The organism is Lapidilactobacillus wuchangensis (assembly GCF_003946645.1).
Lineage (GTDB): Bacteria > Bacillota > Bacilli > Lactobacillales > Lactobacillaceae > Lapidilactobacillus > Lapidilactobacillus wuchangensis.
The window spans coordinates 1-49,679 of record NZ_RHOU01000015.1; the positions used below are offsets into that span (position 1 = coordinate 1).

Here is a 49,679-nt window from a genome sequence, read left to right on the forward strand (position 1 = left end):
GGCGCAATTTGAGGGGCGTGGAACGCCATGAGCATTGATTTAAGCTTTTGTTACACAAAATCTTAAATACAAGCCTTATTCTAACCGCTAAAGCGGCAAGAATAATTTCATGGCTGACGCCAATTGCGCCGCCACCACCAGATAAAACTAACAAAACTGATCACCACTATTTGGCCGAACCAGATTGTGGTGTTACAAAAACGGTATGACAATCTCTATTTGATGAATAGATAAGTCACACCGTTTTTTTGCTGTTTAACTATTAGTACTAATTGAAATGAGTTAGTGAATTCTACTGCCACTGTCTTAAGTGCAAATAGAAATAAAGTGCACCACATCAACTTCAGACGGAATGTAGGGATCTTGGCATCAGCCGCCAAATTATTGTTAGTGCTTTAGCACTTACAATAAGACCTGTATTGGAGACTTTGTGTAACAAAGGCTTCAATCAGTGTCGGCCGCGTTCCACGCCAAGCAGCCCGGAATGGAGTCAAAAGCTATTTTGTTCAGCACTATCATCAGAACTTAACAATTTGGTCTGTAATTGGTTCAAATCGATGCCGGCAGCGTTCCACAACCAGCAAGCCCGGAATGCAGTCAGAACCAATTCTGTTTCAACTCCTTTATTGAATTTTGAACTTTAAGACTAAAAAAGAGTCGCACCACAGTTCAAAAAGCTGTGCGTGCGACTCTTGATATTAACTTAGAAAAAATCAAAGACTTATTTAGCTGCTTGAGCTACGGCAGCGCCAGCTAGCGCATTGACATAGTTGACTGGTTGGTCGTAGTTTGGTTGGAAGAACATGTCGACCATTGATAAATCATCAATCGTCATTTTTGTTTGAATCGCTAAGGAAATCACGTTGGCTGATTGCGCGCAGTCATATGAACTGTAGAAAGCGCCACCCTTAACTTCGCGAGTCTTAGGATCCCAAGTCAATTCCATTAGGATTGGTGTAGTTGTCAGCATGAATTCCGGACGATAATCTTGTTCCAAAGTCACGTGTTCAACTTCAACACCACGAGCAGCTGCACCTTCAACTGTTAAGCCGGAGGAAGCAATTGTCATGCCGTAAAGTTCAACGGCTGATGATGCTTGTGTACCAAGATATTTTTCAGTTGGTTTCGCAATGTTCTTACCCACTAAAATACCTTGACGAACGGCATTCGTTGCTAAAGGAATGTAGTCGTCTTTGCCAGTTGGGTTGTATTTAACAACTGATGAATCACCAGCAGCATAAATATCAGGATCACTAGTTTGCATGTATTCGTTGGTAATGATGGCACCATTGCCGATCATGTCAACTTTATCCTTCATCAAACCAGTGTTAGGCCGGAAACCAGCGGCCATAATGGCGATGTCGGCAGTGTAGCTGTCTTTGTCAGTTGTCACGGTAATTTCGTTGTCACCGCTGAACTTAACAACTTTTTCGCCCATGGCTAATTTAACACCGTGATCAGTGTATTCTTTTTCAACTCGGTCAGTAATTGACTTGTCGAAGTTTTTAGCCAAAACACGTGGCAAAGCGTCGATTAAAGTGACTTTTTTGCCAATTAATGATAATTGTTCAGCTAATTCGGCACCAATGTAGCCCGCACCAATAATAATAGCAGAATTGATTTTTGCGGATTCTTCTTTGATTTGGTTAGCATGAGTCCAGTTCTTGCAAAGTTGAACTTTAGGATTGTCGATGCCTTCAATTGGTGGAATCACTGGTGCTGAACCAGTAGTGACCACTAACTTATCATAACTTTCGGTGGATTCTTCCCCAGTTTTTAAATCCTTGACCCGAATAGTTTTAGCATTAGTGTCAACATCAAGTACGTCGTGTTCCATCTTCATTGTTGCGCCTAAGCTGGTTAAAGCTTCAGGACTTGAATAGAACATCTTCTTTGGATCTGAGACGTGACCGCCGACCCAAAGCGCAATCCCACAAGATAAGAAAGACAAATTATTATTCCGTTCGTAAACGGTCACTTGCCAATCTGGATGCTCGGTTAAGATTTGTTGTGTAGCAAAAGTGCCGGCATGAGTACAGCCAATAACGATAACTTTCATGAGGACCCCTCCGATTTTTGTTTTCCAATAATTTTAAATTGAATACAACCTAATTGTAGCGAATTATCCTTTAATGTCAACGCTTACAACTTGTCTAGTGCGACTGCACAAGAGGAAAGTGAAGCGACTCTAAACGAAATTATTGAGCTTGTGAAAAAATCGACGACGACATTTTAGCAATCAATTTTACAACTCTTTTCAAAAATAGGCGCACTGATGATGTTGATTAGACAGAACTGGTTTTGACTCCATTGCGGGCTTGCTGGTTGTGGAACGCTGCCGGCATCGATTGATGCCAATTACGAACCAAATTGTTATCAATCCGAGCCTTTGTCTAACCGCTAAAGCGGCAAGACAAATTTGGCTGCTTCTCGCAAGCTCCTACGCAAATAAAACCCAATTGGCTGACAACCACGCCCTCCATTCCGTTTGGAGTTGTTTTAGAGGTTAAGTCAATTGCAGTGGGACTAGCCATCTTGGTTTGAATTGCAGTATAAAGTAAATAGCTTACTGAAAAGGCTCGCTTGACAGTTCTTGATTTCAGCCAGAGGACTTGTCAAGCGGTGGCATTCTAGTTGATTAGGTAATCTAGGCAGGAACAGAGCAATTAGCGTCAATGGTGAAATTGAGACCGTGACATAAGGCAAATTTTTTTGGGAGCACAATTCCTGCCTTAAAAACTAGCAAAGATAAAGTTCGCAAGCTTAACTTCAGACGGTGTGGAGGGATCTTGGCGTCAGCCGCCAAATTATCCTTGGCGCTTTAGCGCTTAGGATAAGACTTGTATCTGAGACAATTTGTTTTGTAATTGGCTCAGATCAACGTCGGCAGCGTTCCACGCCAAGCAGCCCGGAACAGAGTCAGACGCCATTCTGTTTTGACCACGCATACTTGACGTATTATTTTTACAGAGCAGATGACTGAAGTCGACCTCAAAATTTTCTGAAAAATGTTAAGATAGAAATGAATAAGTACTCGAGTAAAGTGTTCCAGAATTGATCAAAAAGAATCTAGATTATTGAGGCGATTTTTTAATGACATTAAATGTAACTATTTCCGAAATTATTATTCGTTTATTCTCAGCGGTTTTAATCGCGGGGCTGATTGGCTATGATCGTGAACAGAAAAACCATCCTGCGGGGATTCGTACCCATATTTTAGTGTGTGTGGGTGCCTGCGTCATTGCCATGATTCAGCAGCAGATTGGTTTTCAGGCGATTGATTTCGCTAAAGCTTTTCCGAAATATTCCGGCGTGGTTCGCGCCGATGAAGCACGGTTGATTGCCCAAGTGGTGAGTGGGATTGGTTTCTTAGGTGCTGGGACGATTGTTGTCACCCGCCATTCAGTAACTGGTTTGACCACAGCGGCATCCTTGTGGGCAACGGCTGGCTTAGGCTTGGCAGTAGGGATGGGCTATTATCCGATTGCCTTCATTAGCGCGGTTGTTGTTTTATTGGTGCTGGCTTTATTGAAGAAAGTCATCAAAGTCCAACATTATCAACGAGTTGAAGTGAAATACACTCACAAGGCCGAAACGAAAGCCATTATCAAAAAATATTTTGCCGAACATCAAATTCAGGTGCGGCGCTTTAGCTTCAAGGCGTCGGAAGTGAATCATCAGAAAGTTTACACCAATGTTTATTTCATCGAAATTCCTCGGAAAATGGATTACGTTCAAATTGTCGATGATCTTTCTGATGGCGAACATATTCAACAAGTTCGGTTAATTAATTTGTAAATTAGTGTCGTTGGTAAAAGAGGTGAGAACTTTGGCGAAACAGCATGAAACTGGGGTTGAAGAATACGACCGACTATTTGGTCAGGAAACTCACGATAATCGAATCTTATTTGAACTATCGATTGTAGCGGTTTTTCAAGCGGGCTTAGGCTGGAAAACAGCGGCCAGTAAAATTCCGGTTTTTCGGCAAGTCTTTGCTGACTTTGATTATCAGCAAGTCGCCGGGTTTGACGAGCCGGAATTTGAGGCTTTGCTGCAGAATCCCCAGATGATTCGTAATCCGCGTAAAATTCAGGCGATTATTATGAATGCCCGGGCGATTTATCGATTGCAGCCAGAGTTTAAAGATTTTGCTGATTATCTCTGGCATTTCTCAGAGCAACAAACTTGGATGATGGCGGTACCAGCAGGGGCGCCATTAAATCAGCAGTCGAGTTTTGGCACGGTGGTCGCTAAAGATATGAAAAAACGTGGCTTCAAATTTCTCGGTCCAACGACGGTCCAACTATTATTATTAGCCAGTGGCATTATTCAACGTCAAGAAACTGATGAGGCGTGATTTAGAAGGAGTAAACTTGATGCAAACTTTAATTCTTGTAGCGCATCCCGAAATTGATAATTCACCAACCCAACAATTTTTACAGGCCAGTTTGCCGCAGTCGGCTGTTAATGATGACCAGCTCATTTGGCATGATTTAACCGCGGCTTTCGCGAAAAATGGTTGGTCGCGCGAAACCGAGTTAACGCTGTTGGAACAAGCTGATCGGATTATTTGGCAATTTCCATTGTACTGGTATAGTGCGCCCGCAATTCTCAAACAATGGCAAGAGGCGATTTTTACTGGTGAAGTTAGTCAGTATGAATTTCTTGCCGGCAAGGAATTAGGTTTGGTGGTTAGTTTGGGCGAGAAGTTAGCGAGCTATCAAGCTGGCGCCCGCGAGCAATTTACTTTAAGTGAAATTTTGCGGCCTTATCAGGCTTTTGCCCAGAAGTTAGGCTGGCGTTATTTGGCTCCCTTAATGATTGAACAATTTAGTTATTTAACAGACAGCGCCAAGCAGAAATTGTTAGTTGACTATCAGCAATATTTGACTTTAAAACAACCGGCAAGCTTTGCACAACGAGGTCAATGGCTGTTGGCGCAGTTGCAACAAATAGCAAGTGTTGATTCGACAACAAAGTCAACGTTGGCGTTGGCTCAAGAACAATTGGCAGATCAATTGGCTGACTATCAGGATTTACAAACACAATTGCAGGAAATTCGCCGAGGGGAGCATGACTAATGGCCACTGAAGATTGGTTAACGACGACTTTAACTGAATTGGCGCAGCAAAATTCTGCCTATCAATCGCGAGCGCTTTTACAACAGACAGCGGTCTATGCGGCCGAATTGGCGCGGCGAATCGAACAAAGTGAAGGCGAATTAGATGGTCGGATTTGGAATCATGAACAATGGTAATTTTTTAAATTTTTAGCTTGACCCTGACGTTAGGTCAGCCTTTATGCTAGTCATTGTTAGGGAATGATGCCTGACAATATTGTAATCAGGAGGTCAACAGGATGGCTTATCAGACCAGTGAATTGGCGAAATTGGCTGGGGTTAGTCAGCGGACCATTCGCTATTATGAGCAACAAGGTCTGCTACAGGCTCGCCGTGATCCACAAAATAATTATCGTTGGTTTGACCAGCAGCAAGTGGATCGGCTGCAGCAAATTTTGTTTTACCGCGAGTTGGCGTTTCCACTGGCGACGATTAAGCAAATTATGTTGGCGCCTGATTTTGATATTGGCACCTCCCTACGGCAACAGGAACAAAAACTGCGCCAACAACGAGCTCGGTTGGATCAGTTATTAGTTCTGTTGAAACAGACGCAACAAGCACAGGAGGGAAAAATAACCATGTCAGATCAAGCAAAATTTACGGCCTTTAAGCAGCAACAGGTGGCCCAGAATGATCAACTATACGGTGAGGAGTTAGCTGCGAAGTATTCAGATGCGCAGTTACAAGCTGCGAAAAATCATTGGATCGGTCTTAGTCAGGATCAGGTGCAGCAAATGCAAACATTGGAAACAGATTTAGTCCACCAATTACAAAAATTGTTGGTGACCACTGATTTAGAATCGGTCACGGCTAAACAAGCTTTCGCGGATCATCAGCAGTGGCTCCAACTAGCCTGGGGGCCGAGCACCACTTATTCAGCGGCTGCTCATCGGGGTTTAGCAGCAATGTATCAAGTTGATCCGCGCTTTCAGACGCATTACGACCAATTAGCTGGTGCTGGCGCCACTGCGATTTTATGTCAGGTGATTGAGAAGTACGCCCGTTAGTTTCGATTGGCACTAATTGCTGTCAGTTCAAAACCATTAACATCTGGTGTAGGTGTTGAAACGGGACTGGTTCTGACTCCATTCCGGGCTTGCTGGTTGTGGAACGCGGCCGGCATCGATTTGAAACAATTGAAGACCACAATTGTTTCAAATACGAGCCTTTGTCTAACCGCTGAAACGGCAAGACAAATTTGGCGGCTGACAACCATGCCCTCCATTCCGTCTGGAGTTGAGTCTGCGCATTTCATTTTTATTAGCGTTTAAGGCAGTGTTAGCGGAATTCAGAAACTCAATTCAATCGGTAGTAATAGTTGAACAGCAGCAAAAAGAATGGTGTGACAACTCTCTTCTTAGTAGAGATTGTCACACCATTTTTTGTATCACCACAATCTGGTTCGGCCAAATAGTGGTGCTCCATTCTGCAAATTTAATCCAGGCAGGGGCCCAGCGATTGGCGTCAATGGTGAAATTATTCTTGCCGCTTTAGCGGTTAGAATAAGGCTTGTATTTGAGATTGTTGCGTTAGCAATAAGCTCAAATCAACGCCCACCATGTTCCACGCCCGAAAAATCGCTGAGCCCCTGCCGCCCTCAATTAAGGAATGACTAGGAATTTAACAATGCCCATGGCGTTCCACGCCCGAAAAATTGCGCCGCCACCACCTCGCCCAATTGGGGAAGACTTGCTGCTCTGATGTTTTTCAATTTTTCTCGGTCTTTCGATGGTGGTATTGTCTGATGGCTATGATAAAATTAACTAGTACATACAAGTTTAATGGGGGTAGTTGGGTTTGCTAGAGACATATCATGGCCGGACATCATTCTTTGATGGTGGCTTATTACAATTAATTGGTTGGTCGATTCTTGGCGGGTTAGTCACGTTCTGCACTTTGGGGATTTGTTATCCTTGGGCGTTAACAATGATTTATGGTTGGAAAATCAATCATACTGTGATCGAAGGCCATCGCTTACAGTTTTCTGGCAGTGCTGTTGGTTTATTCGGCCAATGGATCAAGTGGTTATTGCTGTCAATTATTACGTTGGGAATCTATAGCTTTTGGGTGCGTATTAAGTTAATGGATTGGAAAGCCAGCCATACCAGTTTTCGTAATTAGTGGAGGAGTTATTTAATGGTCAATTCAGAATTAATTACCCATGATTCACAGCTTGTTTTACGACAAGTTTCGATTTATTGGGGTCTGGCAACAATTTTACTATTGGCATTGTTTCTATTTTTTTGGCTAAAAGAACCGCGACGCTTAGTCAACGGCATTTTATTTACAATTTTCTTTGTGGCTTTTTTAGGAGAACTGGCAGTACTTATTTTCAGTACTGGGAACACACTGTTCATTGTCGTTATGGGGGCAATCTTTGTCTTACTAGTTTTGGCCTTGGCCGCAGTATCATTATTTGCTTGGGCGCTGTTGCTATGGAATGCCTGGGTGGTTTGGCGGCGTGAAAGTCATACCTTAGCCAATATGTTGACATTATTGTTAGGCTTGTTCCTGATTGCGCTCTGGCTGGTCAACTTGTTTATGGCTAGCCACAGTAAATTCCTGCCTGATTGGGTCAACGCCTTGCTGTCCGGCTTACCAATGATTGGGATTTATTTTGGGCTCTGCTCGTTTAACTTTTTAGTCAATTTGATTTTGTACCAATTCGTGCCTAAACGTTATCGGGCCAATTACTTGATTGTTTTAGGCGCCGGCCTGATTAACGGTGACCAGGTTTCACGGTTACTCGGTGCCCGCATCGATCGGGCGATTCGTTTTGCGAATAAACAAGTGGCTAAAGGTCGGCCAGCACCGAAAATTATTTTCTCTGGGGGACAAGGACCAGATGAGAAATTATCTGAGGCCCGGGCGATGGCTGATTATGCGATTACCCACGGTTGGGATCCGGCCTTAGTTGTTCTGGAGGATAAGTCACGTAACACTTTAGAAAATATGAAGTTTTCCAAGGCGATTATTGATGCCGATCAAAGCGTGACGAAGCCTAATGTGCGGTTCTTCAGTAATAATTATCATACGTTCCGTGCTGGGATTTACGCGCGCATGGCCGGTTTGTCTGCTAACGGTGTTGGTGCCGCCACGCGGATGTATTTCTTACCTAACGCGATTATTCGTGAATTCGTGGCCATTTTTTTGATGAATAAGAAGCGGCATCTCATTTGGATTTTAATTATTTTCTTCTTCTGCTCAGTGCTGTTGGCTGGTTTCAGTGTATACAGCAACGGTTGGGGCGTGGCTAGCACGATTCCTTTACCAAAAATCAATTTTTAAGTTTAAGACCAGTTATCATGCTTCGCTACATGATAACTGGTCTTTTTTTGCGCTTCTTCGCAATTAATTCTTATTTTTGTCGATGAAATGACTAATCGCGACCATAATTCAGTCCTTTTTACAGGATAAGCTAGAAATGTTGTTGAAATTGCCTACACAAAGCAGCAACTTGTTGAACCATATTTATGTTTGTTTATTTGAAATTATTTGTTGTTTTTAACTGCTTTTGTGAGTGCTGATTGAAATTACACACAATTTTGTTTAAACGTGTTCGGGTCGACAAATGGCTAGTCCTAATTTAAATAATTGCTCGATCGGTTACACCGCTCAATCAATTATTTGAAATTAGGCTACGCCAAAAAAGCGGCAACCCTCACGCTCTATCTAAACGTGTTCGGGGTTGCAGTTGTCTATGGCTAACTCAAATAATGCTTCGATCTGGTTGCACCAGCTCAAATCATTATTTGAAGTTACGCTACGCCAAAAAACCACCAGCCCATACACTCTACTTAAACGTGTTCAGAGGGATAGCCTGCTATGCCTAATTTAATTATTTGCTCGATCGGCTACACCGCTCAATCAAATAATTGAAATTATGCTACGCAGTCTGACCATCCCTCCTCACACTCTACTTAAACGTGTTCGGGGTTGCAGCTGTCTATGGCTAACTTAAATATTTCAATGATCGGTTACACCGCTCATCAAAATATTTGAAGTTATCCTACGCCAGCTCCCGCAACTCCTCACACTCTGTCTAAACGTGTTCGGAGTTGCAGTCAGCTATGCCTAACTTAATTATTTGCTCGATCGGTTGCACCGCTCAATCAAATAATTGAAGTTACGCTACGCTGCCTCCCGCAACTCCTCACACTCTATCCTAAGGAGGATTTATATGAATTTTTTTAAACGTGCTTGGCTGAATTTGATTGCCAAGAAGGGTCGTTCAATTTTACTCATTTTGGTAACTTCGGCGATTATGTTATTTGTGTTGGCTGGTCTTTTGATCAAGAATGCGGCCAATACGGCGACGGAGCATGCCAAGAAGAATGTTGGCGCGACGTTGACTTTATCGGCCAATCGCGAGGCGGCTTTTAAAAAGATGCGGGCTAGTCAGAGCAGCGACAGTACTGATAGCACATCTGATAGCACTAAAAAAACGATGCCTAAGTTAACCATGGCCTCAGTAAAATTGAGTGATGTGAAGCAGATTGCCCAGCTGGCGAATGTGGCGAGCTATAATGTGACTTCTTCAACGTCAGTTAACGCCAAAAGTTTTGATGCTATTTCGACTAGTTCAACCAGCACTAAGAGTGTCATGCAAGGTGGACCTGGTGGCGATGATAAAGCTAGCACCAGTCAAGGTGATATCACAATTAGTGGTGTGTCTGATACAGCCGCCAGCTTTAGTGATTCCGGTGCAAAAATTACTAAAGGTCGTGGCCTGACTGCCAGCGATGCTAATACTAACAATGTGGTAATCGAGTCGGAGCTGGCTAAGCAAGATAATTTAGCGGTCGGTGATTCAATTACTGTTAAAGCAACTTCAGGTAGTAAAACTTACAAGTTAAAAATCGTTGGTATTTATAAGGCTAGCTCTTCGGCAACAACGGGGATGCAAATGGGGCCCAACGCCAGTGATCCCGCTAATTCGATTTATACTTCCTACACTTTGGCGAACACAATCAAGGGTACGAAGTATAAAAATACAGCTGATTCAGTTACTTTCACAATTAGTGATCCTGCCAAAGTTAGCGCTGTTAAAAAAGCTGGTCAAAAATTGATCAATACTTCTAAGTATTCCTTGTCAGCCAATGATGCCAGCTATCAAAGTATCAAAGCTTCGATGAATAATGTTAAATCTTTTGCCGATAAAATTGTTTGGTTAGTTGCGATTGCTGGTACGGTTATTTTAGCGTTGATCGTCATTTTAATGATTCGTGAACGCCGTTATGAAATCGGCGTGCTGCTGTCATTAGGTGAGGCACGTTGGAAGATCATTGCCCAATTCTTTGTGGAAATGGTCGTGGTGTTATTAATCAGTGTTGGTATTGCCGGTGCCGGCGGTCAGTTCGTTGGTAATAAATTAGGTGCACAGTTAGTGTCACAACAAACGACAACTCAAACCAGCAGTACGCAAAGTCAAGGTGGTCCTGGCGGTCAAATGGGTGGTCAAGCGCCAAGTGGTGATAGCAACGGCGGTGGTGCCCCAAGTGGTAATTTTGGCGGTCGGAATCAAACACCAACTAAAGCTGAAAAAACGAAATTAAATGTTCAGGTAACAGCACAAGATTTAGGTGAGCTTGCTGGTTTAGGTTTGGTAATTGTTCTGATTTCAATTACAGCCGGTTCAGTTGGCATCCTGCGACTACAACCACGAAAAGTTTTGATTGATTAATTGAAGCGTGTTTGGAGTGACAATTGTCGTTTCTTTGAAATATATGCGTAGATTGATTTAAGTCGCTCCTTAGATGGTGACGGCAGGGGCCCAGCAATTTTGAAGGCGTGGAACGCTATAGCCGTCGATTTGAACCAATTACAAACCAAATTGTTTCAAATACGAGGCTTTGACTAGCTGCTAATGCAGCAAGACAAATTTCACAGCTGACGCCAATCGCTGGGCCCCTGCCTAAGCAAACTAACTAAACTGAACACCATTGTTTAGAAAGACAAATTACAATAATTAGTGAAATCCGGATGACAATCCTTTTTGTTCAAACTAACGACAGTCAATCAGGTTATTGTAGTTCCAATATGCGAGTATTTATCAATTAAAGTTTAGTTGATATACCTTACTGCAATTGCCGCAATCACTAGCAAAGATATAGTGCACCACATTAGCTCCAGACGGAATGGAGGGCGTGGTTGCCAGCCGCCAAATTATTGTTAGTGCTTTAGCACTTACAATAAGGCTTGTATTTGAGATTGTTGCGTTAGCAAGAAGCTCAAATCAATGCCGGCAGCGTTCCGCAACCAGCAAGCCCGGAATGTAGTCAGAACCTATTCTGTTTAATCAGCCATATTGTGGCATGCATCACTCTGCACACTCTAAAATTCGGAGGTTTTATATGTTAACTGTTAATAATTTGGGATATTGGTATGATCAACAAGCCAATAGTCTCTTTGAAAATGTAAATTTAAGCTTCGCACCTGGCGAGTCTTATGCAATTGTTGGTCAAAGTGGGACCGGAAAGACAACGTTTCTGTCGTTGATTGCCGGTCTGGATAAACCTAAAGCAGGGACGATTGAGTTAGACGGCAAATCGATTGCTAAAATTGGTTTGACGACTTATCGGCAACGGCATGTGGCAATTGTCTTTCAATCTTATAATCTATTGACGTATATGTCGCCGTTGGAGAATTTAATGACAGCCATGTCGATCACACGTTCCAGCCATCAAGGTGATAAAAAATATGCCCAAAGCATGTTGCGTCAACTGGGGATTACTGATGAGCAAATGACTAAGAACGTTCAAAAGCTTTCTGGCGGGCAACAGCAACGAGTAGCGATTGCCCGAACCATGTGTTGCGATGCTGAAGTGGTGGTCGCCGACGAACCCACTGGTAATCTTGATGAGAAAAATACCGCCGAAGTCGTTCGACTTTTCCAGAAAATTGCCCATGAACAGGGGAAATGTGTGATTATTGTGACCCACGAATCAGAAGTCGCCGCCGCGTGTGATCACGATTATCGCTTGGCTCACCATCTCTTCACAGTTGAACGTTAAAAAATAAATCATCGTTATTATTTTTCTCTCATATTTGTTTAATTAAACGGCAAGTGCTAGAATTGTGCTAATGACTAGTTTTAGTTCGAATGAAGGGAAGTCAGCGTAAATGATGACAACAAAATTACGTGCTGTTCGCGGTGGCGCCGGTGATACCACTGCTGCCGAAAGTGCACGAGTTCAAGACAATTTATATTTATCTGTAAATGGTGAATGGGCGAAGACCGCCGAAATTCCAGCCGATCGTCCGCGCACAGGTGGTTTTTCTGATTTGGATGAAGGCGTCGAGAAACAGATGCTGGCCGATTTTGCTGGCTTTCGCGCTCATCCAGAAACAGTTAAGAATCCTTTATTAAGCGAAGCCGTTAAATTAAACGCCTTAGCTTTAGATTTTAAGAAACGTGATGCTGATGGTGTTAAACCTGCAGCCGCAGCTTTGGCGAAAGTAAAAGCAATTAAAAGTTGGGCTGATTTCAACCAACAATTAAGTGAACTGATTCTCGATGGCATCGTCAAACCATTTACATTAGACGTTCAACCAGACATGAAAAATACGTCAGTCAATTTACTTTATTTAGATGTGCCTGGCTTGATCTTGCCAGACAAAACTTACTACGCCGCTGATAATGAGAACGGCAAACAATTATTGGCTGTTTGGACACAAATGGCCGTGGCAATCTTGCAGAAATTTGCTTATTCAGAAGCTGAGGCGACTAAATTAGTTGATCAAGCCAAGCAATTCGATGCCTTGATCGTGCCATTAGTTAAGAATTCTGAAGAATTAGCTGATTACACCAAGCAATATAATCCATACGCTTTTGCCGACTTTTTGAAATTGGCACCTGAAATTGATTTTGCCACGGCAATTCCAGCAATTTTAGGAGAAACACCGGAAAAAGTTGTGGTTACGCAACCACATTACTTTGAAAACTTAAGCCAATTAGTTACTGCCGCCAACTTCCCACTCTATCAAAGCTGGTTGCTGGTTAACGAGATTTTAGGCACCACTGGTTTCTTAACCGAAGAATTGCGGCAACTTGGCGGTACTTACGGCCGGGCGATTGGCGGTCAGAAGGAAGCACCAACTCAAGAAAAGCATGCTTATCGTTTGGCTAATGGCTATTTCGATGACGTGGTTGGCCAATATTATGGCGAGAACTACTTCGGCGATGCTGCTCGTCAAGACGTTGCTAAAATGGTGAAGACCATGATCAATGTTTATAAGAATCGTCTCACTAAAAACAATTGGTTGTCTCAAGCAACCAAGGACAAGGCCATTCTTAAATTAAACATGATTGAAATCAAGGTTGGTTATCCTGACAAATTACCTGATGTTTACCAACAATTAAAAGTGACCCCAGCTGCAGATGGCGGCGATTTATTAAATAACTTGTTAGCCTTAGACAAAATTTTACGTTTGAATAACTTTGCTAAAGTTAAAAAGCCCGTTGATCGTAGTCGCTGGGCAATGCCTGGTAATTTGGTCAACGCTTGTTACGACCCAAGTTTCAATGACATCACTTTCCCAGCCGCAATTTTGCAAGCCCCATTCTATAGCTTGCAACAATCAAGTTCACAGAATTATGGTGGCATTGGTGCCGTCATCGCTCATGAAATTTCTCATGCTTTTGACAACAATGGAGCCAAATTCGATGAAAAAGGGAACATGACCAATTGGTGGACCAAGGCTGATTACGCGGCCTTTGAACAACGGACGCAAGCCATGATCAAAGAATTTGACGGCATTCCTTATGCTGGGTCCAAAGTTAATGGCAAGTTGGTTATTAGTGAAAATGTCGCCGATGGTGGTGGCTTGAGCTGTGCCTTGTCGGCTGCCAAAGAAGAAACTGACCTTGATTTGCGAGCCTTCTTTATTAATTGGGCCATGGTTTGGCGTTTAAAGGCTACTAAAGCCTTCAATCAATTACTCTTGTCAATCGATGTTCACGCACCAGGTCCACTGCGGGCAAACGTGCAAGCACAAAACATGAATGAATTTTACCAAGCCTTCAATGTGACGGATAAAGATGGCATGTGGTTAGCACCTGAAGATCGGGTTAACATCTGGTAGTTTTAAAACAATAATTAATCAAAAACCGTGTCGCAAGCTTTTTATTAAGAGTAGCGGCACGGTTTTTGTTTGCCCAATTTAAAGTGGTTTTGGGCAAAATGGCGGAAAACTTCGTTACGACCGGCGGGTTGTGGAACGGTGTGGGCATCGATTTGAGCTTATTGCTACGCAACAATCTTAAATGCGAGCCTTATCCTAAGCAATAAATCGCCAAGGATAATTTCACGCCTGACAACCCGGCGGCCTCCACTACGTTTTGAGTTAATTCAGACCACTTTAGATTTGTTTGATAGCAAGGCAGTACTGGTGAAGTTAGTCGTTAATCGCCTAGCAGATTAAATTAGTAAAATTGATTACTAGTGTCTGGTAAAACCAGATTGTGGTAGTGCAAAAAGCGGTATGATAATCTCTATTGAAAAATAGAGTTGTCACACCGTTTTTTGCCGTTTAACTATCATTACTGATTGAATTGAGTTGATGAATCCCACTAGCACTGCCGCAAACACTGACAATAATGAAGTGCACCACCTCAGCTCCAGACGGCGTGGAGGGATCTTGGCGTCAGCCGCCAAATTGTTCTTAGTGGCTGTGCCACTTAGTACAAGACTTGTATCTGAGACAATTTGGTTTGTAATTGGCTCAGATCAATGTCGGCCGCGTTCCACGCCAAGCAGCCCGGAACAGAGTCAGACGCTATTCTGTTTTTGCACTTATGCACACTCGTATTGATGATAATTTGGGCCTTAATTTGCTTAAATCAATGCCGGCCGCGTTCCACAACCAGCAAGCCCGGAATGGAGTCAGAACTAGTTCTGTTTCAACGCCGTCACCTAGTTTTAACGGTTTTGAACTTTTGTTTTTAGTTGCAGTATTGACTGAACTCGGTTTCATAATAACTCCGCATTTTTCAGAAACTTACATTTTTGTAAGATAGATGTTCGCTGGATAAATTGTTGCTCGGCCATTGCCGACCTATAATAGAGTCGTTGAATTAGGAAAGGAGCCTACGATGAAGCGGCTGATATCAGGAATTATTTTGGTTTTAGCAGTGGTCTTAACTGGCTGGTTCTTTACCCGCCAGTTTTCAGAAAGTGATCGCATTTTTTACACACAAATAACAACTTCTGGCCAGCAGCAACGGATTCAAGCAGCTAGAAGCTCGACAGGGACACCATATATTTATCATCAAGTTGGTTACGATGCTGCGGGCAAACAAAAGTTTCTGAAGCTTTACAGCCATGAAAATAAGCCGCTTCAGCGTAACTCTTACTTAAAAATTCATTGGCAGCATGGGAAAATCCAATCCTGGCAGTCAATCGCACGTTGGCAAGTGCCAGCTAAGGCACTTACTCAATTACAATTGGTTCAAGAATGAGAATGGCAGTCATTTAAACATGTCTAGGCTGATCTAGCCGGTTTAATGAGGGGGCAAAATTCTTGACTTCAAATCGTAATTTTGTAAGATAAAGTCAACCAAGGTTGAGAAAAATAGCACATGTCTAGACAGCGCCAGACAGGGCTTTCAACCGATATTAACATTCAACTAGCTCATCTGGGGGGATGACAAAAGTTGAATGATTACTTGAAGGGGGTATTTTGATGACAAACGGCAAGCAAGAGAAGCAGCAAAAGAAGAACCAAGTTGGCCGCTTTATTCTCAGAACATTATTCTATTTTGCAATTATCTTTATTTTGATTTACTTGTATGAATATAGTGGCGTTAATGGCGGTCACTTTATCTATAACGAGTTTTAGGGGGTGTCAGCGTGATAAAAAATATTATTACTACTTTTGATCATATTAGCCAGAAATATCCTAATAATTTTGCTTATGATTACTTGGGTGAACAAGCCACTTATGGCGAATTAAGAAAAAAAGCTGATACATTAGCAGCCTACTTAATGGGTTTGGACTTACCTGAAAAGGCACCAATCATGGTGTATGGTGGACAAACCTTGGATATGGTCGTTGCTTTCTTAGCACTGGTAAAAGCAGGTCATGCTTATATTCCAGTTGATGACCATTCATCTGAAGATCGTTTGTTAATGATTCAAGACGTGGCACAACCACCATTGGTCATTGCCGTTGATGATTTACCAGTTGAGCTAGATAACATTAAAGTCTTGGATAAAGATCAATTACATGCGATTTATCAAGAAGACCATCGCTTAGCAACCACTAATTACGTCGGCATGGATGATGATTTCTATATTATCTTCACGTCAGGAACGACTGGTAAACCTAAGGGTGTGCAAATTAGCCATCGTAACTTACTCAGTTTTGTTAACTGGCAATTAGCTGATTTCTATTTTCCAAAGGGTGCCAATGTTTTGGCCCAAGCACCATATTCCTTTGACTTGTCAGTCATGGGCTTGTATCCAACTTTAGTAACTGGCGGCACTTTAAAGGTTTTACCAAAAGAAGTTACTGAAAACTTCAAAGCGTTATTTACCACTTTGCCAAAGATGGATTTAAATATTTGGATTTCGACACCATCATTAGTTGAAATTTGTTTATTATCTCCTGACTTTAATGGCGAGAATTATCCTAACTTAGTTACCTTCTTGTTCTGCGGTGAGGAGTTAAGTCATAAGACTGCTGCTAACTTGAAGAAGCTTTTCCCTAAGTCACATATTTACAACACTTATGGTCCAACTGAAACAACAGTTGCTGTGACTGGTGTTGAAATTACGAAGGAAATTCTGGCTCGCTACGATCGCTTACCAATTGGTTATGTGAAATCCGATACTGACATTTGGATCGACACAACTGATACGGAAAGTGCTGATGCTGACAAGCAACAAGGCGAGATCATCATCAGTGGCCCAAGTGTTTCGAAAGGCTATCTCAACTTGCCTGAAAAAACTCATGAAGTTTTCCAACAAAGTGGCGCTTGGCCAAGTTATGCCAGTGGTGACTTAGGTTACTTCAATGAAGCCGGCTTGTTATTCTATCGAGGACGCAAGGATTTCCAAATCAAATTTAATGGTTATCGAATTGAATTGGAAGAATTAAACTTCTTCTTGAAACAACAAGAAATTGTTGACCAAGGGGCCATTGTTCCTCGTTACAATTCTGGCCATAAGGTGACGCAACTAATTGCCTTAGTCGTACCGCGACAAAAGGCTAACGTTGACGAAACTGCTTTGACTGAACAAATCAAAACTGATTTAGCTTTGCATATCATGCCTTACATGATGCCACAACGGTTTGTTTTCCGAACGGAATTACCATTGTCGGCCAATGGCAAAGTTGATATCAAGTCCTTGATTCAGGAGGTCAATGCTGGTGATTAACTTACAACCTTATAGTAGTCCGAGTTATTTCATCCTCCTACTGCTGGCCTTGTTGCCAATAATTATTGGGTTGTATCATGGCAAGCGACTGAAAGTTTACGAAACAATTTTCACACTAGTCTTTTTGCTCCTAACCTTTGGTGGTGATAAATGGGAGCAGGGTGTCACGTTAATTGGTTACATTATTTACCAATTACTTCTCACCATGATTTATGCGCATTATCGTGGTAAAACGGGGCGGGCAAATAAAACCCATGTGTTTGTTATTGCAGTTATTCTGGCAATCATTCCCTTGGCGATTGTTAAAGCAACACCGGCTTTTGCCCATGGCATCACGGTTGGTTTCTTAGGGATCAGCTATTTAACCTTTAAGACCGTGCAAGTAATCATGGAATTGCGTGACGGGACAATTAAAGATCTTGATTGGAAATTGTATCTGCATTTCTTGCTATTCTTCCCAACAATTTCGTCAGGCCCAATTGATCGGTATCGGCGTTTCAAAGACGATTACGATAACATACCTGATCGCAGTGCCTATATTGAAGATCTGAAGAAAGCCGTTCATTATTTATTCCAAGGTTTTCTTTATAAATATATTTTAGGCTATATCTTTGGGACAGTTTTACTACCACAGCTTTCCCATTTAGCAATGCAACAACGTGGTGCTTTCGGTGGTTTAGGTCTTTCGTGGCCACTGATTGGTTATATGTATGATTACAGTTTATATCTGTTCTTTGATTTTGCTGGTTATAGTGTGTTTGCCATTGGGATTAGTTATTTCATGGGCATTCACACACCAATCAACTTCAATCGGCCTTTCCAAGCCCATAATATTAAGGACTTCTGGAATCGCTGGCATATGACCTTGTCTTTCTGGTTCCGTGACTTTATCTTTATGCGTTTCACTTTTTGGATTATGAAGAAGCGCTGGATCAAGAATCGGGTTCGGATTTCACAGCTAGCTTATCTGGTGAATTTCTTGATCATGGGTTTCTGGCATGGCTTGACTTGGTATTACATCGTTTATGGCTTGTTCCATGCCTTTGCGATTATTATCAACGACATCTGGTTACGCTTTAAGAAGAAGCACCAAGATAAGATTCCTAGCAATACATTTACCAAGTATCTCAGCATTTTCATTACATTCAATGTTGTCTGCTTTAGTTTCTTGATTTTCTCAGGTTTCTTGGATAAACTCTGGTTCCATTAGGAGTTGGGTTTGGATTTAGGTAGTTGAAACGTGTTCGGAGTTGCAGTCAGCTAGGCCTAACTTAATTATTTGCTCGATCGGTTGCACCGCTCAATCAAATAATTGAAGTTACGCTACGCTGCCTCCCGCAACCCCTCACACTCTCAATAAAAGTGTTCGGGCTGGTAAATGGCTAGGTACAATTTAAATATTCACACGATCTGGTTGCACCAGCTCATGCAAATATTTGAAATTGTACTACGCCAAAAAGACACCAGCCCTCACACTCTGTTAAAACGTGTTCGGGTCGACAAATGGCTAGGCCTAATTTAAATAATTGCTCGATCGGTTGCACCGCTCAATCAATTATTTGAAATTAGGCTACGCCAAAAGTACGTCGCCCCTCACACTCTCATAAATAGAAGGGTAGGATTTAAGATGTCTGATGAACAAAAAGTACTTTCAATTTTAAAAGATTTAACTGGTGAAGATTTGAGTGACAAGATGGATGAGAACATTTTTGCCAATGGCTTACTTGATTCCATGGCAACGGTTCAATTATTACTTGATTTGCAAGATCAATTAGATATTGATGTGCCAGTTTCTGAATTTGATCGGAATGAATGGGATACACCAAATAAAATCGTCACGAAAGTAGCGAGTTACAAATGACAAATGGCAAGAAGCTCTGGCAGATTTTTGGACCAGTCCTCATTGCCATTGTCGCAGCGCTAGTGATTTTCTTAATCCCTTGGCAAGGACTGACGCCGAATAAACATGCTGTCAAAAAAGCAGCGGTTTCGATGTCAACCAATGTTTACCGCGGTGAACAAATCAAAGATATCGCCCTCAAAGAAAATTACGTGCCTTTTATTGGTTCGTCAGAACTTTCACGGATGGATCCTTTGCATCCTTCAGTGCTGGCCGAGAAATATCAGCGCGACTACCAAACTTTGTTGTTAGGTGGTCCTGGTAGTCAGTCGTTAAATCATTTCTTCACTTTGCAAGAAATGAAGCCGGCGATTCGTAATAAAAAAGTGGTCTTCATTATTTCGCCACAATGGTTTACCAAAGGTGGGCAACGGCCTGATGCATTCGGTTACTATTACTCACCATTGCAAGCGATTGATTGGGTCTTAAATGCGAAAGATAGTGTAGCTACTCGTTATGCGGCGCGACGCTTGTTAGCGATGCCTTCTGGCCAAGCTAGTCCAATGATTACGTCGGCAATTGAGAAAATTGCGGCTGGTCAGAAGATTAGTGGCCTTGATCGGATCTGGCTAAGTGGTCGGCAACGAATTCTTCGGAATGAAGATGCGTTCTTCTCAAGCATTCGTTTGGACAATAATTTGCAAAAAATTGTCAAAGCCGGTAAGCAATTACCAGCGACTGACAATGATCGCGAATTAATGCAGCTGGCAACCAAATTAGGTCAAGAAAATACGACGAACAACCAATTTGGCATTAAAAATAGTTTCTATAATCAGCGTTTACGTGGTAAAGCAGTTAAGAACTTGGCTAATAGTCAAAGTCACATTGATTATCGGCGCTCACCAGAATATGGTGATTTCCAATTAGTTCTGCAACAGTTTGCGGCTGAGAACGTTGATGTCCAATTTGTCTTACCACCAATCAACCAGAAGTGGACCAATTACACTGGTTTATCAATGCCAATGTGGCGTGAAACCACCGCTAAAATTAAGAAACAATTAACGAGCCAAGGCTTCAATCACATTATTGATTTGTCGGCTGATGGTAATCAAGATTACTACATGGAAGATACAATTCATTTAGGTTGGCGTGGTTGGTTGCGGATGGATGAATCAGTTAAGCCATTCTTAACTGAGAAGCAGCAGAAGCCAACTTATCACATTAACAATTATTATTTTACAAAGACTTGGGAACGGTCCTTGAACTAGCCAAGTCAGACACACCCAGAATAAATAAGTCAAAAAAACAACGGCATAAAATCTGAATCTAGGTTTTATGCCGTTTGTTTCGAAGTGAAGGTTTATAATTGTCACGCTGGAATAGTTTAATCACTGTAATCCCCCCGTTTAGTAGTTTGAGGTAATCATGATGAAACGAAGAAAGCAACAATTTAAATGGGTCACAGTTGTGTTAACCGTATTAGTAGTGGCCTTAATTGGTACCGTCATTATGCGTCGGAATAAATTTAGTCGGGCGAGTGATGTTCAACCGGCTAAAAGTCAGCGCGTTGCTTCAACAACTAAGCTGACGCATAAGGCAACGAAGCAATCGAGTATGGAAATCAACCTCATAGGGACCACCAATCAACAACTCCAGAATCAACTAGTGACCCGCCTGCAGAATATTGGTTTTATTGGCACGGGAATCATTGCTCAAAACGGTCAGATCGTCGCTACTTGGACCAGTGGTGATGCTAATGCCCAGACCAAGCAAAGCAACACGCTTGATACGATTTATAATATTAATTCAATGCAAAAGAGTATTACGGCGGTCCTGGTGATGCAGCAAATCGAACAGGGACGTTTGAGCTTAACCGATTCATTGGCAGAATTTTATCCAGATGTGACCAACAGTCGCAATATTACGATTCAGCAGTTATTGGCGATGACTTCTGGCTTAACAGATGCGGGTTTAGCCGCTGGGACCTATGTTAATGATCAGACCACGATCACAAATGATATTGCGCAGCTTCAATATCAGGCTAATTGGTATAACAAATGGAATTATCAGCCAATCAATTATGTGTTACTTGCAGGTATTTTAGAAAAAGTAACTGGTCAAACTTATCGCGAAATATTTACACGAAATATTGCAGAAAAGCTCAATTTAACTCATACTGTATTTGGCTATGATTTATTAGGTGCTACCAATGTGCCCTTGGGCTATAGTGGCCCTTTAACAGCACCATACGCACAAGCAGTGCCACTTGATGTTAATCAGCAACATTCAGAATTGGGCACGGGTCAACTTTATATGTCGGCGCCAGATTTCTATTTGTTCATGCGCAGTGCGCTGAATGGGACGCTGATTTCAACTACCAGTGCGGCGCAGTTATTTAGTGGTAGTTATGGCGGCGGGATGTATAATGCCACCAATGGCATCAAGTTAGCTAATGGTGCTGGGGTGAATTTTGGCTCGACAGTGCATGTTAACAGTAACGGCCAAGCGGCAATTGTGCTGTTATCTAATTTTATTAATAATTATAATCAAATGAAGAGTGTCGCTAGTGAACTGGATACAATGGTCTTGCTCAATGGTGGAAATTAAGGGTGGTTTCGTAGATGAAGTGGCGTGAAAAGCAAACTAGGAAGACGTTAATTGGCATCGTGATTTTTCTGACCTTGTTTTTATTGGCGGTTAGTTGGACGACAGGTCGTCAATACGCAATCAAAAAGGCTAATGAAAGCCAATTGACCGTCTCTCAGGCACGTCAATCTTCTCAAGCGGCAGCAAATTCAAGTAGCGCACCAAAAATCGACACTAAGGCCAATCGCCATCAATTAAGTCCCGATATTATGGGAACGATCAATCCGGAACTGCAAACCAAATTGGCAACCAGTTTACGCAATATTAATTTCATTGGTACCGGCGTGATTGCCAAGCACGGTCAAATCGTTGCCGTCTGGTCCAATGGCTATGCCGATGCCAATACTGGCCGTAAGAATGGCTTGGATACGACCTACAATATTAATTCCATGCAAAAATCGATCACCGGTACTTTGGTCATGCAGCAAGTGGTCGCCGGGAAAATTAAATTATCTGATCCACTTTCGAAATATTATCCGGAAGCGGCCTATAGTCGGTCAATTACGATTCGACAAATGCTCAACATGACTTCAGGTTTGACGATGACTTCCATGGGTGAAGGGCCCTATGTCAGTGATGAAGTCACGATTGCTAATGACATTGAACGGCTACAATTTAACAATAATTCCTACAATAAATGGAACTACCAAGCTGTTAATTATGTGCTGCTAGTTGGTATTTTAGAGAAGGTCACCAAGAAAAGTTATCATGATTTAGTTATGAAAAATATCGTCAAGCGGCTTAAATTGGAACAAACAGCTTTTAGTTATGAGTTAACTGATTATGATTTAGGCGCCACTTCATATAACGGCAAAGTAGGGATGCCTTATCAGAAAAGTTTAATTTTGAATCCGGACACGCAGCATTATGAACTGGGAACTGGCCAAATGTTTATGAGTGTTGGCGATTTTTATCTAACGGTTCGTAGTATGCTAGATGGCACCTTGATCAGTAAGGCCGACGCGAATGTTCTTTTTTCAGGCAATTACGGTGGTGGTTTCTACAATCATCCGCAATCTAAAATTTCCAATGGCGCCGGTGTTTATTTCGGCTCGACGATTCATGTCAGTAAAGATGGCCAATCCGCCATTTTACTGATGAGTAATTATGCGGGTGACTATAATCAGTTGAAGCTGACTGCGAATCAATTGGAGAAAGCCGTGTTCCTGCCTGAGACCAACCAGGAACTGAATAAGTATCATGATTAGGTGCCAAGTATTCTCTAATTCGGAACGCTGTGGTCGCCGATTTGAATTCAAACAGGTTTTGAACAGAATAGATGACAATCGCCCGACAACTACCTGATGAAACTAATGGAACTGATCGGCCACTACTTGGTTGAACCAGATTCTGGTGATACGAAAAACGGTGTGACAAACTCTATTGAGATAGAGTCGTCACACCGTTTTTTTGACTAGCAACGCATTAATTGAAAATTCGGGTACCAAAGATTTCGATCAAGCCCATAACGACTAACAACCAGCCGAAGACCCGGAACAAAATGATCACGCTGGAGAAGGGGTTGACGATCATGACAATTGCTGCAATCAGAATCAAGATGCCATAAATGTAACTTGGCAAAGTGCTGACATTAACATATTTGCGATGACCATGAACTTGAATCAAGAAGTTGATGCCGTGAACTAAGAGAATAATCCCTAATACGAAAGGAATCATATTGAGCAGTGCCCGAGCAAAAATCCAAACGAAAATTGCGGCAACTGCTTCAATGATTCCGACGATCATACCACCGTTCATTGACTCGCCGCTGTTTTTCTCGCGAATGCCACTGACAAAGTTAATGATCCCCATTACCAGTAAGAATCCAGCTGATAATTTGATGACCAAGTTGATCATCAGGTTTGGTTTAATGGCAACTAATAGGCCGAAAAGAATAAAAACTAAGCCACGCAGCCACATATTACGTTTAATATTTTTCACTAAATTATCCATTTGCAAGCCTCCATGTTTACTACATATTATCTAAAGAAAAGGCGCTTTCTTCAATTGACCTCAAGGCTGATTTTTCTCGTCCAAAAGAAGGAGAACTAATCGCGTGAAGTCCGTTGGGCAACTTGGTCCAAAGTTTCTGTGTACCAATTATGCCAGGCCGCAGGTGTTTTCATTGTTGCAACGTCAGGGTATTTAGCAATGATGTTTTTCAAAAGGTCAGTTAATTCAGGCCGACGATTTTCCAATAATTCTTGTAAAACGTCATCTTTCTTAGTGTGTGGTGCCAAAGTCAGAAAGTGATTCACTTCCGGAATTTGGTTCTTTTCATCAAAAAGGGTTAATAAATCCATTTCATGACTTTTGAAAATATCCAAATAAAACGCTAAAAATGCCCGTCCAACCTCATCACTGACGACTTGTTCAGAACCAGTTGTCTCTGCCATGTGTAAACCTCCAAATAAAATTATAATCTCACTACTAGTATACCCTGAAAACGCTGATTTGGTAAGCAGAGTGTAAGGGACGACGTACTTTTGGCGTAGGTTTATCTTAACAATGATACAACCCAAGGCTGAGATGTAGTAAATGAGTTGAAACAAAACTAGGTTTGACGCCATTGCGGGCTGCTTGTCGTGGAACGCTGCCGACATCGATTTGAGCTTATTGCTCCGCAACAATCTCAAATACGAGTCTTATTCTAAACGATAAATCGTTAAGAATAATTTAGCGGCTGACGACAAGGTCCCTCCATTCCGTTTGAAGTTAATTTAGTTCACTTTATAACTGTTAGTGGTTAAGGCAATTGTAGTGGGATAACTTAACTTATTTAAGCTGGTGCTATATTAGTTGACGACAATCTTGTTTTCTAACAGTGGTGCTGGATTAATTTATATAATCTAGGCAGGGGTACAGCGATTGGCGTCAGCTGTGAAATTTGACTTGCCGCTTTAGCGGTTAATCAAAGCCTCGTATTGGAGACAATTTGATTTTTAAATTGGCTTCAATCGACGGCCACGGCGTTCCACGCCCGAAAAATCGCTGGGCCCCTGCCGTCACTCAATTAGGGAACGACTTAATCAATTCTGCGTCCATTATTGAAATTACACGACGCGGTTTTCCCAGCACCTCGCACACTTTCTGAAAAGTTTCACTTTAAGAAGAATTTATAGTAAAATGAGTAATTGATACAGTTTTCTAATTCCAAATTTAATGAAATGAAGTGTGAAATATTGACAACGCCAAAATTTACGCCGCTTCTTTTAGGCAGTGACATTAATGTTTATGGTATGGCACGATCTTTTTATGAGCAATATGGTAAAAAGGTGAAAGCGGTTGCCGGCGTTCAATTTGCGCCGACACGTTATAGTAAAATTATTGATATTGATTTACGCCCAGGATTTAATGAAGATCCTGTATTTATTACGGAAATGCGTAAACTTGCCAAAGTTTATCAGGACCATGCTGAACCAGTTATTCTGGTTTCTTGTAGTGATGGCTATACAGAACTGATTGCTAAGCACAAGGATGAGCTGAGCCAGACTTTTGTGTGCCCTTATGTTGATTACGATTTACTTAAGCAGTTAAACAATAAAGAACGTTTCTATGAAATTGCTGAAGAGCATCATTTACCACATCCTAAGACCCAGATTATTACTAAAGATGATTACACGGCTGGCAATTTAAACCAACCGTTTACTTATCCAGTCGCTTTAAAGCCAGCCAACAGTGTTGAATGGCTTGATATTCATTTCGAAGGTCGTAAGAAGGCCTTTACCATTCATTCTGAGACTGAGTTCCGCGACATCGTTGGTAAAATTTACGACAATGGCTATACTTCGCATTTAATTTTGCAGGACTTTATTCCTGGGGATGATTCCAATATGCGCGTGCTGAACGCTTATGTTGATCAACATCACCATGTCAAAATGATGTGTTTAGGCCATCCTTTATTAGAAGACCCAACGCCACAAGCAATCGGTAATTACGTGGCTATCATGCCTGATTACGACCAAACCATGTATGAAACTGTGCAGAAATTCCTTGAAGAAATTAATTACACTGGCTTTGCTAATTTTGATTTGAAATATGATAGTCGTGATCAGCAATTCAAATTCTTCGAAATCAATTTACGCCAGGGCCGCAGTAGCTTTTACGTGACTTTAAACGGCTATAATTTAGCCCAATATTATGTGCGTGATTATGTTTTGGATGACTTGGACCAAGAAGCCACGGTTTATGGCAACAAAAACAAAGCCCAACATAAATTATGGTTAGGCGTAGCGGTCAAGACTTTCAAAAAGTATGCTGTTGATAATGATGCCAAAACAGCCGCACTTGAATTAATTCGCCAAGAACGTTGGGGCAATACGCTATACTTCCATCAAGATTTGAATTTGAAGCGGCGTCTATTGCTGGCCTACATGGATCATAATTACGTCAAACGCTTCGCCCAATACTACCAAGTCAACAAGGGCCGCGATTTTAAGTAGCCGGTGCAATTTGAGTGGCGTGGAACGTATCTCCTAGTCGCTCCTTAGTTGAAAGCGGCAGGGGCCCAGCGATTTAGAGGGCGTGGAACATGGTGGGCGTTGATTTGAGCTTATTGCTAGCGCAACAATCTCAAATACAAGCCTTATTCTAAGCAATAAATTGCTAAGAATAATTTCACCATTGACGCCAATCGCTGGTCCCCTGCCTGTGCTAAACTTGCAAAACTGAGCACCACTATTTGGCCGAACCAGATTGTGGTAAAACAAAAGCGGTGTGACAATCTCTAATCAGAATGAGGTTGTCACATCGTTTTTTTGGTTACTGTTCAACTACTATTACTGATTAAATTGAGCCACTGAATCCTGCTATCACTGCCTTAAGCCCTAATAAAGATGAAGTGAACTAATTCAACTCCAGACGGAATGGAGGGATCTTGGCGTCAGCCGCCAAATTATCGTTGGTGCTTTAGCACTTACGATAAGGCTTGTATTTGAGATTGTTGCGTAGCAATAAGCTCAAATCAATGCCGGCAGCGTTCCACGCCAAGCAGCCCGGAATGCAGTCAAAACCAGTTCTGTCTTAACACCATCATGTTTTGACGCTTTGTTGTGTCATCCTTTTAACTGAACCGCCTTTTTTCCACTCATTTTTAAAGAGCCGGTCTAGTTCGCGGACCCTTTCCAAAATGAATTGTAGTATACTGGAGCCAGAGGTGAGTGAGATGGAAGATTTAGAGCATTACCAGGTTTCAACGATGCATTATTCGCGAATAATGATTGCCGTTGATGACGACGATTTTGTTTCGTCACGGCGGGCTTTTGATTATGCTTGTACTGTAGCTAAGATCTACAATATTCCTCTTGGCGTAGCGATGGTATTGGAGACTGGGGATTTGAATATTTTTCAATCCTTGTCGCCAGATGTTTTGAGCAAGCGCCGTCAAGAAATTTCTCGCGATTTGAACACTTATTGTGAGAAAGCCCGTGAATTTGGGGTAATGGACGTGCAGCCATTTCTAAGCGAGGGTAATCCTGGCCATGAAATTGTTGAAAAAGTGATTCCGCCATTTAAGCCAGATTTACTCGTGATCGGTTCAGAAACTAAACCTGGTCATCGGAAGACAATTGGGACTCAAGCGGCTTATATCACCCGTTATGCGCCATGTTCAGTAATTGTGGTCCGTTCTGATGCCCAACGTCAAGAAATGATGCGGGACATTACTAACCCCAAGTAATTTAATAAGAATAGTAAAATAAAAAAGACATCACAACCAGTTGGCTTCTAGGTTGGATGTCTTTTTGTGATGTCAGCAGTAATTGACTAATCTTTTGGAAAACGTTGCTCCAGAAATTCTTCCAAACGATAACGTTGCGGTGTGGGCAGTGCACCATTTTCGATGAAGCCCTTTAATTCGATTTTATCTAAACCAGCGGCAGTTGCCAGTTGGCCCAAAGTAAGATTTTCAGCGTTCAGGACCCGCTTAACTTTTTCACGTTGCTGTTGTAACCGAACCCGCTGCCACAAGCTAATAATAAAAATCAAAACAAGCATGGCCACAATTGAGAGCCAGCGATTATTTTGCCAAAATTGCGCTGCCCAAAAATAAATTGCAAAAAACGCGACGGCAATCAGGACCATGATTAAATAGTCACGACGTTGTTTTTTCGGCATGGTGTCACCTCCGAGGTTAATATAATTATCATAGCATAAAAAGGCGTGGTGAACTTAGTGAGTTTCATAGGCTGTGGTTAAAACAGAAATAGTGTCAGGTCTTCCCCAATTGAGGCAGGTGGTTGCTGGGCGATTTGATGTCAAACTAGTTTTAGGCAGAGTAGTGGACAACTCCGTTACGGCCGGCGGGTTGTGGAACGCTGCGGGCATTGATTTAAGCTTTTGCTGCGCAAAATCTTAAATACAAGCCTTATCCTAAGCGATAAATCGCCAAGGATAATTTCGCGGCTGACAACCCGGCGGCCTTCACTGCGTTTTGAGCCAGGCTGGACCACTTGAGATTTAATAGATAGCAAGGCAGCACTGGCAAAGCTAGGCGCCAATCGCCCAGCAACCACCTGATGAAACTAACAAAACTGATTACCACTATTTAGAAAAACATATCGTTATAAACTAATGAGCTCGTTTGACAACCTTTCTGGATAAAACCAGAGAAACGTCAAACGGGCTTTTTTGATACTACTATTCAAGTATGATAACAATTCAAATCAAGTTGATCACTCCCACTACAATTGCCTTAACAACCAACAAAGTTGAAGTGAACTAACTCAACTTCAAACGGAATGGAGGGATCTTGTCGTCAGCCGCCAAATTATTGTTGGTGCTTTAGCACTTACAATAAGACCTGCATCTGAGACAATTTGTTCTGTAATTGGCTCAGATCAGTGTCGGCCGCGTTCCACGACAAGCAGCCCGCAATGCAGTCAAACGCTATTCTGTTTCAAACACTTCGCTGGATTATAGGCCGGACATTATATTGAGAACAAATCCAATTAAACTACAAAAAATCGCGTTGACAATTTAGCGTCAACGCGATTTTTTTGCACAGCCAGATTTATTAACAGCTATGATTCTTGATTGAGAACCTAATCAGTCTGGAATTACAGATTACGATCCATGTTGAAAGTCAGGTTTGATAAAGTAATGCCCTTCGTGTACAAACGGCCCATGAAATCAGTGGCCTTGTCGCGCATTAATTTAACAGTTTCGTAGTTTTGCTTAGTTAAGAAGTCAGTTAAGGCTTCGCCAGAATAGTTCTTAGCTTCAGCATCAATTTTAGCAACTTGAGCCCGTAATTCTTGACGGCATTCCTTCAAGTAGTCTAAATCGTCTTGAACGAAATGCTTGTAGTTAGATTCAACTAAGACTGATAATGACCGATACAACCAATGAGCGTCATCGAAATTGTAAGTCAATGAAGTGTTGTTGAATGATGGGTCAGTGTCAGTGGCGTTAGTGAAGAATGGAATGTATGGCGTGAAAGTTGGGTAACCAATTGCTAACCACATTACGGCAGAGAATTCTTCAGGGACGTCATTCCGTAATTGTAAAATATGTGAGTTTTGGGTCCGGTTTAAGCCAATTGGACGATAACGATATTTAGTATCTTCATTGCCCTTGCTTAATGGATCGAATTTAGTTTCGTTGTAGTGTGAGCCTAAGATATATTCAATATCATCAGGGGAAATCTTGTGGCTAGTCCGGCAGATAAATGGTAATTCACTGCTTTCAGGATCTTGTTCGATTTCAGGGTTCAGGATATGTTGGCCGTACCAAACACGTGGGGTGTTATAGTGACGATCTTTTTCATTAGATGAACCGAAAATGTGACGGAAGTTCCAGCCAGCTTGATCAACATTCAAATGATGTTCTTCAACGAATTCTTGAATGCCTTCAGACCACATGAAGTTGTCAGTATCGCTAAAGTCGACTTGTTGAATCGCAACTTGGTTAGCAGCAATCACATAAGCGTCGTCAGGAATACGTTGGGCAACCCAATGATGACCAGTAACGATTTCCATGTACCAAACATCATCTTTATCACCAAACAAGACCGAGTTACCAGCAGGTGAACCGAAACGCTTGATCAATGAACCTAAATATTTAACCCCATCTTTAGCCGAGTCAATATATGGCAAGACAGCAGTTTGCATGCAATCTTCATCAAGACCGTCTTTAACAAGCGGGTCGAAAGCTAAAGTCCGTTCGTTACCATAGGTACTTTCAGTACAACTCATAGCGACGTTCTTTTCGTTGATCCCACTTTCGTCATAGTAGCCTAAAGTTTTGTAATCAACATTAGGAACAGCTGGATAACGGTAGCCATTTTCAGGCAATTCCATTTGGAAGCCATTTAAATATGACTTTAAAATGCGGCCTTTCTCACCGTGGACAGCAGGGTGCATATAGAAACGATGTGGTGCAACAGCGTGAAAAGTGTCATCATTGCGGGCAATCATTACTGAACCGTCAATGCTGGCATTCTTACCGACTAAAATTGTCGTACATGCGCGTTCAATGTTTTGTTCGGACATGAAAAAACCTCCATTTATAAATAAATCTTTTTCCCCTTACATCTTAACACAGGCCATAACGTTTTTCTCGTCTATCTGTCAAGTTGTGCTATGCACGGAACTGTCCAGAAATTTTTACAAAAAAAGTTAATTTGCGGCTGGACAGCGGTGGCGTTGATTTGAAGCTGTAGTTGGCTTTTGGCAGAATAGTGGAGAACTCCGTTGCGGCGGTTGGGTTGTGGAACGCGGCGGACGCTGATTTGAGCTTATTGCTGACGCAACAATAAGCTCAAATACAGGTCTTCTTCTAACCGCCGAAGCGGCAAGAAGAATTTGGCGACTGACACCCCGGCGGCCTCCACTTCGTTTTGAGCTAGGTTAGTCCATTCTAGATTTGGTCGATATCAAGGCAATACCTGTTGAGTTTGATGCCAATCTCTCAGCAACCATCCGGTGAAACTAACGAGATTGAGCAACACTGGTTAGAAAAATAAATTGAAACAAATTAATAAGCCTGCTTGACAAGTTTTCTGAAATTAAACCAGAAATTGTCAAACAGACTTTTCATTATTGATTACTATTCAGTTGCGATAACAATTTGACTCGAGTTGATTAGTCCCACTGCAATTGCCTCAAGCACTAACAAATTTGAAGTGTACTGACTTAACTTCAGACGGAATGGAGGGCGTGGTTGTCAGCCGCCAAATTTGTCTTATTGCTTTAGCAATTAGACAAAGGCTCGTATTTGAAACAATTTGGTCTTTAATTGGTTCAAATCGATGCCGGCAGCGTTCCACAACCAGCAAGCCCGAAATGCAGTCAGACACAATTCAGTTTGTACACCTTCGCTAGGCCTTAACGGTTTTGAACTTGGTTTTAACAACTGCATGGTTCCAATAAATTAATCCAAGAAAGTTAACCGAATCAAAGGATTGTCACTGGCTGACATGCAAGTTTGGATAACAGCCCGGTGTTGCTTCATCAAACTCATAGTACCACCAATATTGCCGTTTAATGATGACCAGTCTTCTTGGTAAATACCTGAAACTGACAATTGTTGACCATCGATAGTGACACTGCTACCAGTGCCTAAACTAACAACGGCATTATGAGCAGCACCGTAACCAGCATCAACTAAGATCACTGACGGAATAACGGACCAACGATAAACCGTATCAGTTGGGACAGTTTCATTACCAGAAGTAGCCGTGAATGAACCACCAATGGCAAAATGCTGACCGGCAATATTTAAGCCACTAGTTGGTTGAGTCGTTGTTTGACTTGTTGCAGTGGCAGTTGCTGTGGTTTGGGCAGCAGTTTGCGTTGTAGCAGCAGTCGTTGTTGGCTCAGTTGTGGCACTAGCAGCGGCGTTATTATTGTTGTTAGCTGTTGTAGCAGCTTGGCTAGTGGTCGTTGCAGTTGCAGCAGTTTCAGTAGCAGCATGCGTCTTAGCTGCGGTTTGGGCAGCAGCTTCAGCAGCGGCCTTAGCTTCAGCTTTTTTAATTGCAGCTTGTTGTTCAATGGCGCTGGCTTTACTTTGAACTAGTTTGTCATTTGAAGTTTTCTGATAAGCAATTTGTTTCTTGGCTGTTAATAAAACAGTACTATCTGGATCAGCTTGGGCATCAATTTTCGTAACAGCTGGTTTGACCGCCAAAGCTGTTAATAAACCGACACTGGTAATTAATAAAGTGATTGTTTGAAATTTTTTGCTAGTTTTCAATGTATTGTGCTCCCTTTGTGCGCTTAAAAAAGCGTTAATTGGTGAAATTATTGGCTACTAAATCTTCTCCCTAAAAGATTTAGGCGACGCGACTTACCCCTCAGTAAGCAATAATTTTGAAGCACAATACATGAAATTAAATCAGAAAGCTAATCTCCCCATTAGTTGTATTTCTGATTGGTGGTGCCAATTAACTCATTTCCTTAACTGGATTCGAGGACATTAATGAAAATTTGATTAAACAAATTGTGCAAATAAATAGAGGGAATCAATTAAGATTCCCTCCAATAATTTTGTCATTAATGCGTGGAGTTTAGACTGAGACAACTCAGCTAACCTTGACGCTTCCCCACGGATTAATATAACACTTATTTAGATTGCTCGCAATGAATAATTATTATAAATAAAGTAATTTCTCGTGTCTCTTTGCGATTAATTATTGTATCTATAAAATATTACTAAATAACAAATCGTCAAAGCGCCGGCTGCCAACCAAAATGCTCGAGATCATAGTCACGCTTGCGCATTTTCGAAACAAACGGATTCCCGGCCACATAAGCCCGATAGTGATCAGACCAATCAGCACTTGTTCGCACCCCAATTCTGGGACTGTAGTTGATTGTGGCAGGCACCCGAGCTTGATCGTCAATGATTTGTAGGGGACTGTGATCGAAATCAAGCTGATTCAGTTTGGTGTCAGTAATGTTCAAGGCTTGCATTAATTTACCAGGGCCGCTAGTTAAATTAAAGTCTGGTTGTTGCGGCCGATTGCGTTGCATTTGTGCCAAGCCAAGCGCCGGTTCTAAACCGCGGATCAAAATTCCCTGCGGATTCTCAGCTGCTTGGGTGACCACATCAAAGGCGTAAAAGCCCCGAATCGCGTAAATATAAATTGTGCCGGGTCCGCCATATAGCGGCTCGTTTGAGGGCACACGGCGGCCTTGATAGGCATGCGCGCCGGGGTCAGTTTCACCTAAGTAAGCTTCGGCCTCAACAATATAACCGCCTAATTGGCCTTGCGGGGTGTTGTAGATTAATAATTTACCTAATAAGTCAGCCGTAATTGCTAAGGTTGACCGACCTTCAAAAAACTGACTAGTTAAAGCGTGGGGCTGTCTGATTGTTTGCATTTGAATGACGAACCTTTATCATGAAGTTAAGTGGAATAGGAGTGAAAGTAATGTTAAAAATTCAACGGATTTATCAAAATGAACCAGAAGCGGGAACATACCGAATCTTGGTCGATCGACTTTGGCCACGTGGCATTTCTAAGGTGAAAGCACAACTGGATTTGTGGGCCAAGGATGTGGCACCATCAACTGAATTGCGCAAGTGGTTCAATCACGATGAAGCGAAATATCCCGAATTTAAAACCCGTTACTTGGCTGAAATCAAGGCGAATCCGGCAATGGCTGAATTTGTGGCAACGGTGAAAGCTCAATTGCAGCAAAGTGATGTGGTACTTCTCTATGGTGCCAAGGATCAGCAAGATAATCAAGCCCAAGTTTTGTTGAAGTATCTACAAGCCGAGTTGAAAAAGTAGCGTTGGTCTGATTTAGATTCGTCTTCAGAATGTTACTAATATGAATCGTTGAAATCTAGTGGAGGCGTTTAAACAGAACTGGTTCTGACTGCATTCCGGGCTTGCTGGTTGTGGAACGCGGCCGGCATTGATTTGAGCTTATTGCTGCGCAACAATCTCAAATACAAGCCTTTGTCTAATTGCTAAAGCAATAAGACAAATTTGGCGGCTGACAACCACGCCCTCCATTCCGTCTGGAGTTGAGATAGTACACTTCACCATTGTTAGTTCTTAAGGCAATGATAGTGAGACAGTTCAACTCGATTTGAATTTCATAATAAATGAATAGTGCAAAAAAGTCTGTTTGACTGTTTCTGGTGCAATTCCAGAATTCTTGTCAAACAGGCTTATTAATTTACATTAATTTGCTTTTCTAGAAAGTAGCACGCAATTCCGTTAGTTTCATCAAGTGATTGCTGGTCGATTGATGTCTAACTTCACTGGTACTGCCTTAACATCAACCAAATCTAAAGTGGCCTGAATAAACTCAAAACGAAGTGGAGGCCGCCGGGGTGTCAGCCGCCAAATTGTTCTTGGTGGCTGTGCCACTTAGAACAAGACCTGTATTTAAGACTTTGTGCAGCAAAGGCTTAAATCAGTGTCGGCAGCGTTCCACACCCCGCCGGCCGCAACGGAGTTGTCCGCCATTCTGCCTAAAACCAGTTCTGGTTGCCAGTACCTAATCAGTGGTGGTTAAATCTTTTGGCAGCGCCAATTGACTTGTTTGCAACACGTCAACCTCTAAATCGCGATCAGTGTTGTCAGCCAGAATTTGCCAATCATGTTGATCGCCGACTAAGAATTGACTTTGTTGGGGATGATCTTGTAATAACTTAACCAATTCTGTTTGTTGCTGTGGCAAACCAGTTAACACCGGAATCACGGTTAATTTTGGCAAGGCCGTGATGAGGGTTGGATAATAATCAACGCCTAAATTGCCAATTAAAGTGACATCGCGGTCTAATCGGCCTAATAAATCTTGTAACCACCAAGTAATCAATTCATCTTCAGTGGCGAAGACATGCGTTACCAAGCCGTGATCATCAAATAATTGAATGGTTTCCAGTGATTTTTTGCTGAACGTTTTGGTGAGAACAATTGTATTATCAAGGCGGTAATAATCAATCGTCGTTAATTGCTCGTGGTCGTCAAAGGTATAGTGCGCTGACAATTGGCCTTTTTCATTGTAAAGATTGGTTTTGATTTTTTTACCATTGGTGAAGTAATCGATTTGACTAATGTTGCCTTGAGTCAAATGAACCGTCATCAAAAGATGTTGGTCTTTATCGAAAATTGAAGTCAAATTATTAGCAACATCAGCCTTTTGAATCCAATTATCATTCTGAGGTAATTGGACTTGAGGGGCGGTATCTTCGCCGCTAGTTTGCAATTGAGTGTAAAGATTAGTGATTTCCAATTGTGGCAAATCAGCTTTGGCTAATTGGGCCAATTGTTCTTGTTGACCAGTTTGTTGATAGTCAGTCGTCACAATCATTGGGACAACTGTCAGCTGCTTGGTCAAATAGTGCAGTAAGGCCAGCTGTGCCGTGGCATGGTCAGGCGTCAAAGCTGGTGTGTAAACCACATATTGCCGCTGATTATCTAAAGTTAATGGCCGTAACAAAAATTGATTATCAAATAAGGTCTGAATATGATCTTGTAATTCTTTGATATTTTGTTGGAGCGTTGTTGCGCGCCGAGTTGAACGACTAGTTTCTTGTTCCAAACGACCGGCGTAATTCTTGGCCTCAGTCAATTCATGCTCCCGTTGGCTTTGAACTTGGTTTAACGCGGATTCCTTTTGCCGTTGGTCTTGGCCTAATTTGTTTTGTTGTTCTTGCAATGCAGTCGTTGCTGCGGCAGCTTGATCACGTTTGGCCGCTAGTGCTGTGATTTTAGTATTTAAATCTTCACGAGTGCTGATCAGCACCGTCTTCTTCTGGTACAAATCATCTACTTCTGGCTTCTGCTTAGCCATCAGCTCATACATTTCTTGCAAATCAGTTTCGGCTTTGATGTCCGCCGACAAAGCGGCACTTTGCTTCTCATTTTGATCAATTTCTAAGATCACTTTGCGAATCGCTTCAGTCGTATCGTCCAATTCCCGCTGTAAGCTGTCTAAATGAGCCTGACTTTGGTCGATCTTAGTTTGCAGCTCATGCTGTTGGTCAACTAAAGCAGCAATTTCTTGCTCAGCCGCGCTATCATCAGCATCTTCTAGCGACTTGATCTGAGCGGCTGTTTGCTGGGTGCGATCAGCCAACAATTCCAGTTCTTGTTGGGCTTGTTTAAGACCTTGTTGCTTTTCAGCCTTTTCAGCAAAAATCTTTAATTTCAGCTGACCTTTTAATTGCCGATAGTCATTGGCTAAGCCAGTTAATTGGTCTTCAATCGTGACCCGTTGTTCATGCAAAGTTTGCTTGGCAACGGGTTCAGCTTTGGCTGGCGTTTGTGACTCGCTAACGGTGACGGCTGTTTCTGTTTTTGTTGGTGTAACATCTTTTTCTTTTTTACGAAGATTATCGAAAAATCCCATCGAAAATACCTGCTCCTTATTGACGTTCTGCGCGAAATAGTGATTTGAATTTGTGACAGCGAGTTGTTGCTGGTCATAATTTAGTCCTTGAAAAACCCACTTGCTAAAATAGCAAAGCTTACTACATTTTAGCATAGTTTCGCTTGGCTGTAAGCTTAACTTGGTAAACCAAGCCTTGCTGCCCGTGGACTGCTGTCAAAATCAATGATTGCTAATAAGCAGTCACTTTTTTTCAGAAAAACTCGGCAAACTATACTTTGAAATCGCGATTTGGCGGGTATACGATGAATTTATCAGGTTAACACTAACTGGATTTGCAGATAATAGATTTTAAATAATTTGAAATGCTGAAGGGCCCTTTGGGAGGAGTAGTCATGAAGAAAGTTAGTGTCGTTATTGGTGGTTGGTTGATTATTTTGGCGATTTTTCTAGTTGCCATGATTGAGCCAACCAAGGTGCAAGCAGCAAGCGTTGCCCTTAATTCGCAGCGTCAGTCCGTGCCGGCTACCACGAATGTTGACCAATGGTTGCCGAACAAAAATTTGCAGCAATTAGTTTTGTATTGGCTAAATCGGACCGCCACGCCGAAAACGGGTAAAGTTTGGCAGCAAGTGGCCGATATTCAAAAAAGTGATTTGCAGTATTTAACGGAAATCGATAATTATTTTGATTTGCCCAGTACTGTTGATTATCGAAAATTGCGGAACACTGATGCGCCTAGTGGTAGTACTGTTTATTCCTTGGCGGGTCTGCAATATGCCACTAATTTAACTAATCTAACTTTACAGAGTGGTGATTTGAACAGTGCGCTCACGACGACAATTCGTGGTGATATTACAGATTTGACGCCAATCGCTCATTTACAGAAATTAAAGCTCCTGAATGTTGCTGGTAATCAAATTAGCGATATCACGCCGATCGCTCAATTACCAGTCCTGACTGATTTACGGATCGGTTACAATGCCATTGCTGATTTCAGCAGTTTGAATCCGGCTCACTATACGAATTTTCTTTACAACGACCAAGCAGTGGTTTTGCCGGTGGCTTATGTTGGCCGAACGGGCGAACGGTATCAAATGGATTTAAATCAGTTGCGCTTGCCCGGTGGCAAATTGGCCATTCCTGGCTTAGCGACTGGTGCTGGCGGTGCTGTTAAATATTCTGAGACAACAGGCCGCTTTTATTTTAAGGGTGGTCAGGATCAATTGGTGGACGGTCAGGTCGTTTACACTGGCTTGCGTCCTGAACATTCTCCAGGATTTGCTGATGGCCAATATCCAATGCAGCTGCACGTGATTCAAAATCCGTACTTTTTTTATTTAAATGCGGTGGCTAGTGAGCCAGGGGATGCGGTGCCAGTTTATCAAGTCTTTCAGCCCTATGAATTGCTGGATGATTCGGCAAAAGTCAGCGTCCATGATTCGGTGATTTACACAACTGATACTTGGCAAGCTAGTGATAATTTTAATGCCTCTAAATCTATGGATCATGCGGGGCAACCCTTGTCGCTGAATCAAGTGACGGTGGTTGGTACGGTTGACACGACTAAGCCTGGCAAGTACCAAGTTTTTTATCGTTATGGTCAACAGAATGTGCCCGCCACAATTGAAGTTAAGCAAAGCCAGCAACAATTAACGGTTCATGACTCAACGATTACCGTGGGTGACCAGTGGCAGCAACAAGATAATTTCGACGAGGCGCTCGATCGCGACGGAAATAAGTTGTCATTTAATAAACTCGACGTTAGCGGCACGGTGGCGACTAAGCGGCCGGGACGCTATCAAATTCATTATCGTTATGGCAACTTAGAAAAAGTAGCGACCGTAACGGTGCAAGCCAAAAAGGTGATCAGTGTTACGCCACAGCCGGCACCAAAACCTGAAGTGCCAGCTACCAATCAGACAAACAATCACCAAGATAATCAAATCGGCAGTTCTAAAAACAACTCAACGCCTCACGCTCAAGCCGGGCAGCAAACTCGCCACCAGCGCACTAAAGCCGCATCGCGGACTCAGCAAACAAAAAACCAATCCTCTTTGCCACAAACAGGTGACCGCAGTGAACTGATCCTTCTTGTTTTAAGTATCTTGCTATTATTATTAAGTGGTTCCGGACTAACACGAACGTTTAAAGATAAGCGCTAAGTAGGGATTGTTCTGATTTGATAATAAAACCGATTGAAGCTGTGACGTAAGTGCAGAACGAAATGGTGGCTGACGCCAAGATCCCGCCACGCCATCTGGAGTTAAAATGGTTCACTTAATCTTTGCTCGCCATCAAGGCAATCGTTGTAAGATTGCCGCAAATGGCTGACTGATGTCACCGTCGCTAGAATTTTAAATCGTGTTTGGCCAGAATTGATTTCCGATATTGAAAAAAATAGCTTGTAATCACAACTAAGTCTGATTGACAATTTCTCTAGATAAACTAGGGACTGTCAATCAGGCTATTTTTGACGTCAATTTTAAATTCCTTGGACCATCCTACGACTGCGTGCCACGCCACGTAACCTGTAATCCAATCAGAACCAGTACGGTTTTTCAACAGTAGGTGTCAGCTTGGTAATGAATAAAAATTAATAAGATATTTATAAAATGAATATTATTTGCAAACAGATACATTACTACGTTTTACTAATTTAAATATTATAAAAGCTTCTAAACTGAGACAATATTAATGAAATTAAGAATAATTTTTATTTTATGGTTAAACCACCTCTTGAAAAAATATTCAGAAAGATTAATAAAAAGTAGTGAAAAGTGAAAAAATATTTGCTATAATTTTTTTACGCTTCATGAATACTTGCCTAGACAAATCGTTTTGGCAAACAGGCATCCTGTTTTAGGATATTTTACGCGGAGGAAAAGAATGAAAAAAATTAAATTCACCACTGTCATGACAACTAGTGTTGCTGCCATTTTACTTAGCGCAGCGATGAATCCCGCCTTAGCCCAAGCAGCTACTGTGGGTGCCCAAGATGCACAGCAGATTGTTTCAGCGCTGGAAAGCAGTCAAGCAAATGCAGCAACGACTGAAACAGCGACGTCTAGTGTGACGAATCCAGCGCCAGCAACGAATCAAGATCAAATCAATTCAGAAGCAAATTCTGAATTAACCTCGCAGCAAACTGATTCAACCACAACAACGGCGGACAATTCAGCTGTTGACCAAACTGAAGCAGCAACGCCAGAGTCAGTTGTGCCAACTGCACCAGTCGTACCAGCAGCTCAGCCAGCAATGCCGACTATCACTGCTTCAGAAGTAGCGCCAATACCAGCGACGACCTTAGATAAAGAACAACCGGCACCGACTACTGGCGAATTTAAATTACCCTTAGCTAGCCGGGCCGAGCAAGATATCAATCTTTGGATGCCGAATAAAACTTTACAGAAAATCGTCCTGTATTGGTTAAATCAAAATTCCGAACAAGCTGGCAAAACGTGGACTGATGTCAGCCAGATCACCCAAAATGATCTCCAGTACTTAACGAAGATTTCTAATTATTCTGGTTTGCCAACCACCGGCGAATATCGAGCGTTACGGAATACTTATATTGATGGCGAAACTTCTTATTCACTGGCCGGGCTAGAATTTGCCACCAATCTTACTTATTTGAATTTACGGAGTGCGGATTTAAATACGGCTGAAACTGAAGCTATTCGTGGCGATATTACGGATATCTCGCAGTTAGCTGGTTTGCAGAAATTAACTTACATTGAATTGACGGGAAATCGAATTACTGATGTGACGCCAATTTCACAACTACCTGCAGTCACTGAGATGCATGTGGGCTATAATTCGATTGCCGATTTATCAAGTTTGGATCCGAGTCGTTACGAAACGCTGATGTACAATGACCAATTCATTGTTTTACCAGTTGCTTACGTTAGCCCCAGCGTTGATCGCTATGAAATGCCCATGGATCAAATTAAATTACCAGGTGGTAAAATTGCGACGCCAGCTTTAACTGCTGGTGCTGGTTCCGCAGTTCGAATTCTCTTCGATGCATCGCGTTACTTCTATAAAGGCGCTGAAGGTAGCGACGAGGATGGCAAGATTGTCTACTCGAAATTCCGGGAACAGCGGACGCCTGGCTTCACTGAATTACCTAATTTACCAACTAAAGTGATTCAGAATCCTTATTATTTCTACATGTCCAGCATTGCCGGTGAAAATAAGGGCGATACGACCTTCCAAGTTTTTCAGCCTTATTTACTGCAAGATGATCTGGCTCATGTTATGGTGCATAGCTCAACAATTTGGGCGGGGGATACTTGGGAACCAGCCGATAATTTCGAAGAGGCGTTTGATCACGATGGCAAGCTCGTATCCTTTGATAAAGTCAAAGTGACTGGCACTGTCGACACCACCAAACCTGGTGTTTATCCAATTACTTATGAGTATGATGGCCACCAAGAAACAATTCAGGTAACGGTTGAAGAAAGTGAAGCGACTTTGGTGGTCAAGGACCAGACTGTTACCGTTGGTGACCAGTGGGATCCGATTAGCGTTATTGAAAGTGCCACAGAGAATGATGGTACTGAGATTGCGCCTGATAAAATCAAAATTACTGGTGACTATGATCTGAATACACCTGGGGTTTACGAATTAACTTATGCCAGTGAATTCCAAACAACTACAATGAAGCTGACAGTACTGCCAAAGAAAAATTCTGGTGATCAGAGCGGCGGTTCTGGCGACGAAGGCGAAGGAACCGGCGACAACAATCAAGGCGGTCAAGACGACCAAGGTAATCATGGTGGCACTGATAATCAAGGCCAAGGGTCAACTGATAACAATCACCACAATGACAATCAGCAAAATGGTGGTAATCAGCAAACCGGTAACCAATCAACTGCCAAACAACCGAGCAAAAATAATCAGGGCGCCACTGGCAGCCAAACTGAAAAGAACAAGCAAAAACATATCGTGGTCACACATAAGCAGACAAATAATGAGCCAACTTTGCCGAAGACCGGTGAAGCCAATCGTAGTCTGAACACACTGCTATTAGGCGTCGGCTTACTGTTGATCGGTGGTCTCAGCCTGTTGGTCAACCGTCGCCGCCATTAAAAGATACTTATTTTTACGAATTTTTCGACAAAATAAGTGATTAGACGTCTCGACTGTCGATCAAATTCTCAGTAAACTGAGAACTACAAAAAGTTTTCAGAAAATTAGGAGAAATAAAATGAACCGCAAATTGATCATGCTTTTAGTGCCAGTACTGGCTTTGCTGATGTTGGCAGTAAGTCCGACACGAACTGACCAAGCGGCTAGTAATGCCGTCTCTACAAATATCACCACTAGGGTGGCGCCATTTCCCGGCTATGCGCCTAGTTTATTGACCACCCATCAACAGCGCCACTTAGCCGATCAGAATATCGTTGGCCAAGAAGCTCGTTTAGCCGCCAAACGTTCCCAAACTAAAACGTTCTGGATTGTGGGTCTGGTGGTCTTAATGGTATTTGGCTTAGCCGTTGATCTGATTCAGATTTTACGTAAAAAGAATTAGAAATAGCATTAACTATTTTTTGGCACCTGTTGCTCTTTAAACTACCTCCCCCGAATAAAACCCGTTGACAGTGAAAAGGTCAACGGGTTTTTTAGGCCGTTTAATTTTGAATTAACTAATGTGACAATTAGTTGAAGAAACACATTTATTAAAAAAATATTTACGTTAGCAAAATGGCGTCTTGCTCAATTTTGAAAGCCCTAACGCGAGCAGCTCCTTCTAATCGATACTGTTACATAAATCGTTAATATGTTAGACTGAGAGCAGAAAAATGTTGACTGTAAGTTATTGGTATTTCAGACTATTTCGCTAATTACTAATTAAATGTGTTAGTAATTGTATCAATTGAGCACAATCTAAAATGCGAGTAAGACAGGCCGATTTCGAATTGTGAATTGCCCGAAAAAACAATTTTTTCAGAAAATGTCAGCAATTCTTGACTGAAATCAACCGAGTCAACAAACAAATGGGTTCAGGCAACTAAGGAGAAGGGGTTAGGATAATGCGAAAACTAGGAACGAAATTGCTTTTTTTGTTAGGGTTACTGAGTTTAGCACTCGTTATTTTCACCGGGCGGCAAACAGTTCAAGCAGCAACCAATGGCTTTCAATACGAGAACGGGGCAACCAGCATTGGCAACAAATTAACTGATGGCCAATCAACTACCAAAGATCCAAATGCCTATAATTATAATTACGGCACGGCCACCACAGATGGCGTTGCCTTTGATGATGAGGGTTATGTTAATTATGGCGACCAAGCCTATTTGCAAAAAACAGTTGCTGAAAATGCGACTAAGCAAGGCCTATTCGACGTTTCGTTAGCCGTCAAAGGTAACAATTTATCCTACCCAGTTGACGTTGTCTTGGTAATGGATTACTCATCAACGATGAAAGATCTAAAAGAAAAGGCAATTGCTGGTGTTAATTCGTTTATCAATGAAATCTCTGACGTTATGGATGATGGCCAAGTTCGAATTGGGGTGGTTGCTTATAACAAGAATATTTATACCACTGCGGATATGCCCAATTCCGAAGATGGATTTTTAACCAACACCGATGAAATTGATAGCTTTATGAGGGATGTTGCCCAGGCAGGTTCGGGTACCTTCCTACAAGGTGGTTTAATGGAAGGCGAAAAGATGTTACGAGAGGATCCCAAGGATGCTCGTAAGATTTTAGTTCATATTGGCGATGGCCGTGCTAACCAGTCATACCAAGCTAACAGTAGTTCAGCCTTAACACCAAATAATGGTGAGATTGTTCCCGCTAACGGTCAATCAGTTAAAGCAGCTTATCCAACTACTTTTGATACTGCTGCCGCTCGTTTAGTTTCGGGTTCAACTGTTAATGCTGGTGAAGCTTCAATTACACTACCAGATACCAAGACAATTACTGATAATACTTTGGGCACAATTCTTGATACGAAAAATGAAGGCATTGATTGCTATTCAATTGGTACATTTCCGGCAGTTAGTCCGTCTTCCCGTGGACAATTTATTGATCGTAATATTGCTTCATCAGCTGCGAAATATCGAATGATTGATGATCAATTAGAAGATTTAGGCGATGCTTTAAGTGCCGTTGCTTCGCAAGTCGACAACACTATCGCCAACGGGACGGTCACTGATCCAATGGGTGAAGATATTCTCCTACAAACGACTAACGGCAACTTTGCTGCTAATCAGGACTACACTTTAGTTGGCGCGCGTAAGGATACAAATGGTGATTGGGTTGACGCCCCAGATTTAGTTAAGAATGTTGGTGTCGTTGCCAATAATGGGACGATTTCAATGACGAATTTGCGTCTTGGTAAAGATGAACGAGTTATCTTAAAGTATCAAGTTCGAATTAATACTGAAAGCAATAATTTCAAACCAGAAACGTGGTACTTGGCTAACGGCCGCACAACTTTAGACCCTGATGTGGCTTATGAAGATGAAGCTAACTTGCTTGATTTTCCAGTTCCTTCAATCAAGGCGCCAGGTGTGACGCTGGATCTTTCTAAAAAGTGGACCAACGAGAACAAGTTAAGTAAGCGTCCTGATGCGATTGACTTCGTGATTAATCGGTCGACGAATACCAGCGCTGATGCTTGGACTAATTCCCAAGAAATGAGCTTGAATAAAGCTAATAATTGGCAAGCTAAAATTAGCAGTGTTATTCCTGATGGCAGTGCCCAAGTCGTGGCATTACCTAAGTATAATAATGTTGGTGATGACTATGTTTATACGGCCAAAGAAGTTAATGTGCCTGACGGTTATGAAAGTAGCGTTAGCACTAACGACAATCAAATCGTGCTGACCAATAATTGGACTAAGGAAGAGGAAACGACAAAACCAACGCCAGATCCTGACCCGGAGCCAAAACCAGATCCGAAACCAAATCCTGATCCAGATCCAAGCAAGCCCGATCCTGATTCAGTTGAGAAAGAAACAACTGAGAATACCAAGGATCAAGCCAAAGATAAAACGACTGACCAAAAGAAATTGCCACAAGCAAATGAACAACGTAATAACACCGCCACTGTTGTTGGTGCCGTATTATTGATTGTTGTCGTGGTACTTGGTGGTATCTGGTACAGGTACAAACGTCGTCGCAACTAAAGAGACGACTTTGTTACCATCATTAAAATTGAATCAGCAGTAAAACTAAAATCACGTTGACAGGTTATCAGCTGTCAACGTGATTTTTTTAGGTTATTAATTTAAGCACTTAAAATATTAAATTAAGCAAAATACTTTTTAGCAATTCCTTTGTAAATATCAATGTAATTCAAATAATCAGACTCAATGACGAATTCATTGACTTGATGGGCACTTTCGTTACCAGGGCCAGCCACGATCACTTCAAGGTTAGGATTAGCTTGAATGAATTGCGAAGCGTCAGTACCACCAGGAGCACCAATTGCCAAAGCGTTTTGTTGGAAAACATCTTGGTAGGCTTCGTGGGCGAATTGAATCAATTTCGCATCGGCGGCTGTTTTAACTGGCCAGTTGCTGCTACTTAATTGAAATTCTAAGGACATCTTTGGTTCTTGATTTAGCTCGGCGATGATTTTTTCCAAGTCGGCGATTAATTTATCGTTGTTGTATTCAGGGATGGTTCTGACTTTAACGGTTAATTCAGCGTAGTCAGGAATTGTGTTCTCCTGCTCGCCGGCCTTCATAATCGTGACTGCTGGTGTCGTTACGCCTAAAATATCATCAGAATAGCCGCTTAAAGTGCCGAAATACTCATCCTGTTTCTGATAAAAGTTGATCAGGTTAGCCAAAGCATTAATGCCAGCTTCAGGCATCGAGCTGTGAGCAGCGCGACCATGAGAAACGACTTTATAAGTTACGGAACCTTTATGGGCACAATAAAATGATTGGCGACTATGTGCTTGATTAGCCAATGGTGCCGGAATTTTAACCAGGCCACCTTGGACCATCTTGGTCATTACTAAGTCAGAAGAGGCGTTGCTTGGTTCGCCGACAATTAAAGCGGCCACATCATCAACGTAGCCTTCCTTGGCTAATTGTTTCGAACCGACTTCGCCTTTTTCTTCGCCAACAGTGGCGATTAATTTAAGATTACCTTTAAAATTAGGGTCGTCATTTAATTCGATCATGGCAATAACTTGGCCAGCCAAACCTGATTTCATATCAGCAGTCCCACGACCAAAAATTTTGCCGTCAACATGTTTTGGTTCATAAGGGCCATAAGTCCACTTGCTGGCATCGACAGGGTCAACCACGTCTTCATGACCAGTGAAGCCCAGAATTGGCCCGTCAGACTTTTTGACTGTGGCAATCAAGCTGTCCCGATTTTCGGCATAAGTCACGTGCTTGGTAGGAATATTGTGCTTAGCAAATAACTTTTCTAAATAATCAGCCACTAATTTTTCATTACCATTTGGCGTGGCCAATCTGATTAAATCATCTAAAAGGGCTAAACGTTCAGTTTTTTCCATAATTTACCTCCAATAATCATGATGCAGTCTTCATACTTCAAGATTGATATCACTTTATAGTTTAGTCTAATTCTTTTGAAAAGAGTAATATTACGCTACCTACTTGGAAATAAAATTATGAGCTTCACTTGGAAAGTGGCGCATTAGGGAATGAAATTAAGACAGAATTGATTCTGACTGTATTGCGGGCTGCTTGTCGTGGAACGCTGCCGACACTGATTGAAGCCTTTTTTCAAAAGTCTTCAATACAGGTCTTATTGTAAGTGCTAAAGCACTAACAATAATTTGGCGGCTGACGACAAGATCCCTCCATTCCGTCTGGAGTTGATTTGGTTCGCTTCATCTCCGCCGGTGGTTAAGGCAATGGTAGTAGGACTCACTAAATCAATTCAATTAGTTAATAATAGTTGAACAGCAACAAAAGATGGTGTGACGATTCTATTCATCAGTAGAAATTGTTACATCATTTTCGTACTATCACAATCCGGTTTAGCCAAATAGTGGTGATCAGTTCTGTTAGTTTTAGCAGGTGGTGGCGGCGCAATTGGCGTCAGCCATGAAATTATTCTTGCCGCTTCAGCGGTTAGAATAAGGCTTGTATTTGAGATTTTGTGTAACAAAAGCTCAAATCAATGCCCATGGCGTTCCACGCCCCTCAAATTGCACCGCCACCACCTTACAAAAATTGGGGAAGACTTGATACCAACTTTGATCTAAACTAATAAATTTTGGCTGGCACTCATCATATTAAACAAATAAAAAAATCACGTTGCTATTAAAACTCAACAACGTGATCACAACTATTTTGATAATGAAACTATTTTGGAAAATCGCGGAATCCTAGCAGCAAATGCGGACTATTCTGATTAATCCGTTGCTTCTTGTAAGACGCGACGAGTTTCTCGAGTTTTACGTGCCCGTAATGACCAGAGGATCGAAGTGGTATCGACAACTTCTTGCAACATAGCACCAAACAGGGCAGGTATAACGCCGAATGCGGCAACCAACATCAAAGCCACACAGATGAAAATCCCGATTAAAACGGATTGACGAGCAACATTCATCGTTTCTCGAGAAATAGTAATAGCCGTTTCTACTTTTGATAAATCATCTTTTAGAATCACCGCGTCGGCAGATTCACTGGCAGCGCTGGCACCAGAAGCACCCATGGCAATCCCTACATCAGCAGCGGCTAATGCTGGCGCGTCGTTAACACCGTCGCCAACCATCATGACTGGACGTTCTGCCGCTGGTGTTTTAACGACAAGATCAATTTTATCTTGCGGTAAACATTCGGCATGAACTTCAGTGATACCAACTTGTTCAGCAATATGTTCGGCAGTGTCTTTCTTATCACCGGTAATCATAGCTAACTTGGTTACACCAGCATTTTTCAAAGCGGCCATTGTTGCAGGAGCTTCAGGACGAGTCTTGTCAGCTAAGGTTAAATAACCGGCGAATTGTTGATTGATCGCGACGTAAATAATCGACTGACCTTCAGCTAGTTCGATTTGCGGTGCATCAGTAACATCAATAAAGTTGCGCCGGCCGGCTTTAACTAATTGACCACGATACTGACCACTGACACCTTGACCATTGGTTTCGGTGAAATCAGAGACGCTTTCGTGTTTGAAATCAGGTAAATCATTGACGTAACGAATGATTGCTCGTGCGAAAATATGAGCGGAATTAATTTCCAAATTACCTAAAGCTTGAATCAAATCAGTTTCCGAAACATTGGCAGCTGGATGAACATCGATCACGTTCAAGTGCCCAGTTGTAATTGTCCCTGTTTTATCGAAGAAAATGCTCTTTGCTTGGGCCATTTTCTCGATGGAAGTTCCTGATTTAATAATGATACTGTTACGGCTAGAACGGCTCATACCGGAAACCAGCGCAATTGGTGCTGCCAAAATTAGGGGACATGGTGAGGCAACTACCAGAACTTCGGCGAAACGATGAGGGTCACCAGAGGCAATCCAAGCGATACCAGCAATCAATAAAGAAATAATCGTAAATGGTACGGCGTAGCGGTCAGCCATCCGAACAAAATGAGCGGGTTTATCAGCTGATTCCTTAACCAATTTAACAATTGTTTGATACTGAGAATCAGCGGCAGTTCTTGTAACGCGCATGGTCATGGCAGTATCGCCGTTGACCGTCCCAGATAATAATTCACTACCAATTTTTTTGGAAACTGGCCGTGATTCACCCGTCATAGATGATTCATCGAAATTACCTTCCCCTGCAATCACAATCCCATCGACAGGGACTGATTCGCCAGGTTTAATGACAGCAATTTCATTTAAATTAACATCGTCAATTTTACGGTCGACCAGTTTTTCGCCGACTTTAATGTGGGCAATCTGTGGCGAGTTATCTAACAGGTTCTTCAGGTCAGAGCCGGCCTTGTTGGCAGCATAATCTTCAAGTGAATCACCACCAGTTAACATGACCAAAATCATTAAGCTGGCCCAATATTCACCAACAATTAAAGTCGCTGCAATTGACATGATCGCCAATAAATCGACCCCATATTTACCTGAACGTAGGGTCTTGATCATTTCCACGAACATTGAGAGTGCTAATAAGGCACCCATGACAGTGACGATAATCTGTGCTGCTAAGCCCAAATTGAAAACAAAACGCAAAATAAGAGCAATTGCCCCAATTACTAAGACGGCGATGAATTTCTTACGATGTGCCATCTAACTTACCTCCTATATGTGCTGTCTAACAAGCATTATGTAATCGGAACGGGCACTGGCAAAAACTTGCGTAGACAGGTACATGAATTTAAATCCAAAATAAAAACCCCGAAATATTTCATTCGAGGAAAGTATAACATAGAAGTCATAGGTTGTAAATTATAATGAGTTTAAAATTAGATTGGGTATAATCTATTATAAAATGATAGTTACAATTGCCAATTTAACAACGATAATAAATAGAAATAATTACAAACACCGGCTATAAATTGAATTGAAATATTTATTTCTTAGAATTAATCAAGAGAAAAAGTCGCTATTAATGATTAGAAAAAGTTTATTATTACCTAGCTATCACGCTTATTCTAACATGAACAGACAAGCAAAGGAAATATCAAGCTCAGCAGTAATAATGATCGTTAAAACTTTTAATTCAGACCTCAGATGGTGTTATTTCCTGGGGATAAGTGTAAAATTAGAACAAGTAATGGAGGTGTTACGTTATGTTAATGTACATTCTAATCGCTGCCTTGCTTGGCAGTATGGCCTTTGGGATCTATTGGCAATCGCAAATTGTTATTCGCGCGCGGTATAAGTACACCCCTGTGATTTTCAGTATTCTGATTGGCTCTTGGGCGCTAAGTGTGCCAACAATGAATTGGCCGTTTATTATTTTAATGGCCGCGTTCTTTACTTTAAATATCATGGACGGCGTTGGCGGCATTGGTGGCAAACGCCTAGTCACGAATGGCCTGTTTTCTCGAGTTGTTGATTACTCAACCATTACCGCTTTGAAAATGGTGCCAGTAACTTTGCCTAATGGTAAAAGTCGCGTGATTGTTTTGTTCGTGATTAATGATCGGCAACAAATTCAAATGAATTTTAATCAGCATTTAGAAATTCTCATGAAATCATTGGCGCAATTATTACCAGATACTGTCAAAATTGAAGTCGACCGGATTGAGTGATGTAATTAGTTAGAGAGGCTGAAAAAGCTGTGATTAGTGATTGACTCAAGTCGCTTCATACTCAAGCACGACAGGGGCCCAGCAATTTTGTGGGCGGTCAAGTCTTCCCCAATTTTGGGAGGTGGTGGCGACGCAATTTGAGGGGCGTGGAACGCCATGGGCATTGATCTGAGCTTATTGCTACGCAACAATCTCAGATACAAGCCTTATTCTAACCGCTAAAGCGGCAAGAATAATTTC

General features: G+C 42.0%; 39 protein-coding genes. 28 read left to right on the plus strand and 11 right to left on the minus strand.

The window, feature by feature from the left end; all coding sequences use genetic code 11:
* Positions 1–721 precede the first annotated feature (721 nt).
* Positions 722–2,059 (minus strand): FAD-dependent oxidoreductase, encoded by a 1,338-nt coding sequence (locus EKM82_RS09885; RefSeq protein WP_125768757.1) that lies wholly within the window; start codon positions 2,057–2,059, stop codon positions 722–724.
* Between the two features lie 1,034 nt (positions 2,060–3,093).
* On the opposite strand from EKM82_RS09885, the gene EKM82_RS09890 reads away from it, so the two are divergent.
* From EKM82_RS09890 to EKM82_RS09905, 5 genes are all read left to right on the plus strand, one after another.
* Entirely contained in the window at positions 3,094–3,798 is a 705-nt protein-coding gene (locus EKM82_RS09890) for an MgtC/SapB family protein (RefSeq protein WP_125768761.1), read from the plus strand.
* Positions 3,799–3,820: 22 nt separating this feature from the next.
* Positions 3,821–4,357, plus strand: a complete 537-nt coding sequence (locus EKM82_RS09895; RefSeq protein WP_404802903.1) for a DNA-3-methyladenine glycosylase I — start codon at positions 3,821–3,823, stop codon at positions 4,355–4,357.
* Positions 4,358–4,376: 19 nt separating this feature from the next.
* A complete protein-coding gene (locus tag EKM82_RS09900) occupies positions 4,377–5,081 on the plus strand; it encodes an NAD(P)H-dependent oxidoreductase (RefSeq protein ID WP_125768767.1) in 705 nt (234 codons plus the stop codon).
* Positions 5,081–5,257, plus strand: coding sequence for a hypothetical protein (locus tag EKM82_RS11630; RefSeq protein WP_164508230.1), 177 nt, complete (start codon positions 5,081–5,083; stop codon positions 5,255–5,257). Before EKM82_RS09900 ends, EKM82_RS11630 begins: the two co-directional genes overlap by 1 nt.
* Positions 5,258–5,358: 101 nt before the next feature.
* The gene (locus EKM82_RS09905) at positions 5,359–6,126 is read left to right on the plus strand and encodes a MerR family transcriptional regulator (protein ID WP_125768770.1); all 768 of its coding nucleotides are present in this window, start codon (positions 5,359–5,361) and stop codon (positions 6,124–6,126) included.
* Here EKM82_RS09905 and EKM82_RS11635 read toward each other — a convergent pair.
* Positions 6,123–6,344 (minus strand): hypothetical protein, encoded by a 222-nt coding sequence (locus EKM82_RS11635; protein ID WP_164508231.1) that lies wholly within the window; start codon positions 6,342–6,344, stop codon positions 6,123–6,125. The two genes, EKM82_RS09905 and EKM82_RS11635, sit on opposite strands and share 4 nt — an antisense overlap.
* A 572-nt stretch (positions 6,345–6,916) precedes the next feature.
* On the opposite strand from EKM82_RS11635, the gene EKM82_RS09910 reads away from it, so the two are divergent.
* From EKM82_RS09910 to EKM82_RS09970, 14 genes are all read left to right on the plus strand, one after another.
* Entirely contained in the window at positions 6,917–7,240 is a 324-nt protein-coding gene (locus EKM82_RS09910; protein ID WP_225419718.1) for a DUF898 domain-containing protein, read from the plus strand.
* A gap of 15 nt (positions 7,241–7,255) precedes the next feature.
* Positions 7,256–8,407, plus strand: a complete 1,152-nt coding sequence (locus EKM82_RS09915) for a YdcF family protein (protein ID WP_125768775.1) — start codon at positions 7,256–7,258, stop codon at positions 8,405–8,407.
* A gap of 892 nt (positions 8,408–9,299) precedes the next feature.
* Positions 9,300–10,802, plus strand: a complete 1,503-nt coding sequence (locus EKM82_RS09920) for an ABC transporter permease (RefSeq protein ID WP_125768778.1) — start codon at positions 9,300–9,302, stop codon at positions 10,800–10,802.
* Positions 10,803–11,256: 454 nt separating this feature from the next.
* Positions 11,257–11,397, plus strand: a complete 141-nt coding sequence (locus tag EKM82_RS11640) for a hypothetical protein (RefSeq protein WP_164508232.1) — start codon at positions 11,257–11,259, stop codon at positions 11,395–11,397.
* Between the two features lie 75 nt (positions 11,398–11,472).
* A complete protein-coding gene (locus tag EKM82_RS09925; RefSeq protein WP_125768781.1) occupies positions 11,473–12,132 on the plus strand; it encodes an ABC transporter ATP-binding protein in 660 nt (219 codons plus the stop codon).
* Positions 12,133–12,241: 109 nt separating this feature from the next.
* Positions 12,242–14,203: a M13 family metallopeptidase gene (locus tag EKM82_RS09930; RefSeq protein ID WP_125768784.1), complete on the plus strand. Its 1,962-nt coding sequence runs from the start codon at positions 12,242–12,244 to the stop codon at positions 14,201–14,203.
* A 1,009-nt stretch (positions 14,204–15,212) separates the two neighbouring features.
* Positions 15,213–15,578 carry a YxeA family protein gene (locus EKM82_RS09935; protein ID WP_125768787.1) on the plus strand — a complete coding sequence of 122 codons (366 nt, stop codon included), beginning with the start codon at positions 15,213–15,215 and terminating at the stop codon, positions 15,576–15,578.
* 224 nt (positions 15,579–15,802) lie between these two features.
* Positions 15,803–15,958 carry a teichoic acid D-Ala incorporation-associated protein DltX gene (locus EKM82_RS09940; RefSeq protein WP_125768791.1) on the plus strand — a complete coding sequence of 52 codons (156 nt, stop codon included), beginning with the start codon at positions 15,803–15,805 and terminating at the stop codon, positions 15,956–15,958.
* Between the two features lie 11 nt (positions 15,959–15,969).
* Positions 15,970–17,499, plus strand: coding sequence for a D-alanine--poly(phosphoribitol) ligase subunit DltA (gene dltA / locus EKM82_RS09945; RefSeq protein ID WP_125768794.1), 1,530 nt, complete (start codon positions 15,970–15,972; stop codon positions 17,497–17,499).
* Positions 17,492–18,709 (plus strand): D-alanyl-lipoteichoic acid biosynthesis protein DltB, encoded by a 1,218-nt coding sequence (gene dltB, locus EKM82_RS09950; RefSeq protein ID WP_125768797.1) that lies wholly within the window; start codon positions 17,492–17,494, stop codon positions 18,707–18,709. Before dltA ends, dltB begins: the two co-directional genes overlap by 8 nt.
* Before the next feature lie 417 nt (positions 18,710–19,126).
* Positions 19,127–19,360 carry a D-alanine--poly(phosphoribitol) ligase subunit DltC gene (dltC, locus tag EKM82_RS09955; protein ID WP_125768800.1) on the plus strand — a complete coding sequence of 78 codons (234 nt, stop codon included), beginning with the start codon at positions 19,127–19,129 and terminating at the stop codon, positions 19,358–19,360.
* Positions 19,357–20,607, plus strand: coding sequence for a D-alanyl-lipoteichoic acid biosynthesis protein DltD (gene dltD / locus EKM82_RS09960; RefSeq protein ID WP_125768803.1), 1,251 nt, complete (start codon positions 19,357–19,359; stop codon positions 20,605–20,607). Before dltC ends, dltD begins: the two co-directional genes overlap by 4 nt.
* A 157-nt stretch (positions 20,608–20,764) precedes the next feature.
* Positions 20,765–21,946 (plus strand): serine hydrolase domain-containing protein, encoded by a 1,182-nt coding sequence (locus tag EKM82_RS09965; RefSeq protein ID WP_125768806.1) that lies wholly within the window; start codon positions 20,765–20,767, stop codon positions 21,944–21,946.
* 14 nt (positions 21,947–21,960) lie between these two features.
* Positions 21,961–23,193: a serine hydrolase domain-containing protein gene (locus tag EKM82_RS09970; protein ID WP_125768808.1), complete on the plus strand. Its 1,233-nt coding sequence runs from the start codon at positions 21,961–21,963 to the stop codon at positions 23,191–23,193.
* A 217-nt stretch (positions 23,194–23,410) separates the two neighbouring features.
* Here EKM82_RS09970 and EKM82_RS09975 read toward each other — a convergent pair whose 3' ends face one another.
* Complete coding sequence (locus tag EKM82_RS09975) at positions 23,411–23,938, minus strand: HdeD family acid-resistance protein (protein WP_125768811.1); 528 nt, start codon at positions 23,936–23,938, stop codon at positions 23,411–23,413.
* Between the two features lie 95 nt (positions 23,939–24,033).
* Entirely contained in the window at positions 24,034–24,381 is a 348-nt protein-coding gene (locus EKM82_RS09980) for a hypothetical protein (protein ID WP_125768814.1), read from the minus strand.
* A 786-nt stretch (positions 24,382–25,167) separates the two neighbouring features.
* Here EKM82_RS09980 and EKM82_RS09985 point away from each other — a divergent pair.
* Positions 25,168–26,427, plus strand: coding sequence for a carboxylate--amine ligase (locus tag EKM82_RS09985; RefSeq protein WP_164508233.1), 1,260 nt, complete (start codon positions 25,168–25,170; stop codon positions 26,425–26,427).
* Between the two features lie 722 nt (positions 26,428–27,149).
* Positions 27,150–27,662, plus strand: coding sequence for a universal stress protein (locus EKM82_RS09990; RefSeq protein WP_125768820.1), 513 nt, complete (start codon positions 27,150–27,152; stop codon positions 27,660–27,662).
* An 86-nt stretch (positions 27,663–27,748) separates the two neighbouring features.
* Here EKM82_RS09990 and EKM82_RS09995 read toward each other — a convergent pair whose 3' ends face one another.
* Complete coding sequence (locus EKM82_RS09995) at positions 27,749–28,099, minus strand: hypothetical protein (protein ID WP_125768823.1); 351 nt, start codon at positions 28,097–28,099, stop codon at positions 27,749–27,751.
* 941 nt (positions 28,100–29,040) lie between these two features.
* Positions 29,041–30,474, minus strand: coding sequence for a C69 family dipeptidase (locus EKM82_RS10000; RefSeq protein WP_125768826.1), 1,434 nt, complete (start codon positions 30,472–30,474; stop codon positions 29,041–29,043).
* A 657-nt stretch (positions 30,475–31,131) separates the two neighbouring features.
* Between EKM82_RS10000 and EKM82_RS11645 the strand changes: the two genes are divergently transcribed.
* Positions 31,132–31,305, plus strand: coding sequence for a hypothetical protein (locus tag EKM82_RS11645; RefSeq protein WP_164508234.1), 174 nt, complete (start codon positions 31,132–31,134; stop codon positions 31,303–31,305).
* A gap of 49 nt (positions 31,306–31,354) precedes the next feature.
* On the opposite strand, the gene EKM82_RS10005 is transcribed toward EKM82_RS11645, so the two are convergent.
* Together EKM82_RS10005 and EKM82_RS10010 are read right to left on the minus strand one after the other, a co-directional pair.
* Positions 31,355–32,176 (minus strand): hypothetical protein, encoded by an 822-nt coding sequence (locus EKM82_RS10005; protein ID WP_125768829.1) that lies wholly within the window; start codon positions 32,174–32,176, stop codon positions 31,355–31,357.
* A gap of 473 nt (positions 32,177–32,649) precedes the next feature.
* Entirely contained in the window at positions 32,650–33,306 is a 657-nt protein-coding gene (locus EKM82_RS10010) for a DNA-3-methyladenine glycosylase (RefSeq protein WP_125768833.1), read from the minus strand.
* Positions 33,307–33,356: 50 nt separating this feature from the next.
* Between EKM82_RS10010 and EKM82_RS10015 the strand changes: the two genes are divergently transcribed.
* Entirely contained in the window at positions 33,357–33,719 is a 363-nt protein-coding gene (locus EKM82_RS10015; RefSeq protein WP_125768836.1) for a DUF488 domain-containing protein, read from the plus strand.
* A gap of 718 nt (positions 33,720–34,437) precedes the next feature.
* On the opposite strand, the gene EKM82_RS10020 is transcribed toward EKM82_RS10015, so the two are convergent.
* Positions 34,438–36,294, minus strand: a complete 1,857-nt coding sequence (locus EKM82_RS10020) for a coiled-coil domain-containing protein (protein ID WP_125768839.1) — start codon at positions 36,292–36,294, stop codon at positions 34,438–34,440.
* Between the two features lie 374 nt (positions 36,295–36,668).
* Here EKM82_RS10020 and EKM82_RS10025 point away from each other — a divergent pair, with 374 nt between their 5' ends.
* The 4 genes from EKM82_RS10025 to EKM82_RS10040 all read left to right on the plus strand — a co-directional run bounded on the left by EKM82_RS10025 (position 36,669) and on the right by EKM82_RS10040 (position 44,414).
* A complete protein-coding gene (locus tag EKM82_RS10025; RefSeq protein ID WP_164508235.1) occupies positions 36,669–38,438 on the plus strand; it encodes a bacterial Ig-like domain-containing protein in 1,770 nt (589 codons plus the stop codon).
* A gap of 724 nt (positions 38,439–39,162) precedes the next feature.
* Positions 39,163–41,367, plus strand: coding sequence for a bacterial Ig-like domain-containing protein (locus tag EKM82_RS11925; protein WP_125768844.1), 2,205 nt, complete (start codon positions 39,163–39,165; stop codon positions 41,365–41,367).
* 118 nt (positions 41,368–41,485) lie between these two features.
* Positions 41,486–41,809, plus strand: a complete 324-nt coding sequence (locus EKM82_RS10035) for a hypothetical protein (protein WP_125768847.1) — start codon at positions 41,486–41,488, stop codon at positions 41,807–41,809.
* Between the two features lie 502 nt (positions 41,810–42,311).
* Positions 42,312–44,414 carry a VWA domain-containing protein gene (locus EKM82_RS10040; RefSeq protein WP_125768850.1) on the plus strand — a complete coding sequence of 701 codons (2,103 nt, stop codon included), beginning with the start codon at positions 42,312–42,314 and terminating at the stop codon, positions 44,412–44,414.
* A gap of 122 nt (positions 44,415–44,536) precedes the next feature.
* On the opposite strand, the gene EKM82_RS10045 is transcribed toward EKM82_RS10040, so the two are convergent.
* Positions 44,537–45,763, minus strand: coding sequence for a M20/M25/M40 family metallo-hydrolase (locus EKM82_RS10045; RefSeq protein ID WP_125768853.1), 1,227 nt, complete (start codon positions 45,761–45,763; stop codon positions 44,537–44,539).
* Between the two features lie 866 nt (positions 45,764–46,629).
* Positions 46,630–48,471: a heavy metal translocating P-type ATPase gene (locus tag EKM82_RS10050; RefSeq protein ID WP_125768857.1), complete on the minus strand. Its 1,842-nt coding sequence runs from the start codon at positions 48,469–48,471 to the stop codon at positions 46,630–46,632.
* Between the two features lie 503 nt (positions 48,472–48,974).
* On the opposite strand from EKM82_RS10050, the gene EKM82_RS10055 reads away from it, so the two are divergent.
* Entirely contained in the window at positions 48,975–49,439 is a 465-nt protein-coding gene (locus tag EKM82_RS10055; RefSeq protein ID WP_125768860.1) for a hypothetical protein, read from the plus strand.
* The last annotated feature ends 240 nt before the right edge of the window (positions 49,440–49,679 follow it).

Bases quoted from the DNA above. Each gene is read 5' to 3' on its own strand.
- EKM82_RS09885 (WP_125768757.1), bottom strand. From the start codon at position 2,059: ATGAAAGTTATCGTTATTGGCTGTACTCATGCCGGCACTTTTGCTACA.
- EKM82_RS09890 (WP_125768761.1), top strand. From the start codon at position 3,094: ATGACATTAAATGTAACTATTTCCGAAATTATTATTCGTTTATTCTCA.
- EKM82_RS09900 (WP_125768767.1), top strand. From the start codon at position 4,377: ATGCAAACTTTAATTCTTGTAGCGCATCCCGAAATTGATAATTCACCA.
- EKM82_RS11630 (WP_164508230.1), top strand. From the start codon at position 5,081: ATGGCCACTGAAGATTGGTTAACGACGACTTTAACTGAATTGGCGCAG.
- EKM82_RS09905 (WP_125768770.1), top strand. From the start codon at position 5,359: ATGGCTTATCAGACCAGTGAATTGGCGAAATTGGCTGGGGTTAGTCAG.
- EKM82_RS11635 (WP_164508231.1), bottom strand. From the start codon at position 6,344: ATGGAGGGCATGGTTGTCAGCCGCCAAATTTGTCTTGCCGTTTCAGCG.
- EKM82_RS09915 (WP_125768775.1), top strand. From the start codon at position 7,256: ATGGTCAATTCAGAATTAATTACCCATGATTCACAGCTTGTTTTACGA.
- EKM82_RS09920 (WP_125768778.1), top strand. From the start codon at position 9,300: ATGAATTTTTTTAAACGTGCTTGGCTGAATTTGATTGCCAAGAAGGGT.
- EKM82_RS11640 (WP_164508232.1), top strand. From the start codon at position 11,257: ATGGAGGGCGTGGTTGCCAGCCGCCAAATTATTGTTAGTGCTTTAGCA.
- EKM82_RS09925 (WP_125768781.1), top strand. From the start codon at position 11,473: ATGTTAACTGTTAATAATTTGGGATATTGGTATGATCAACAAGCCAAT.
- EKM82_RS09930 (WP_125768784.1), top strand. From the start codon at position 12,242: ATGATGACAACAAAATTACGTGCTGTTCGCGGTGGCGCCGGTGATACC.
- EKM82_RS09935 (WP_125768787.1), top strand. From the start codon at position 15,213: ATGAAGCGGCTGATATCAGGAATTATTTTGGTTTTAGCAGTGGTCTTA.
- EKM82_RS09940 (WP_125768791.1), top strand. From the start codon at position 15,803: ATGACAAACGGCAAGCAAGAGAAGCAGCAAAAGAAGAACCAAGTTGGC.
- dltC (WP_125768800.1), top strand. From the start codon at position 19,127: ATGTCTGATGAACAAAAAGTACTTTCAATTTTAAAAGATTTAACTGGT.
- dltD (WP_125768803.1), top strand. From the start codon at position 19,357: ATGACAAATGGCAAGAAGCTCTGGCAGATTTTTGGACCAGTCCTCATT.
- EKM82_RS09965 (WP_125768806.1), top strand. From the start codon at position 20,765: ATGATGAAACGAAGAAAGCAACAATTTAAATGGGTCACAGTTGTGTTA.
- EKM82_RS09970 (WP_125768808.1), top strand. From the start codon at position 21,961: ATGAAGTGGCGTGAAAAGCAAACTAGGAAGACGTTAATTGGCATCGTG.
- EKM82_RS09975 (WP_125768811.1), bottom strand. From the start codon at position 23,938: ATGGATAATTTAGTGAAAAATATTAAACGTAATATGTGGCTGCGTGGC.
- EKM82_RS09980 (WP_125768814.1), bottom strand. From the start codon at position 24,381: ATGGCAGAGACAACTGGTTCTGAACAAGTCGTCAGTGATGAGGTTGGA.
- EKM82_RS09990 (WP_125768820.1), top strand. From the start codon at position 27,150: ATGGAAGATTTAGAGCATTACCAGGTTTCAACGATGCATTATTCGCGA.
- EKM82_RS09995 (WP_125768823.1), bottom strand. From the start codon at position 28,099: ATGCCGAAAAAACAACGTCGTGACTATTTAATCATGGTCCTGATTGCC.
- EKM82_RS10000 (WP_125768826.1), bottom strand. From the start codon at position 30,474: ATGTCCGAACAAAACATTGAACGCGCATGTACGACAATTTTAGTCGGT.
- EKM82_RS11645 (WP_164508234.1), top strand. From the start codon at position 31,132: ATGGAGGGCGTGGTTGTCAGCCGCCAAATTTGTCTTATTGCTTTAGCA.
- EKM82_RS10010 (WP_125768833.1), bottom strand. From the start codon at position 33,306: ATGCAAACAATCAGACAGCCCCACGCTTTAACTAGTCAGTTTTTTGAA.
- EKM82_RS10015 (WP_125768836.1), top strand. From the start codon at position 33,357: ATGTTAAAAATTCAACGGATTTATCAAAATGAACCAGAAGCGGGAACA.
- EKM82_RS10020 (WP_125768839.1), bottom strand. From the start codon at position 36,294: ATGGGATTTTTCGATAATCTTCGTAAAAAAGAAAAAGATGTTACACCA.
- EKM82_RS10025 (WP_164508235.1), top strand. From the start codon at position 36,669: ATGAAGAAAGTTAGTGTCGTTATTGGTGGTTGGTTGATTATTTTGGCG.
- EKM82_RS11925 (WP_125768844.1), top strand. From the start codon at position 39,163: ATGAAAAAAATTAAATTCACCACTGTCATGACAACTAGTGTTGCTGCC.
- EKM82_RS10035 (WP_125768847.1), top strand. From the start codon at position 41,486: ATGAACCGCAAATTGATCATGCTTTTAGTGCCAGTACTGGCTTTGCTG.
- EKM82_RS10040 (WP_125768850.1), top strand. From the start codon at position 42,312: ATGCGAAAACTAGGAACGAAATTGCTTTTTTTGTTAGGGTTACTGAGT.
- EKM82_RS10045 (WP_125768853.1), bottom strand. From the start codon at position 45,763: ATGGAAAAAACTGAACGTTTAGCCCTTTTAGATGATTTAATCAGATTG.
- EKM82_RS10050 (WP_125768857.1), bottom strand. From the start codon at position 48,471: ATGGCACATCGTAAGAAATTCATCGCCGTCTTAGTAATTGGGGCAATT.
- EKM82_RS10055 (WP_125768860.1), top strand. From the start codon at position 48,975: ATGTTAATGTACATTCTAATCGCTGCCTTGCTTGGCAGTATGGCCTTT.